Below are 56,719 nucleotides of genomic sequence, written 5' to 3' on the forward strand. Positions count from 1 at the left end.
CTCTGTGTGGGCGGCGGCACCGGGATCGCTCCCATCAAGGCGCTGGTGGAGGACGTCGCCGAGCACGGGGACCGGCGTCCGGTCGATGTCTTCTACGGGGCCCGCAACGGCCACGACCTCTACGACATCGACACGATGCTGCGGCTCCAGAAGACCTTCCCCTGGCTCTCCGTCCATCCGGTCACCGAGGCGCAGGGACGGCTTCCGGAGGCTGTCTGCCGCTACGGCTCCTGGAGCGAACGCGACGCCTATCTCTCGGGGCCGCTCGGCATGGTCCGTCGTGGGGTGGACGTGCTGCGGGGAGCGGGGGTCCCCGCGGAACGCATCCGGCACGACTTCCTCGCCGAACTGGCCCCGACGGCCGATGATCAGCCCAGGTCGGGGGCGTGCATCGCGCGGACGCCCTCGATGTTGCCGTCGAGGTAGTGGCGCAGCGAGAGCGGAACGAGGTGCACGGCGGCGATGCCGACCCGGCTGAAGGGCACCCGGACGATCTCGTACTCGCCGACGGGCTCGTCCATCTCGGGGCCGTGCCGCAGCGTGGTGTCCATGGAGTCGAGGCGGCACACGAAGAAGTGCTGGACCTTCACCCCGGAGACCCCGCCGTCGACGATGTGCTCGACGGTGTCGACGAAGCAGGGCACCACATCGACGATCTTGGCGCCGAGTTCCTCGTGGACCTCGCGGTGCAGGGCCTCGACGACGGTGGCGTCGGTGGGTTCCACACCTCCGCCGGGCGTGAGCCAGTAGGGATCCATCCCCGGCTTGGTGCGCTTGATGAGGATGAGGTCGTCCCCGTCGAGCAGGATGGCGCGTGCGGTGCGCTTGATCACGGGCCGTTCGTTGATGGGCCGTTCGTTCATGGGAAGAAAATGGCCCGTCCAGGGTGTCCTGAAACGCGCCGCCCCCGGCGGAAACTCACCCGTCGCGGAACGTCGAGGCTCGCCCCTCGCGGAGCCTCACCGGTCGCCGTGGAAGGACGGGACTCCCTCGCGGAGGCTCACCAGTCCCCCGCGGCCCGCAGGAGCTCCTCGTGGGCGCGGGCGATGGGCGACAGCGCGAGCGTCCCCGTCCGTACGACCAGGAAGTAGGTCCGCAGCGGAGGGACCGGAGGATCGAGCAGCGCCACCAGCCGGCCCTGCTCCAGGGCCTCCTCGCACAGATAGCGGGGCAGGACGGCGAGCCCGGCGCCGGAGGCCGCGGACTCCCGGACGGCGCGCAGATCGGGGGCGATCACGGTGGCGGCGACCGCCGGCTTGGTCTCGAAGACGCTCGCCCAGTAGCGGGCCACGAACGGCAGCGACTCGTGCACCTCGACGACCGGCAGCTGCTCCAGGACCACGGCGCCCTTGCGGAGGAGGACGTCGGGGGAGAGCCGGGCCGCCCAGCGCGGGGCCGCGACCAGCACGTACTCCTCGTCGCAGAGCGGGGTGGAGACGAGCAGGCCGCCGCGGGGCCGCGCGGTGGCGACGGCCAGATCGTGGTGGCCCGCGGCGAGTCCGTCGAGGATCTCCTCGGTGTTGCCGAGGAACGACGTCCGTACGGCGAGCCCCTGCCCGACCAGCGGGGTGAGGGCCGGCAGGACGCGGAGCGCGGTGAACTCCGGGGGACCGGCGACATGGAGGGTACGGACGCCGCTCTCCTCGTCGAGCCCGGTCTCGGCGATCTCGACGAGGGCGTCCAGGTGGGGAGCGGCGCGGTGGGCGAGCTCGTCGCCGATGGTGGTCGGCGTGACGCCGCGGGCCTGTCTGAGGAAGAGAGGGCGGCCGAGCTGTCGTTCGAGCGTCCGGATCTGGCTGGTGACGGCCGGCTGGGAGAGCCCGAGGAGCGCGGCGGCGCGGGTGAAGGAGCCGGCCCGGTGCACCGTGACGAACGTGCGCAGCAGGGCCAGATCCATGTGCGCCCCCTCCCGGCCGTGCGGCCGTTCGACTCAGGCGGTCGGCTGACTGCGCCTCAGGAACGTCCAACTATAAATAAGTCGATAGGTCTCTGTCGCTACCGTGATTGGACACTGACGCACAGTCAACTAGCCTTGTTCAGGCGGTCTCCGCGCGTGGAACCGAGGCGTTCCGAGCCACGAGGGGGGAGGCTCGGAGCGCCTTGTTCCGTGCGCCCGGGACCGACGCCGGCCCTGCCGGGACCCCGTGAGGACGGTGTCCGGGGCCCGTGGGGACCGGCCCCGGAACCGGTCCTCACAGCCGTGAGGCCCCGGAACCGGTCCTCACGGCCGTGAGCCGGGCGGGCCCGGGCCAGGACTGGTCGAGGGCAGGCCCAGGTCGGGCCTCGACGGGGGCGGGTCTAGGCCCCGGCCTCGTCGAGGGCCCGCAGCACATCGGCGATCAGGTCCTCCGGGTCCTCGGCGCCGACCGAGAACCGGATGAAGCCCTCCGCGACCGCGTCCCCGCCCCAGCGCCCGCGCCGCTCCGCCGTGGAGCGCACACCGCCGAAGCTCGTAGCGTCGTCCACGATCCGCAGCTCGTCGAGAAACCGGTCGGCCCGCTTCCGGTCCGCCAGCTCGAAGGAGACCACGGACCCGAAGCGCCGCATCTGCCGGGCGGCCACCGCGTGCGAGGGGTCGTCGGGCAGCCCCGGGTAGCGCAGCCCGGTCACGTCCGCGCGCCCCGCGAGCGTCTGCGCGAGTGCGAGCGCGGTGGAGCACTGGCGGTCGATCCGCAGCTGCAGCGTGGCGAGCGAACGGTGGGCGAGCCAGGCCTCCATGGGGCCGGGGATGGCGCCGACGACCTTGCGCCAGCGCCGTACCTCCGCCGCCCGCTCGGGATCACGGCAGCTGACATGGCCGAGCAGGATGTCGCCGTGCCCGGTCATGCCCTTGGTGTCGCTGGCGACGGAGAAGTCCGCGCCCAGTTCGAGCGGCCGCTGGCCGAGCGGGGTGGCGAGCGTGTTGTCGACGGCCACGAGCGCGCCCGCGGCATGCGCCTCGCGCACCAGCCGCCGGATGTCGCAGACGTCGAGCCCGGGGTTGGACGGCGTCTCGATCCACAGCAGCCGGGCCCCTTCGAGGACGGCGAGCTGACCGTCGCCGCCGGTGGGCGCGGTGCGGACCTCGATGCCGAACGCCCTCAGCTGCTCGTGCAGCAGCGGCAGCGCCTGGTACCCGTCGCTGGGCACCACCACGATGTCGCCCGTCCTCAGCTGAGAGAGCAGGACGGCGGAGATCGCGGCCATGCCCGAGGCGAAGACGAGCGTCTCGACGCCCTGCTCCCCCGGCGCCTCCAGCTCGCCGATCGCCCGCTCCAGATGGGTCCACGTCGGGTTCTCGTCGCGGCCGTACGCGTATCCGCCGGTCGGCTCGCCCGGCAGATGGAAGTGCGCGGCGAAGACCGGCCCCGGCAGGGTCGGCTCGTACTTCACGGGTTCGGGCAGCCCTGCCCGGACCGCGCGTGTGCCGTCGCCGTAGTGCTTGTCGGTCACGGTGTCCGTTCCTCCAGTTCACGGCGTACGGCCGCGAGCAGTCCCCCGCTCGCGGCCTCCACCATCTCCAGGCACTCCTCGAAGCCCTCGCGGCCCCCGTAGTACGGGTCGGGGACGTCGAGTCCGTCCCCGGCGGCCGGGTCGTAGGAGCGCAGCAGTCGTATCCGCGCCGCCTCTTCGGGCGTCCGGGCGAGCTCGCGGAGCTCTCGCAGATGCCCTTCGTCCAGCGCGATCACCAGGTCGAGGGCGGGGAACCACGAGGCGCGGAACTGGCGGGCCGTGTGCGCCGAGGTGTAGCCGTTCTCCTCGAGAACGGCGACCGTGCGCGGGTCGGCGCCGTCGCCCTCGTGCCAGCCTCCGGTTCCGGCGCTGTCGACCTCCACCAGGGTGCCGAGGCCGGCGTCCTCCACCTCTCTGCGGAAGACGTGCTCGGCCATCGGCGATCGGCAGATGTTGCCGGTGCAGACGAAGCAGACGCGGTAGGTCATGGTCTCCACTCAGTCGCCGTCGGGGAGCACGACGTTCAGCGCCCAGGAGACGACGGAAATGATCAAACCGCCGAGGACGGCGGTCCAGAAGCCCTCCACATGGAAGCTGAGGTCGAACTGCTCGGCCAGCCAGGAGGTAAGGAGCAGCATCAGGGCGTTGACCACCAGGGTGATCAGGCCGAGCGTCAGAATGAAGAGCGGAAGCGTCAGCAGTTTGACGATCGGCTTGACCAAGATGTTCACGAGGCCGAAGACCAGGGCGACGAGAATAAGGGTCAGGGCCTTCTTGCCGGTGCTCTCGCCGGTCAGGGTGATGTCCTGGAGCAGCCAGATGGCGACTCCCAGGGCGCCCGCATTGGCGAGCGTCTTGACTACGAAATTCATCATGTGTCTGATCGTGGCAGACATGATCGGGCCGAGGGCAGGGGCTGACAGGCGATGAAGGCATTCCGACTGGATGAACTGGAGGCGGAGCGTGCCGCGAACAAGGGCGCGTACCTCCAGTTTCTGCGGGAGCGGAACATGTCGGTGGGCCTGTACGCGCTGGACGCCGGTGAGCTCGACCCGCAGCAGCCGCACCGCCAGGACGAGGTGTACTTCGTGGTGAGCGGCCGGGCGGCGATCACCGTCGGGACGGAGACGACCCAGGTGGCGCGCGGCAGCGTGGTCTATGTGCCGGCCGGGGTGGAGCACAGGTTCCACCACATCAGCGAGGACCTGCGGGTGATGGTGGTCTTCTCCCCGCCGGAGAGCTGAGCGCCGCGCGCCTGAGGGTCGAGCGGGGCGGAGCCCCTAGGGGGCGGATCAGGGGAGAGCGGGGGCCGCAGGGCCCCCGTGCGCCTCGCCCGGACCCTAGCCTTGAGGGTGTTCGGCGCGGAGTGTGCGGAACAGATCTTCGAGAGCGAGGGAGAGGGCGATGGCCGTACAGGAGGTTCTCGCGGGAATGCCGTGGTGGGTCAAGTGGGTCGCCATACCCGTACTCGCACTGCTCGTCTTCGGCGGACTGATCACCAGCGTCCTGGCCTTCGTGGTCGGACTGCTCTTCAAGGTGCTGCTCTTCGTGGCCCTCGTCGCCGGACTGATCTACGTCGTACGGAAGTTCAGCTCCTCCGACCGGTCGCGCGAGGAGTGGTAGCACAGGCTACCGATCGGTATGGAGCCGACGGAGGGTATTAGCCCGGCCGGGGGAACGCGCTGGTCGATTCAGGGCGCGGGCCCAGGAGCTGCCACTAGAGTGGAATCCCTCCGCCGCGTTGGGGACTACAGGCGTAGACCTCCCTACTGACCAGCGGTTTCCCAGGCCCGGCGGGCGCGCGGGGGCGGCCCCCGCGGGCGGGTGCGATGCATCCGTCGTCACGCCTGGGGGTGACCTTTGGCCACGGCTACGCAGACTTCTGCTCCTACCCTGATCGGCTCGGTGCAGCGCGCACTGAGACTCCTGGAGGCCGTGGCCTCCCATGCGGAAGGCGCCCCGGCCAAACAGCTCGCCCGTGAGACGGGCCTTCCGCTCCCCACCACGTACCACCTGCTCCGCACCCTGACGCACGAGGGCTATCTGGTCCGCGAGAAGGGTGTGTTCGTCCTGGGCGACGCCGCGGTCCGACTCGCCGGCGGCGGAGATGTGCAGAATCGTCGCATCAAGATCGAGGACTCCCTTGCCCGTTGGCGGGATGTGATCGGTGTGCCGGTGTACTTCGCCCTCTACCGCGAGGGTGAGATCGAGCTCGTCGCCGTCGCCGACACTCCTTCCGCCCCCGCGGTCGAGGAATGGGCCGACTTTCGCGAGACCGCGCACGCCCATGCGATCGGGCAGTGCCTCTTGAGCCAACTCGATCTGAAATCTCGTCAAGACCACCTTGACCGCCACCCCGTGGAAGCCATCACTCCGTACACGCTGCGTAACCGCCGTGCGCTTTTGGAGCGTTTGGGCGGTTTGGGGCGAATGGAGCCCCTGGTGGAGCGTCAGGAATATGCACTCGGCACGGTCTGCGCCGCAATCCCCATCACTGCGGGCTCCACGGCGGCCGCAATGGCCATTTCCCTCCCCCTTCACCAGGAAGAACGGTTGCTCCCAGCAGTCGAGCAACTACGTACAGAGATCGGGAGGCTCTTCAGTTCGCTCGCGTTCTCTATCAGTATCTGAAAAATCACTCCTTGTGATCTGCTAGTGCTTACAGCACGATTGCGTCAAGAGGGCCACGGGGGATCATTCCTGGCCGTTTCGGTCACAGCTTTCAGCAGCTGTGTTTACACAACTGCTTCATCTACTGCGGGGTACATGATGCGAGAGTCGGTTCAGGCCGAGGTCCTGATGAGCTTCCTCGTCTCCGAGGAGCTCTCCTTCAAGATCCCGGTTGAACTCCGATACGAGACCCGGGATCCCTACGCGGTGCGGATGACCTTCCACCTCCCCGGGGACGCGCCTGTGACCTGGGCGTTCGGCAGGGAGCTGCTGCTCGACGGGATCAACCGGCCGAGCGGGGACGGCGATGTGCACATCGCCCCGACCGAGCCCGAGGGCCTCTCGGACGTCTCCATCCGGCTTCAGGTCGGCGGTGATCGTGCCCTGTTCCGGGCGAGCGCGCCGCCGTTGGTCGCCTTCCTCGACCGTACGGACAAACTGGTGCCACTCGGTCAGGAGCGGACACTCGGCGACTTCGAGGACAACCTGGAGGCGGCACTGGGCCGAATCCTGGCCGAGGAGAGCGCGGGCCCGGCCGCCTGAGCCGGCGCCCGTCCGCGGGTCCTGTCCCGACGCCCGGCCGCCTGAGCCGGCGCCTGTCCGCGGGTCCTGTCCCGGCGCCCGTCCGCGCACAGACTCGGCGCCCGTCCACGGGCGTTGCCCCGACGGCCGTCCACGCGCACTGTCCCCGTGTGCGTTCCCGCCACCGGCTCGGCGCCCGTCGACCCGTGCGTCTCACTTCGCACGGCGGCGCCGTCCGCCCCGTACCGCCGCGGGCTTCCTGCCGTCCGCGCTCGGCCTGCCTCCGTCGTCCGTGCGGTCGGCGGAGACCACCAGCGCCGCGAGCGCCGTGGTGAGCGGCACGGAGGCGACCAGACCGATCGATCCGACGAGCGTCCGGACGATCTCCTCGGCGACCAGCTCGCTGTTGGCCACCGTCCCCATGCTGCTCTGCGCGATGGAGAAGAGCAGCAGCAGCGGGAGGGCGGCACCCGCGTAGGCGAGCACCAGCGTGTTCACGACCGAGGCGATGTGGTCGCGGCCGATCCGGATCCCTGCCCGGTACAGCGCGCGCGGTCCCATGCCCGGGTCGGCCTGCTTCAGCTCCCAGACCGACGACGTCTGGGTGACCGTGACGTCGTCGAGCACACCGAGCGAACCGATGATCACCCCGGCCAGGAGCAGGCCGGACATGTCGATCTCCGGGTACAGGCCGTGGATCAGGCCGGTGTTGTCGTCGGTGTTGCCGCTCAGCGAGGCCCAGCCGATGAACACCGAGCCGAGCAGACCGATCAGCAGCAGGGAGATCAGGGTGCCGAGGACCGCGACCGAGGTCCGGGCCGAGAGCCCATGGCACATGTAGAGCGCGATCAGCATGATGGCGCTCGATCCGACCACCGCCACGACCAGCGGATTCGACCCGTCCAGGATCGCGGGCAGGATGAAGAACGTCAGGATCAGGAAGCTCACGACGAGCGCGATGAGGGCCATCACCCCCTTCAGCCGGCCGACGACCACGACGGCGACGGCGAAGATCCCGGCGAGCACCGCCATCGGGACCTTCCGGTTCACATCGGTGACCGAATACTGCAGATCGCGCGGGGCGTCGGGAGCGTACGCCACCACCACGCCCTGACCCTCGTGCAGTTGGCGCGGTGCGTCCGGCTGCACGATCTCGGTGAACGTACGGCCCTTCTCCGGGCCGCTGGTGACCTCGATGGTCGCCTTCGTGCACTCCCCCTGCTGTGCGTTGACCGCCTCGCGTCCCTGCGGGGTCGAGGTGTCACCGGTCGGCGGGACCTGCCCCGCGTTCACGGAGGCGCAGTCCACCTGCTCGGCGGCGACGACCTTGCCCTGCTCCGTCTGCCGGTCGAAACCGACGCCGGTCCGCTCGTGCGGAGGGGTGCCACCGGGCCACAGGACCACGAGTCCGACCACGACCGCCGTGGCGAAGGGGATCAGGATCGCGGCGATGACCCGGCGCAGATGCCGGGACACCGGGGTGGCGGGCCCATGACTGTGGCTGTGCCCGTGGGACCCCTGTGCCGGACCGTGCCCGTGCGATGCCTGCGTTGGACTTTGCCCGTGCGATCCGTGCGATCCATGCGTCGGACCGTGCCCGTGCGGTCCATGCGAACCGTGCGATCCGTGTGCCGGATCGTGCCCCTGAGAGCCATGTGGCTGAGCATGCCCATAGGGACTGTGGTCGTGGTCGTGGCCGTGCGGCTCGGGAGGCTGTTGGGGGGAAGTCACCGACCGATCATCGCAAGAACGGCGGGGGCCCACTGTTCAGCACGCCAGGGATGACGCTAGCGTGGTGGCACCTTTGCACACGCGGGAGCTCGGAGCACCGGGCTGAGAGGGCGCTGATCACCGTACGCGCGTACTGATGTACGTACGGGAGGAGGCTGCGCCGACCGCCGAACCTGTTACCGGGTAATGCCGGCGTAGGGAGATCGGTCTCATGACCATTCAGGATGCACGCACGCCTGCCTCCGAGCAGGACGACACCTCTGCCGACGGGGCCCGCACGCCGGGCTGGCACAAGGGGTACGTCCAGGGCTCGCGCCCCGACCTCAGGGTGCCGGTCCGTCAGGTGCACCTCACCAACGGCAAGGACGTCACGCTGTACGACACGTCCGGCCCGTACACCGACCCCACCGTCGACACCGACGTACGGCGGGGTCTTCCGCCGCTGCGCGAGAACTGGATCATCGCGCGCGGCGACACCGAGGAGTACGCGGGCCGCCCGGCCCGTCCCGAGGACGACGGCATCAAGCACACCTCGCCGCGCGGCGGGGGACTGAGGAACCTCGACGCGGTCTTCCCCGGCCGGCCGCGCGTGCCGCGCCGCGGCCGAGACGGCCAGGCCGTGACCCAGCTCGCGTACGCCCGCCGGGGGGAGATCACCCCGGAGATGGAGTACGTGGCGATCCGGGAGAACGTCTCCCCCGAGGTCGTACGGGAGGAGATCGCCGCGGGCCGCGCGGTGCTTCCGGCGAACGTCAACCACCCGGAGATCGAGCCGATGATCATCGGCAAGCGGTTCCTGGTGAAGGTCAACGCCAACATCGGCAACTCCGCCGTCACCTCCTCCATCGAGGAGGAGGTGGAGAAGATGACCTGGGCGACCAAGTGGGGCGCCGACACGGTCATGGACCTGTCCACCGGCCGCAACATCCACACCACCCGCGAGTGGGTCCTGCGCAACTCCCCCGTGCCGATCGGCACCGTGCCGCTCTACCAGGCCCTGGAGAAGGTCGACGGCCGCGCCGAGGACCTGACCTGGGAGATCTACAAGGACACGGTCATCGAGCAGGCCGAGCAGGGCGTGGACTACATGACGGTGCACGCCGGCGTGCTCCTGCCGTACGTGCCCCTCACCGCGCGCCGCAAGACCGGCATCGTCTCGCGCGGCGGCTCGATCATGGCCGCCTGGTGTCTCGCGCACCACAAGGAGAACTTCCTCTACACGCACTTCGAGGAGCTCTGCGAGATCCTTGCGACGTACGACGTCACGTACTCGCTCGGCGACGGGCTGCGCCCCGGCTCGATCGCGGACGCCAACGACGCGGCGCAGTTCGCGGAGCTGCGCACGCTCGGCGAGCTGAACACGATCGCCAAGCGGCACAACGTGCAGACGATGATCGAGGGCCCCGGGCACGTCCCGATGCACAAGATCAAGGAGAACATCGACCTCCAGCAGGAGATCTGCGAGGAGGCGCCGTTCTACACGCTCGGCCCGTTGACCACGGACGTCGCGCCCGCGTACGACCACATCACCTCCGGCATCGGCGCCGCGATGATCGCCTGGTGGGGCACGGCGATGCTCTGCTACGTCACGCCCAAGGAGCACCTGGGCCTGCCCAACCGCGACGACGTGAAGACCGGTGTCATCACGTACAAGATCGCGGCCCACGCGGCGGACCTCGCCAAGGGGCACCCGGGCGCGCAGGAATGGGACGACGCGCTCTCGGACGCGCGGTTCGAGTTCCGCTGGGAGGACCAGTTCAACCTGGCGCTCGACCCGGACACCGCGCGCGAGTTCCACGACGAGACGCTGCCGGCGGAGCCCGCGAAGACCGCGCACTTCTGCTCGATGTGCGGTCCGAAGTTCTGCTCGATGAAGATCAGCAGGAGCATCACGGAGCAGTTCGGCGGCGAGGCGGACGCCAGCCCGGAGGAGATCGAGGCCGGGATGCTGGAGAAGTCGAAGGAGTTCGCGGCCGCGGGCAACCGGGTGTACCTGCCGCTCGCGGAGACGGGCGGCAGCTCGGCCGACTGACCCGGCCCGCTGCGGAGGGGGGCCGGGCCGGACCACCAGCCCTGGCCGGGCCCGCCTCAGTGGAGGCGGCCCCTCAGGCCCACCGGTCCGGGGTCGGCTCGCCTCAGTGGAGGGGGGCCCGCCAGGCCACCAGGCCCGGCCGGCCCGATTCCGCGAAACCCACCGCGAACGGCTTGTCGCCGGCGTCCGTCACCAGATGGATGCTGCACTCCGTCACGCTGTCGCCCGGCGGGATCATCCGGGCGATCCAGTCGGACGGGCAGCCGGGGATCTCCGTGTCGAGGACGTAGGGGGTCTTCCCCGGTATCTGCCGACCGCCCTCGGTGAGCAGGCGGACGTGGCCGGCCTGGTTGGTGTAGAGGTCCTTCGACCCGGTGTTGGTGTAGGTGACCTTCACGTAGTACGGGACGCCGCGCCGCTCGTTCTCATCGAGGTCGAGGTCCAGGTCCGCGAGGTCGGCCGCGCTGCCCCGGCGTACCGAAACGAGCTTGGCCGGCAGTTCGAGGACGTCCTTGCCGGTGAGAACGCCATTCTCACCGGCGTCCCACCGGACGCGGACGACGTCTTCAGGCTCCGCCAGCCCCGCGGACGCCGCCTCGACACCGCCCGCGACGGGCCAGGCCGCGACCGCGCCGCCCTTGTCGAGGTAGCCGTCGGCGTTGTGCGTCAGCGACAGCACGCCGACGCCCTCGGGCAGTACGTAGGTCACGCAGGTGTTGAACGAGTCGCCGGGCGCCAGCGTCCGCGGCGCGGTGTCCGCGCAGGGCAGGTCGCCCCCGCCCGGCCTGCCACCGCTGACGTAGGCCTTCTCCCCGCGCGTCCAGTCGGTGCCGTTCAGGGCGAGGTCGTTGTCCACCATGTAGGCGGCGGGGATCTCCTTCCGGCCGGTGTTGGTGACCTCGAAGGTGAGGTAGTGGGGGACCATGCCCTTCAGTTCCCCGTCCACGCGTGCCCCCTGCATGTCCTCCTCCGCACCCCGGACCAGGCTCTTGACCGTGATCCTGACCTCGTACGACCGGCGGTCGGTGCCCGTGTGGACGACGTCCCGTGCGCCGGTCCGCACCGGCAGGTCCGTCCAGGAGTCGGGCCGCTTCGCGGTTCGCTCCGCGGCGGGCTTCTCCGCGGCTCGCTCCACGGCCCCGCCCGCGACGTGGTCCCCCGCGCACCCGGCGATGAGGGGGATCGACGCCGCGCCCATGGCGGCCTTCCTGACGTAGCTGGACAGGCGCATGGATTCCCTTTGCCGCACGAAGATCCGGATCCACCGGAGGACCGACGCATCGTAGGACGTCACAGCGGGTGCGGAGGCGGGTGGGGGCGGTGGGTGGGGCCGGTGGGACCCGGGAACCCCCGCCTGCTGAGCTGCGACCTTGCGCGGTTCGGGCCCGTTCTCTGCGTCTACCGTGGCCCGCATGGCAGTGAGATCCGTATGGCAGTGAGAGCAGGCGAGCCCCGCAGGTTCGGGGTGGCGGAGGCCGAGGCGAGACTCAGGTTCGAGACAGAGTTCCAGGAAGGAGGAGTCAGCCCTCGACGCAGGCTGCTCGCGCTCGACGGAGCACCGGCCTTCGAGCTCTCCTTCTCCTGCGGAACCTGTTGCTTCCTGTTCCGTCGGCTGGAGGGTGCCAACGCGACGCTCTCGATCGCGAGCATGAGTGAACGCCTCGCGGAGAAGCCGGTCGGCCTGGACGACGACATCCTCGACACGTTCGGCTCCTTGCTGCCGGAAGGCGACTACCTTCCTCTGCTGCTCACCGTCGAGCCACGCCTGGTCACCCCGGGGCAGGAAGGCGACTACTTCAGTGGTGAGCAGGTGGCCACCTGGGGGATCGACCAGTTCTGGGGGCTCCCGGAGCATCCGAGAGTCCCGTACTACCGGACGTTCGAGACCGCGGTCGACGCAGGGGCGCACCTCTACGAGTTCGTCGTGCCGATGGTGCCGCCGCTGTGGAACGAACGCGAACGCGTGGCCGAGTACGCGGAGCGGCTGAGGCGCGGGGCTGTCCCGACGGCGGTGGCCGTGTCCACGCTGGACCTGTGCGAGCCCGCGATCGCTCTCACCGCCACGGACGAGTACCGGCACTGGGGGCTGACGCACTTCCTGCTCGACGGCCACCACAAGCTGGAGGCGGCGGCATCGGTGGGACGCCCGGTGCAGCTGCTCTCCCTGCTGGCGCTGGACGAGGGTCTGGCCGGGACCGATGACTGCCACCGGCTGGCAGAGCTGCGAGCTCAGCCCCGCCAAGCCCGTGCCGCCGCTCGGTAGTTCCGGTTCGACCCGGGCGTCGACGAAGACCAGCCGAAGCCCCGCCCGACCTGTGGTCGTCGACAGCCTGACCCTCCGATGTGCAGGGGTCAGGTGCGCAGGTGCGCAGACATCGTGCCGCGGCCCGCGGCCCCTGTGAGTCGCGGGCCGGTGGTGTGTCAGGGGCCGGGCTGGCCGGTGGGTGGGGCGGTGGCGGCGAGGACGTCGCGGAGGAAGGGCAGGATGCCCCGCTCCAGGAGGGCGCGGCGCCAGGCCTCGCGGGCGCGGGACAGTTCGTCGTCCGGTGCGGCTGTGGGCGGACCGCCCCTGCTCACCTCGGCCGGGCTGTTGCGCAGGGCCGTCACGAGGAGCCCGGCGGCCGCGCCGAGCAGCCCGGCGGCCGCCACCGCGCCGAAGACCAGGCCGGCCGTGAGCAGCGTCGCCCCGAACGCCACGGTGGGGGCGATGGCGTGCAGGACCGCGCCGACCAGCAGGAAGATGAAGGCGGCCGCGCCCGCGAGGACCGGCACCATGACGGTGAGGATCGCGACGACACCGGGCCCGGGGCCCGGGCGGTCCGCGGAGGCCGGTGTCCTGGTCCCGAGGGCCGCGCGGTGCTGCTCGCGGACCTTCACGAAGTGGTCGTACTCGCTCGCCGCCGCGCTGGTGACCAGAGTTGTCGCGTTCAGGGTCAGGGAGCGCAGCTGGGCGAGTGTGAGCCGGGTTCCCGCTCCGGCGAGATCCGGACGTGCGTGGGCGGTGCTCAGTGCGTCGTCGAGGACCCGCTCGTACTCGGCGCGGTCCTCGGTCAGCAGGTGCGGAGCCACGTTCATGTGCATCCCCCGATGCTCCGTAGGCCCGGATCAGCCGTCGGAAACGGTCGGTTGGGCGGAAACGGAGGAGAGCCTGCTACGGATGGACCCGATGGTATTGCGGTGGTGCCACGCGCTGACAGGGTGTTTCCGGAATTCGACTTCCCCGGATGCGGAGGGTTATGCGTCAGCCGTTCAGCGGGAGTTGGACGACCAGTAGCTTTCCGGCCATGGTCACTCCGCCGTCCATCGCGATCGCCAGACCGTCCGCGTACACGTGCGGTCCGTCGACGAGCGGGCCCGAACTGCCCTCGCCTTCCTCCGTGCCGACCTGGCCGAGGAGGTACGGGATGGGGCTGTGGCCGTGCACGATCCGGGAGCCGCCGTAGGTGGAGAGCAGCTCCTGGACGGCCTGCGGGCCGCCCTCGTCGCGGAACGCGAAGCGCTTGGTGAACTTGCGGAAGACGTCCCAGACCTCGTCGGCGTCGTTCCGGTTGAGGATCTCGTGGACCGTGTCGTTGACGTCCTCGATGGTCTGGCCGTAGTCGAGGTACGCGGTGGTGTCGGAGTGCAGGAGGAGGTGGTCGTCCTCCTGCACGACGGCGTCGAGCCGGGACATCCAGTGCAGATGGACGTCCTGGAGCCGGTCCATGTCGTGCTTCTGGCCGCCGTTGAGCAGCCAGGCGGCCTGGAAGGTGGCGGTGCCCGCGCCGGAGTTCACCGGGGTGTCGCCGAAGCGCTTGGCACCGATGAGCAGCAGCTCGTGGTTGCCCATGAGGGCCTTGCAGTAGCCGCCGGCGGCGGCGGCCTCGGCGGAGAGGCGCATGACGAGGTCGATGACGCCGATGCCGTCGGGGCCGCGGTCGGTGAAGTCGCCGAGGAACCAGAGGCGGGCGTTGCCCGCGGCCCAGCTGCCGTTCTCGTCGATGAGTCCCTGGGCGTGGAGGGCCTCGACGAGTTCGTCGAGATAGCCGTGGACGTCGCCGACGACGAAGAGCGGGCCCGGGCCTTCGCCGCTCGCCGGGGCGGGCCCGGGAGCGGGTTCGGCGGCGACGGGGACCTGGACGGTGTCCCCGCGGTTGATGACCGGGAGGTCGCGCTCGGTCGGGGTGTAGCCCTCGGGCATCCCGCCCTCGGGGAACGCGTTCCCCGGGTGGCCGGTGGCGACGGAGACGATGGAGGAGCCGGCCGGGGCCTGAGCGGGGGCGTACGCCGGAGCGGTGAGACGTCCCAGATGCAGGGTCGGCTCGGCGGGCGCGGGCGCGGGCGGACCGGCCGTGGGAGCGGGCACGGTGGGCGCGTGCGGGGGTACGGCGGGGACGGTCGGCGGCACGGAGGCCGCGGGTACGGCCGCGGGCACCGGAGCGCCGACGGCGGCCGTGGGTCCGGCAGGTCCAGCGGGTACGGCCACGGGTGCGTGCTCCGGGGGAGCGGGTTCGGCCGGTGGCGGCACCGGCAGAGGCTCCGTGGTCGTCGGATCGGTGGCATGGCCCTGTACGGGCACGCGGGCGTACGGCGGTACGCGGAAGTCACGCAATGTCGCCGTGCGCACCACGGGCTCCTGCCCGGCCCCCTGAGTCATGGACCCCTCCACCACGGTCGCGATGCCCTGCACATCGCGGACCGGCCTGGTCGGGGTGGCCCGCGGTGTCGTGCGCCCATCATAGGAATGAGCTTCCTCCTGTGTGACGCACCAGGGGTGGTGAATCCGGGTCCACTCCGGGTTCACCGGTTGTTTCGCCCGAATTGAGAAGGTCGAGTCCAGGGTTGAGGCCGGTTGGGTGGCCGGTTTCGCCGTCCCGGCCCACGGGCAGGGGCGGGACGGCGGATTCGGTGGAGCCGGTTGGCGGGGTGTCAGTCCTTCGCGGGTGAGCGCGGCGGGCTGACGGTGGTGCGCGGTGAACGGCGCTGCGAGGAGGTGCGGACGATGAGTTCGGTCGGTATCACCTGCTCGACGGGGCCGTCGGTGTCGATCCCTTCGATGGCGTCGATGAGGAGCTGGACGACGGCCGTGCCGATCCGGCGCGGTTTGAGCGAGAGCGTCGTGATGGGCGGTTCGGTGGTGGCGTAGACGGTCGACTCGCTGCAGCAGACCAGCAGCAGGTCGTCCGGGACGCGCAGCCCGTAGCGGCGCGCGGCCGCGAGGAGGTCGGTTCCGTTGGGGTCGAAGAGGCCGTACACGGCGTCGGGCCGGTCCGGTCGGGCGAGCAGCCGGTCGGCCGCGACGGCACCCGCGCACGGGTCGTGCGCCGGATAGGCCTCGTAGACGGGGTCCTGGCCCACCCGCTCGCACCAGTTGAGGTACGCGGTGGTGGACAGGCGGGTGTAGGTGTCGGTGGTGGTTCCGGTGAGGAGACCGATGCGGCGGGCGCCGGCGTCGGCGAGGTGGTCGAGCAGATCGAGGACGGCGGCTTCGTGGTCGTTGTCGACCCAGGCCGTGACCGGAAGGGTGCCGGCGGGGCGTCCGTCGGAGACGACGGGCAGGCCCTGCCGGACCAGTTCGGTGACGACCGGGTCGTGGTCGGAGGGGTCGATGACGACGGTGCCGTCGAGGGCGACGTTCGACCAGACGTCATGGCGGGATGTGGCGGGGAGGATGACCAGGGCGTAGCCCCGCGCGAGCGCCGCCGATGTGGCTGCTCTGGCCATCTCCGCGAAGTACGCGAATTCGGTGAAGGTGAAAGGTTCATCCCCGTACGTGGTCACGGTCAGGCCGATGAGTCCCGACTTCCCGGTGCGGAGCGTGCGGGCCGCCGCGGACGGGCGGTAGCCCAGCCGGTCGGCGACCTCGCGCACGTGACGGCGGGTGGCGTCGGGGAGTCGGCCCTTGCCGTTGAGCGCGTCGGAGACAGTCGTGATGGAGACCCCGGCGGCGGCGGCCACGTCCCGGATGCCTGCCCGGCCCTGCCGGCTTCCCCGGGTCTGTGCCCGGCTCACCTGGTGCTTCCCTGCTGCTGTCATGGCGAGCCGATAGTAGGGCGATGAGAGGTGGTTGGGCCGGTCGCATATGCAGGCGTTGACAGGCACGTTTCTGCATGGCCGAAGGGCGCCAATAGGCAAGGAATCCAAGGTAGTTAGGGTCTTCGCCATGGGACCTGTGGTTGCCGAACGGCGTAGGCCTGGTGTGGGGGCGAGGTCTCGAAGAGGTCTCAACTCACCTCTACGGGGGATGCGCGCCACGGCGCCCGCCACCGGCGCGCGCCACCCGGACGCGCGCTCCCCCCGGTTCGGGGGCACGGCGAGGGTGTCGCCGGGGGCGGCTCGCGAGGCGGCTCCCCGGGTCGCTTCCCGGCCGCCCCGGGGGCCGGCCGGGGTGGCGCGGCGGGTGGCGTGCGAGGGGCGGCCGTCGGGTCGCCGGGTGGTGCGCCGGGGACGCGGCCGTCGGGGTGGTGCGCCGGGGAATCGCGCCGATGTCGCTCGGGCGCCGCTCTCAGGGGTCGGTTTCGAGTCGCCGGGGACGCGGCCGTCGGGGTGGTGCGCCGGGGAATCGCGCCGATGTCGCTCGGGCGCCGCTCTCAGGGGTCGGTTTCGAGTCGCTCAGGCGGCCGCTCCCGGGGGTGGTCCCGGGTCGCCGGGCGCTGTTCCCGGAGGTCCTTCGGAGGGCGGGCGGGCGTCGTTCCCCGAGGTCGTGTCCACAGCGTGTCCCTCCTGTTGTCCACAGCCCATTCGCAGCGGAGGGGAATCCTCTTAAGGTGAGGAGTATTGGCGGTACGGACGGTCGAGGAGGCCACAGAGTGAGCGAGACCAGCGGGACCAGCGGGACGAGCACGGGCCCGAAGCTGCGCGCCGAGCTGGACGGCGTCCCCACCTACAAGCCGGGCAGGCCGGCGGCCTCGGGCGGTCCCGTGGCCTTCAAGCTGTCCTCCAACGAGAACCCGTATCCGCCGCTGCCGGGCGTCATGGAGACCACGCTGGCCGCCGCCGCGAACTTCAACCGCTACCCGGACATGGCCTGCACGGGGCTGACGGAGGAGCTGGCCGACCGCTTCGGCGTGCCCGTCTCGCACCTGGCCACCGGCACCGGCTCGGTCGGCGTCGCCCAGTCGCTCCTCCAGGCCACCTCCGGCCCCGGCGACGAGGTCATCTACGCCTGGCGTTCCTTCGAGGCGTACCCGATCATCACGCAGATCAGCGGGGCCACCTCGGTACAGGTGCCGCTCACCGAGGGCGAGGTGCACGACCTCGACGCGATGGCCGCGGCCATCACCGACAGGACCCGGCTGATCTTCGTCTGCAACCCCAACAACCCCACGGGCACCGCGGTGCGCCGGGCCGAGCTGGAGCGCTTCCTCGACCGGGTGCCCTCCGACGTCCTGGTCGTGATCGACGAGGCGTACCGCGAGTTCGTCCGTGACACCGACATCCCGGACGGCATCGAGCTGTACCGCGACCGGCCGAACGTCGCCGTGCTGCGCACCTTCTCCAAGGCGTACGGCCTGGCGGGGCTGCGGGTCGGCTTCGCGGTCGCCCACGAGCCGGTGGCGGCGGCGCTGCGCAAGACGGCCGTGCCGTTCGGCGTGAGCCAGCTGGCGCAGGACGCGGCGGTGGCCTCGCTGCGGGCCGAGGACGAACTGCTCGGCCGGGTCGGCTCCTTGGTGGCCGAGCGCGAGCGGGTCCACGCGGGTCTCGTGGGGCAGGGCTGGACCGTGGCGGACACCCAGGCGAACTTCGTCTGGCTGCGGCTCGGCGAGCGGACCCTGGACTTCGCGGCCGAGTGCGAGCGGCACGGGGTGATGGTGCGGCCGTTCGCCGGCGAGGGCGTGCGCGTCACGATCGGCGAGACCGAGGCGAACGACCTGTTCCTGAAGGCGGCCGAGGGCTTCCGCAAGGAGAGCTGATCACTCGCTGGCGCGCACCGACCGGTGGTGGCGACCGGCCGGTGAAGCCGACCCGCACTGCCGCCGAGCGGCGGTCGACGCCTGTCAGGTGTCGGCGAGCTCCACCCGGATCGGGTCGCCGTCCCGCACGGTGGCCAGGATCCGGGGGTCGCCGTCCAGCGCGCCCAGGACGTTGCAGGGGCTCGCGAGCCGGCACTCCTCGCCCCGTGAGATCGGGGTGGGGCCGTAGGGGAGGGCGAGTGCGTCGCCCTCCGTCCAGAAGGCCACCGTGCCGGGGGCGACGACCTGTCGCGCCCCGTCCTCGACGGAGGCGGAGACCGGAGTGTCGAAGTAGACCTCCTCGCCCCAGGTCCGAGCGGTGGAGAAGATCGGGAGAGCCCCCGCGAGCGCTGTGCTCGTGGGGGTTTCCTCAAGGGTGGCCGTGGTGTGTCCGGCCGGCCAGACGATGCGTATCCCAAGGGTCATGCCCCGGATTCAACAATATGTTGAAGGTCCTGGGAAGAGGTGACCTTTGGTGGAGGGGACCCCGGCTGAAGGTACGGATTTCGTATGAGCAATAATGCTTGTGAATGTGAACGCGTTCACAAGCGTGTCATGGTTCGTCCCGTATTGGGTGGGATGAGCCGGGCAAACTGCCGATGTGACCACGGCGATGTAAGGAGAAAACGACGTGGACCTCGCTCTGGCGCCAGAGACCCTGGCGCGCTGGCAGTTCGGCATCACCACCGTCTACCACTTCCTCTTCGTCCCCCTGACGATCTCCCTCGCCGCGCTCACCGCAGGTCTCCAGACCGCATGGGTCCGCACGGAGAACGAGAAGTACCTCCGGGCGACGAAGTTCTGGGGCAAGCTCTTCCTGATCAACATCGCCATGGGTGTCGTCACCGGCATCGTGCAGGAGTTCCAGTTCGGCATGAACTGGTCCGACTACTCGCGCTTCGTCGGTGACATCTTCGGTGCGCCGCTCGCCTTCGAGGCGCTGATCGCCTTCTTCTTCGAGTCGACCTTCATCGGTCTGTGGATCTTCGGCTGGGACAAGCTCCCCAAGCGGATCCACCTCGCCTGCATCTGGATGGTGTCGATCGGCACCATCCTCTCCGCGTACTTCATCCTCGCGGCGAACTCCTGGATGCAGCACCCGGTGGGTTACCGGATCAACGAGGAGCGCGGCAGGGCCGAGCTCACCGACTTCTGGCAGGTGCTCACCCAGAACACCGCCCTCACCCAGTTCTTCCACACCATGACGGCGGCCTTCCTGGTCGGTGGCGCGTTCATGGTCGGCATCTCCGCCTTCCACCTGGCACGCAAGAAGCACATCCCGGTGATGCGGACCTCGCTGAGGCTCGGCCTGATCACCCTGATCATCGCCGGCCTCGGCACCGCCATCAGCGGTGACCTGCTCGGCAAGGTCATGTTCAAGCAGCAGCCCATGAAGATGGCCGCCGCCGAAGCGCTCTGGGACGGCGAGGCGCCCGCGCCGTTCTCGATCTTCGCGTACGGCGATGTCGACAAGGGCCACAACAAGGTGGCCATAGAGATCCCGGGCCTGCTGTCGTTCCTGGCGAACGACGACTTCAGCTCGTACGTCCCGGGCATCAACGACATCAACAAGGCCGAGCAGGAGAAGTTCGGCCCCGGCGACTACCGGCCCAACATCCCCGTCGCCTACTGGGGATTCCGCTGGATGATCGGCTTCGGCATGGCCTCGCTGACCATCGGCATGATCGGTCTCTGGCTGACCCGCAAGAAGTTCATGCTGGCGCCGGGGCTGCGGACCGGTGAGGACGAGGTGCCGAACCTGGTCCTGTTCAAGCGGAAGGCGCTCAGCCCCCGCCTGGGCAAGTGGTACTGGATCATCGCCCTCTGGACCATGGCGTTCCCTCTGATCGCCAACTCCTGGGGCTGGATCTTCACCGAGATGGGCCGTCAGCCCTGGGTCGTGTACGGCGTGCTGCGCACCCGGGACGCGGTCTCCCCCGGCACCACCACGGCCGAGGTGCTCACCTCGATGATCGTCTTCACCGCGCTGTACGCCGTGCTCGCCGTGATCGAGGTCAAGCTCCTCGTGAAGTACATCAAGGCCGGCCCGCCGGAGCTCACCGAGGACGACCTCAATCCGCCCACCAAGATCGGCGGGGACTCTCGTGACCCCGACCGCCCCATGGCCTTCTCGTACTGAGGCTCAGGAGATCGAGGCATGGAACTCCACGACGTCTGGTTCGTACTCATCGCCGTCCTCTGGATCGGCTACTTCTTCCTCGAGGGCTTCGACTTCGGGGTCGGCGTCCTCACCAAGCTGCTCGCTCGCGACCGGGTCGAGAAGCGGGTCCTCATCAACACCATCGGACCCGTCTGGGACGGCAACGAGGTGTGGCTGCTCACCGCCGGCGGTGCGACCTTCGCCGCGTTCCCCGAGTGGTACGCGACGCTGTTCTCGGGCTTCTACCTGCCCCTGCTGATCATCCTGGTCTGCCTGATCATCCGGGGTGTCGCCTTCGAGTACCGGGCCAAGCGGCCCGAGGAGAACTGGCAGCGCAACTGGGAGCAGGCGATCTTCTGGACCTCGCTGATCCCCGCGTTCCTCTGGGGTGTGGCCTTCGGCAACATCGTCCGAGGCGTGAAGATCGACGCGGACATGGAGTTCGTCGGGAGCTTCTGGGAGCTGCTCAACCCGTACGCGCTTCTCGGCGGCCTGGTCACGCTGACGCTCTTCACCTTCCACGGCGCGGTCTTCGTCTCCCTCAAGACGGTCGGCGACATCCGGATCCGGGCCCGGGCGCTCGCGCTCAAGCTGGGCCTGGTCACGGCGGTGGTCGCGCTCGGCTTCCTGATCTGGACCCAGGTCGACACCGGGGACAGCTGGAGCCTCGTCGCGATGCTGATCGCCGTGGTGGCCCTGGTCGGGGCGATCGTCGCGATCAAGGTGGGGCGTGAGGGCTGGTCGTTCGCGCTCTCGGGCGTCACCATCACCGCAGCCGTGGCGATGCTCTTCCTCGCGCTCTTCCCGGACGTCATGCCGTCTTCGCTCGACCCGGAGTGGAGCCTTACCGTGACGAACGCGTCGTCGAGCCCGTACACGCTCAAGATCATGACCTGGTGCGCGGCGATCGCGACCCCGCTGGTGCTGCTCTACCAGAGCTGGACCTACTGGGTGTTCCGCAAGCGGATCGGTACGCAGCACATCGCCGGGTCCCACTAGCCGGCCCTTTCCAGGGAGCATGTTTCACGTGAAACCGATCGATCCGCGCCTGCTCCGGTACGCCAGGGCAACCCGTGTGTTCCTGATCGCGGTGGTCGCGCTCGGCCTCGTCGGGGCGGCGCTGGTCATCGCCCAGGCGATGCTCATCGCCGAGATCGTGGTGGGGTCCTTCCAGAAGGGCCAGTCGGTTTCCGCCCTGACCACCCCCCTGCTGCTGCTCGCGGGCGTCGCAGCGGCACGGGGGCTGGTCTCCTGGCTGACCGAGCTCGCCGCCCACCGGGCGAGCGCGGCGGTCAAGTCCGAACTCCGCGGTCGGCTCCTCGACCGCGCGGCCGCGCTCGGGCCGGGCTGGCTCAGCGGCCAGAAGGCCGGTTCGCTGATCGCCCTCGCCACGCGGGGCGTGGACGCCCTCGACGACTACTTCGCCCGCTATCTGCCCCAGCTCGGGCTCGCGGTCGTCGTGCCCGTGGCCGTGCTGGCCCGGATCGTGACCGAGGACTGGGTCTCGGCGGCGATCATCGTCGTCACCCTGCCGCTCATCCCGGTCTTCATGATTCTCATCGGCTGGTACACCCAGGCCCGGATGGACCGGCAGTGGAAGCTGCTCTCCCGGCTCTCCGGGCATTTCCTGGACGTGGTGGCCGGACTTCCCACCCTCAAGATCTTCGGCCGGGCGAAGGCCCAGGCCGAGTCGATCCGCGCGATCACCTCGGAGTACCGCCGGGCGACCCTGCGCACGCTGCGGATCGCCTTCCTCTCCTCCTTCGCGCTTGAACTCCTCGCGACCCTGTCGGTCGCGCTCGTCGCCGTGACCATCGGCATGCGGCTCGTCCACGGCGAACTCGATCTCTACACCGGTCTCGTCATTCTGATCCTGGCGCCCGAGGCGTATCTGCCGCTGCGGCAAGTCGGCGCGCAGTTCCACGCGGCGGCGGAGGGGCTCGCGGCGGCGGAGGAGATCTTCGACGTCCTGGAGGAGCCGGTACGGGACGGCGGTGGGAACGAGGCCCCGGAGTCCGTACGGCTGGAGCTGACGGGCGTGACGGTACGTCATGCCGGGCGCACCGAGCCCTCGCTGGACGCGATGTCCCTGACGGTCGAGCCCGGGGAGACGGTGGCCCTGGTCGGGCCGAGCGGGGCCGGGAAGTCGACGCTGCTCGATGTCGTCCTCGGCTTCGCCGAGCCGGAGGAGGACGGTTCCGTACGGGTCGGGGGCGAGCCGCTCGCCTCGCTCGACCTGGAGGCCTGGCGGTCACGGATCGCCTGGGTGCCGCAGCGGCCGTACCTCTTCGCGGGGACGATCGCCGAGAACGTGCGGCTCGCGCGCCCGGACGCCTCGGACGAGGCCGTACGGGGAGCCCTGCGGGACGCCGGGGCCGACGGGTTCGTCTCGGGGCTGCCGCAGGGGCTCGACACCGCCCTCGGTGAGGACGGGGCCGGACTCTCGGCGGGGCAGCGGCAGCGGCTCGCGCTGGCGCGGGGATTCCTCGCCGACCGGCCGGTCCTGCTGCTCGACGAGCCGACGGCGGCGCTGGACGGGGAGACGGAGGCGGGAGTCGTCGACGCGGTGCGGCGGCTGGCGGCCGGGCGGACCGTGCTGCTGGTGGCGCACCGGCCGGCGTTGCTCGCGGTGGCGGACCGGGTGGTGACGGTGACCCGGACCGCCGCGGCCGTCACGGCCGGCGCGGCTCCGTCGGGCCCGACGGCCGACGGCGAGGACGCCCGTGACGCGGGTACGGAGCCGGAGCGCGGCGCCGCCGCGGAGGTGTACCCCCCTGTTCCGCCCCGTGAGGAACAGCCGCCCGCACCGGGCGGGTCGGTTCTCACCCGGGTTCGGGGCATGGCCGGGGAGCTCAAGGGGCGGATGGGACTCGCCCTGCTGCTCGGGAGTCTGGCGCTCGGATCCGCCGTGGGGCTCATGGCCGTGTCCGGATGGCTCATCTCGCGCGCCTCCGAACAGCCTCCCGTGCTCTATCTGATGATGGCCGTCACCGCCACGCGTGCGTTCGGCATCGGGCGGGCCGTCTTCCGGTACGCCGAGCGGCTCGTCTCGCACGACGCCGTCCTCCGGATGCTCGCCGAGCTCCGGGTCTCCGTCTACCGGCGCCTGGAGCGGATCGCACCCGCCGGGCTGCGCCGCACGCGCCGCGGGGACCTGCTCTCCCGGCTCGTCCAGGACGTCGACGCGCTCCAGGACTACTGGCTCCGCTGGCTGCTCCCGGCGGGCGCCGCACTCGTCGTGGGCGTCGCCTCCGCCGGGTTCACCGCCTGGCTGCTGCCCGAGGCCGGTGCCGTCCTCGCCGTGGGCCTGCTCGTCGCGGGTGTTCTCGTGCCGGCGGTCAGCGGTGCGCTCGCCCGCCGCGCCGAACGGCGGCTCGCCCCCGCGCGCGGCGCCCTGGCGACCGCCGTGGCCGATCTGCTGCGCGGCTGCGCCGAACTGACCGTGGCCGGCGCCCTGCGCGACCGGATCGAACGGACGCGGGCCGCCGACCGTACCCTCACCGGCATCGCCTCCCGGCAGGCCGCGGCCGCCGCACTCGGCGCCGGACTCTCGGCCCTGATCTGCGGCCTGACGGTCGCGGCGGCCGCGGTCGTCGGCGTCCGCGCCGTGGCGGACGGGCGGCTCGACGGGGTGGCCCTCGCCGTGGTCGTCCTCACGCCGCTCGCCGCCTTCGAGGCCGTCACCGGACTCCCGCTCGCCGTCCAGTACCGGCAGCGCGTCAAGCACAGCGCCGAGCGGGTCTTCGAGGTGCTCGACGCCCCCGTCCCCGTACACGAGCCGGCCCGGCCCGAGACTCCCCCGGCGAGCCCGTTCCCGCTCGAACTGTCCGGGCTCTCCGCCCGGCACGCAGGGCAGGACCGGGATGCCCTCGCCGACTTCCGTCTCACCCTGGACGCCGGACACCGGGTCGCCGTCGTCGGCGCCTCGGGCTCCGGCAAGACCACGCTCGCCCAGGTGCTGCTGCGGTTCCTGGACGTCGAGCACGGCATGTACCGGCTCGGCGGAGTGCCCGCCCGGGAACTCGACGGCGACGCCGTACGGCGGCTCGTCGGCCTCTGCGCCCAGGACGCCCACCTCTTCGACAGCTCCGTCCGCGAGAACCTGCGACTCGCCCGTACCGGGGCGAGCGACGACGAACTGCGCGAGGCGCTCCGCCGGGCCCGGCTGCTCGACTGGGTCGACGGACTCCCGGACGGGCTCGACACCCTCGTGGGCGAGCACGGCTCCCGGCTGTCCGGCGGTCAGCGGCAGCGCCTCGCGCTCGCCCGCGCGCTGCTCGCCGACTTCCCCGTCCTCGTCCTCGACGAGCCGGCCGAGCACCTGGACCTGGCCACCGCCGACGCGCTCACCGACGATCTGCTCCGGGCCACCGAAGGCCGTACGACCGTTCTCATCACCCACCGGTTGCACGGACTCGACGCGGTCGACGAGGTGCTCGTCCTGGACGAGGGAAGGACGGTGCAGCGCGGCCCGTCCGCGGAACTCGCCGAGGCGGACGGTCCCCTGCGCCGGATGCTGGAAAAGGAGCGGGAGACCGATCTGCTGGCCGTCGGCGCGGGCGCGGGGACGACCCTCGGGAGCGACCGGGAGCACCCTGGGCCGCGACCGTAGGCCTCGGCTGACTTTTCTCGCCAAATAGGACTTACTAGGCTCAAGCCCATGACCGCCGCAGCGTCCGACGCCCCGGACCCCCTGGAAGCCGCCACCCAGGCCACCCGCAGCCTCCAGGGGCTGTCCACGGAGCTCACGGCCCGCGTGCCGCAGCTCCTGGAAGCCATGCGCTCGGTGGGCACCGGGCTCGAACTCCACTCCACCCTCGACCGCATCTGCGAGACCGCCGCCGAACTCGCCGACGCCCGCTACGCCGCCATCGGCGTCGTCGACGAGGAGGGCAAGGGCCTCTCGGACTTCGTCACCTTCGGCGTCGACGAGGAGACGGCCCGCCGGATCGGGCACCGCCCCGACGGCCACGCCGGACTGCTCGGTGCGCTCATCCGCGACCCCCAGACGATCCGCCTCTCCGACCTCTCCGCCGACCCGCGCTCAGCGGGCTTTCCTCCCGGACACCCGCCGATGCGGACCTTCCTCGGCGTCCCCATCCGGGTCCAGGGCGAGATCTTCGGCAATCTGTACCTCGCGGAGAAGCGGGGCGGCGGCGAGTTCAACGACTACGACGTCCACATGGTCCGGGTGCTCGCCACCGAGGCGGGCATCGCCATCGGCAACGCCCGCCTGTACGAGGCCGCCCGCCAGCGCGAACGGTGGATCGACGGCTCCGTCGCCGTCACCACCGCGCTGCTCTCCGGCGGGGACGCGGACGACGCCCTCACGGTCGTCGCCGAGCAGGCCCGCCGCCTCGCCGACGCCGACGCGGGGATCGTGATGCTGCCCGCCGAGGACGGCGGCCTGGAGATCGTCGCCGTCTCCTCGCCCCGGCCCACGAAGTCACTGGGCGTGGTGATCCCGCCCGAGAGCGCCGTGGTGCGGCGGCTGCTCGACGGCGAGGCGGTCTTCGTGGCGGACGCCTCGAGGGACCCGCGCATGATCAGCCGGCTGACCTCCCCGTACGGCCCCAGCATGATGCTGCCGCTGCAGAGCGGCGGGCGGGTGCTCGGCGCGCTCGCCACTCCCCGGGTACGGGGCGGGCGCCCGTTCACCGAGACGGAGCGGACACTCGCCACCCAGTTCGCCTCGCAGGCGGCGCTTGCCCTGATGATGGCCGACGCACAGCGGGACCGGGAGCGCCTCGCCGTGTACGAGGACCGCGACCGGATCGCCCGTGACCTGCACGATCTCGTCATCCAGCGGCTCTTCGCCACCGGCATGATGCTGGAGAGCGCTCAGCGCCGGTCGATCGTGCCGGCCGTGCGCGAGGGTGTCGGCAAGGCCGTGGACGAGCTGGACGTGACCATCCAGGAGATCCGTACGGCGATCTTCGCACTCCAGCAGGGCCCCGCCGAGGCCCCGTCGGGGTTGCGTACGCGCGTCCTGCGGGAGATCAACATGGCGGCCGTGCCGCTGGGCTTCAAGCCAGCGCACCGCTTTCTCGGCGCGATCGACGCGACGGTCGGCGAACTCACCGGCAAGAACCTCATCGCCGCTCTACGAGAGGCGCTGTCCAACGCCTTCCGGCACGCGGAGGCGAGCCGGATCGAGGTGGTCGTCGACGCCGGCGTCACCCTGCCCGACGGCTCCGCCGGGGTACGGCTCGAGGTCGCCGACGACGGCATCGGCATCCCGGCGGGCGGGCGGCGCAGCGGACTGCGCAACCTGGCACGCCGGGCCGAGTCGCTGGGCGGCGCGAGCTGGTGCGGGCCGGGCATCGGGGAGGACGGCGGCGGGACGACGGTGGTGTGGGAGGCGCCGCTCTAGGAGTTCTGCGGTGCCGTGGTTCCGGCCGCGCGCAGTGCGTCGGCCACCAGCTGTTCGACGACGACGGCCACCCCGTCCTCGTTGTTGCCGACCGTACGGCCGGAGGCGGCGGCGATCACATCGGGGTGCGCCTCGCCCATCGCGTACGAACGTCCCGCCCAGCTCAGCATCTCGATGTCGTTCGGCATGTCGCCGAAGGCCGCGACCTCGTCGGACGTGATCCCGCGCTCGGCGCAGCAACGGGCCAGGGTGGACGCCTTGGAGACGCCGAGACCGCTGATCTCGATGAGGGCGGAGGGTCCCGAGCGGGTGAACGAGGCCCGGTCTCCCGCGGCCTCCCTGGCCAGCGCGAGGAAGGCGTCGGGGTCGAGGTCCGGGTGCTTGGCGAGCAGCTTCAGGACCGGGGCCGCGGCACCGGGAGCCTCCTCGAAGAGGAGCTTCTCGGCGGTGGCGACGGTCGCCCCGGGGTCGAGGTGGAAGGGCGGGTAGTGCGGCTCGTAGTGGATGCCGGTGGTGAGCTCGACCGCGAAGGAGGTTCCGGGCGCGGCGGCGCGCAGGGCCACGACGACGTCCATGGCGGCCGGCCGCTCCAGCGGGCGCACCTCGATGAAGGTGCCTCCGTCGTGGAGGTCGACGACGGCGGCGCCGTTGGCGCAGATCGCGAGGCCGTGGCCGTGGACGTGGTCGCTGACGACGTCCATCCAGCGGGCCGGCCGGCCGGTGACGAAGAAGACCTCGATCCCGGCCCGCTCGGCGGCGGCGAGGGCGGCGACCGTGCGCTCGGACAGGGACTTGTCGTCGCGCAGGAGCGTGCCGTCGAGGTCGGTGGCGATCAACCGGACCGTCGGGGCGGGCGTGCGCGGGGAACGGGGAGTGGTCACCGCACCATTCTTCCGCACCGAGCGCACGGGCGTGCGGGGAGCCGCACATATGAGTGGCCGGTTTTCGGGCGGGCCCTTCCCCGGCGGCCGGGTGCATACGCCCCGACGTGGCCGTAAACGTCCGTTCGTTTTCGGGCTGACGGGGAAGATCCCTGAGAGCTGATGACGTCTCAAGGGGGCGGGGCATGGGCTCGGGCCGGAGAAACGACGAGTGCGACTCCTGCGGTGCGCCGTACGGGACATGGGTCCCGAGTCTCGGCATGCTCCTCTGCCCGCGGTGCGAGGGAGCGGGCGCGGCGCATCCCGTCCGTGACCCGGTGCTGGTGGGGGACGTCCTGGCGGGTCTGGTCGACGCCGCGTCGCTCGCGGCGCGCGGCGGCGGCGTCGTGCGGGACATCCGCTTCGGGGAGGCGATACGGGACGTACGGCGGGCGGCCGCCGGGGTGCCGGAGCCCCGTTCCGGGGGATCCGCACCCTCCGGACCGGGAGCGGCGGGGCCGGCCTCCTCCGCCTGTCGGCGGTGCGGGGGTCGCGGCGCCTGGCACCGGACGGTGCGGGGCCGCTGGATCATGATCGAGCCCGGGGAGCTGACCACCGCCGCCGTCCCGGCGGGCAGCCGGTGGCGGGTCGCGGGGGACGGCACCGCCGTCAACCTGGGTTCCGCCGTGCCGTCGGACACGTGCCGGGTCAGCCACTTCGACGTCTGTGCGGCGGGTCCGGAACCGGTGGGCTCTCCTGTCCTGCTGGCCCTGTGGCGCGGCCACGCCCGGCGGATCGCCTGATCCACCGGGAGAGCACCGCGGCGAACGCACGCCGAGGTCGTCCGCGGTCGGCGCCGGCTGACCGGACGCCTCCGCTACCAGACGCCTCCGTGACCGGACGTCGCCGTCTGCCGGGTAGCGCGTCCGCGACCGTCCGTCGTTGTCGGCTGACCGGAAAACGCCGGCGTCGGGTGCCCGAGCGCCGGCGTCGGGCCGTCAGCCCAGCTGGGCGAGCGCCTCCGTGGCGATCTGCTCGAAGACCTGCTGGTCGGCGGCGAAGTCCGAGTCCGGGATCGGCCAGTGGATCACGATCTCGGTGAACCCCAGCTCGCGGTGGCGCCCCGCGAAGTCGACGAACGCGTCCACGGACTCCAACGGGCGGCCGCGGTCCGGCGTGAAGCCCGTCAGCAGGACCTTGTCGAGCTCGGCCACCTCGCGTCCGGTGTCGGCGCACGCCTTGCCGAGCTTCTCGATCTGGCCGCGCAGCGCCGCCACCGACTGCTCCGGGGTGCCTTCCTCGAAGATCTTCGGATCACCCGTCGTCACCCAGGCCTGCCCGTACCGGGCCGCCAGCTTGAGTCCGCGCGGGCCGGTCGCCGCGACGGCGAACGGCAGGCGGGGGCGCTGGACGCAGCCGGGGATGTTCCGGGCCTCGTCCGCCGAGTAGAAGGTGCCCCGCTGGGTCACCGCGTCCTCGGTGAGGAGTCGGTCGAGCAGCGGCACGAACTCGGCGAAACGGTCGGCACGCTCCTTCGGCGTCCACGGCTCCTGACCCAGTGCGGTGGCGTCGAAGCCGTTGCCGCCCGCGCCGATGCCGAGGGTGATCCGTCCGTCGGAGATGTCGTCGAGCGCCATCAGCTCCTTGGCGAGCGTCACCGGGTGGCGGAAGTTCGGCGAGGTCACGAGCGTGCCGAGTCGGATCCGCTCGGTGGCCGTGGCCGCCGCCGTGAGGGTGGGCAGGGCCCCGAACCACGGGCCGTCCCGGAAGGTCCGCCAGGACAGGTGGTCGTAGGTGTAAGCGGCGTGGAAGCCGAGTTCTTCGGCCCGCTGCCAGGTCTTCTGCCCCTCGCTCCATCGGTGGATGGGGAGGATCACCGTACTCAAGCGCATGACTGCCACGATACGCGCGGGAGGTTCAGCGGACGTTGCGGTTCATCCAGGGGGTGAGGGAGGCCCCGGGGACGAGTTCCTTGTACGTCTCCTCGCCGGGCAGCGGGACGACCAGCCACCAGCCGGGAGGGAAGAAACGTCCCTTCACGTGGGCGGTGCCGCCGTGGACCGCGCGGACGAAGGCGGGGACGGAGTCGCGGGGGACGTCCGCGAACTCGATGCCGTCGACGGTGATCCGGGCATCGTCCTCGGGGAAGATCTGGACGGTGACGGAGGGCGAGCCGCCCAGTTCGACGTAGGCCTCGTGCGGCAGCGAGCCGTCGTCGTCGAGAACGGCGAACGCACCGGAGGACGTACGCCGGGACGTCTGGTCCGCGCCGATGTCCTCGGACACCGTCATCTCCAGGTTGAACTCCTGGGCGAGCGTGCGGATCGCCACGACGGCTGCTTCGGTGCTGGGCAGGTGCGGGTGAGCCATGGAAGCGATCATGCCTCAGCCGGTCCGGTCAGGGCAGCCTTTGCCACCGACCGGTCTGCCACCGACCGGTCTGCCACCGACCGGTCTGCCACCGACCCGTCTGCCACCGACCCGTCTCAGCCGGGAAAACGGAGGAACTCCGGCGGGACGCTGTCCGCGAGCCAGACCCCGTTGGCGCTGACGCGGAAGACGTGCCCGGCCCGGTGCATCGCGCCGGCGTCCACGGCGATCACGACCGGACGGCCGCGGCGTGCGCCGACCCGGGTCGCGGTCTCCCGGTCGGGGGAGAGGTGGACGTGGTGGCGGGCCATGGGGCGCAGGCCCTCCGCCCGGATCGCGGGAAGCACCGCGGCGACCGTACCGTGGTAGAGGTACGCGGGCGGTTCCGCGGGCGGCAGGTCGAGGTCCACCTCGACGGTGTGACCCTGGCTGGCGCGGATGCGGGTTCCCTCGACGGCGAAGCGCTTCTTGTCGTTGCTCGCGACGACGTGGTCGAGTTCCGCGCGGGTGACCGGGAAGTCGTTCCGGGCGAGCGCCGCGAGCAGCGCGTCGATCTCGGTCCAGCCCTGGGGATCGAGGACGAGGCCGATGCGTTCGGGCTGGTGGCGCAGGTGCTTGGAGAGGTATTTCGAGATCTTCACCGTCCGGCGTTCGTCCGGCGGTTGCGGTCGGGGCTCTTGTCTGGTCATTCCGTCAGGATGGCGGAGCCCGGATCGCCCGGCCATTGATTTTGGTACACAGGTTTGATCCACAGCCAAAGTGAGTTATCCACAGGCTAGTTGGCGATTCTGTGGACAACACCCTTTGATTTTCAGGTGGATTGGGTAAATTTACCCTCATTGTGATGACTTGAGGCGAGCGTGTCCAATGTCCTTTTGTGGACCTCTCGTTCGGCAGCGGCCGCGACGAAGGCGGCGACCCCCTCCGGACCCACCAGACTCTGAACGGCCCGCACGGTCCCGGCCGGTAGTGCCACCGGTCGCGGCTCGTCGTCCTGTGCCGGGGGCGCGTGCGGCGAAAGGTGGAGCTCAAGGTGCCGGGTGGCCAACAGCTGCATCGCGCGGGCGAGTTCCGCGTCCACCGTCTGCTGTGCGAGCGGCCGGAGGCGCCGGACCATCGTCGCCGCCTCGTTCGCGTCCGCGTCCGTGGGCGGCCGGTGCTCCAGATAGCGCGCGAAGACGTGCTCGGTCGTGAACTCCAGGAAACGGGACGCTATGTGCTCCACCTGGTCCCGAAGTTCCCTCAGGTGCCCGGTGATTGCCGCCAAGGGAACCCCGGCCGCGTACAACTCGGCTGCCACGGCTAGCTCCTGGGGGCTCGGTACGAGGTACTCCTCCGTCTCCCGGTCCGACAGCGGTTCCAGTACGCCGAGCTCGACCGCCTCCAGAATGGCCGCCTCGTCCGGCGTGCCGCCGAAACGGGCATCGAGCTCCGCGCGGGAGATCCGGTCCGCCTCCTCGTCCGTCCACGGACCGTGCACCTCCGCGACCAGACCGAGCACCCCGCCGAGTCCCCGGCCGGTGTCCCAGGCCTCCAGGAGCTCCTTGATCGAGGCCAGGGTGTAGCCCCGGTCGAGGAGGTCCGCGATCTGCCGCAGCCGCGCGAGGTGCGCGTCCCCGTACACGTTCGACCTGCCCCGCCGCTCAGGGCGGGGCAGCAGGCCGCGGTCCTGGTAGGCGCGGATCGTCCGGACCGTGGCCCCGCTGTGATGGGCGAGATCCTCGATCCGGTACTCCGGCTGTGCTGACTGCTCGGACAAACCCGCTCCCACCGACCGCTCGCTCCACCCCGCCGCCGCGGGCCCCCTCCTGCAGGGGGATCGATCGTACGACCGCCGCGCCGACCCGACCCAGGCCGGTGGCCGCCCCCGTGCCCGGGCAACGGCGTCGGTCCACCCCAGGCGGGCGGTTGCCACCGTGCGAAGGGGCCACCGCATCGGCCCGACCTAGGCCGGCGGCTGCCACCGTGCGAAGGCCCGCAGCGTCCGCGGGCTGAGCCGGGACAGGAAGTGCGCACCCCGCGCCTCGGGGGTCACCGGGACGACCGCGCGATTGTGCAGGACCGCGCCCAGGATCGCGTCCGCGACCCTCTCCGGCGGGAAGTTCCGCAGGCCGTACAGCCGGGACGCCTTCCGCTGGCGCCGCTTCTCCTCCGCCTCGTCGGTGACCCCGGCGAACCGCGCGGTCGCCGTGATGTTGGTGTTGACGATGCCGGGGCACATCGCGGACACCCCGATGCCCTGGTCGGCCAGTTCGGCGCGGAGGCACTCGCTGAGCATCAGCACCGCGGCCTTCGACGTGCTGTACGCGGGCAGGGCGCGGGAGGGCTGGAACGCGGCGGCGGAAGCGGTGTTGACGATGTGGCCGCCCTGGCCGCGCGCCGTCATCTGCGCGCCGAAGACCCGGGATCCGTGGATCACGCCCCACAGGTTGACGTCGAGGACCCGCTTCCACTCCTCGCTGGTCGTGTCGAAGAAGGAGCCGGTGAGCCCGATGCCCGCGTTGTTGACGAGGACGTCGACGATTCCGTACTCGCTCGCCACCTTGGCGGCGAGCTTCTCCATCGCCTGTTCGTCGGCGACGTCGACGGTCTCGCCCCAGGCCTCCGGGGCGCCGATCAGCCGGGCCATCTCGGCCGTGCGGACCGCCCCCTCGGTGTCACGGTCGACGGCGACGACCCGGGCGCCGGCCTCCGCGAACGCGAACGCCGTGGCCCGTCCGATGCCGCTGGCCGCCCCGGTCACGAGGACCAGCTGGCCGCCGAACCGCTCCGCGTAGGCGGGCTTCACGCCGCTCTTCGCGACCGTCGCCGCGACCGGCTCGGGGGCCCTGGTCGCCGGTTCCTCGTGGGTCCGGACGAAATCGCCGATCCAGGCGGACAGCTGGTCGGGCCGGGTGCGCGGCACCCAGTGCTTCGCCGGCAGCGTCCGCCGGGTCAGGTCCGGCACCCATTCGCCGAGGTCGTCGTAGAGCCGCTCGGAGAGGAAGGCGTCGCCGGTCGGCGTGATCAGCTGCACGGGCGCGTGCGCGTACGCGTCGGGGCGTGGCCTGCCGAGGCGGGCTCGGATGTTGTCCCGGTAGAGCCAGGCGCCGTGCGCCGCGTCGCTCGGCAGCGAGGGCGTCGGGTAGTCACCGGCGGGGACCTTCTCGACGCGCTCCAGGATCTTCGGCCAGCGCTTGCCGAGCGGTCCGCGCCAGGCGAGCTCGGGCAGTACGGGCGTGTGCAGCATGTACACGTACCAGGACTTCGCTCCCTGGCCGAGGAGTTGGCCGACCCGGCGCGGGGTGGGCCGGGCCATCCGACGCTTGATCCAGTGCCCGAAGTGGTCGAGGGAGGGCCCCGACATGGAGGTGAAGGAGGCGATCCTGCCCTCGGTGCGCGCGACGGTCGCGAACTCCCAGGACTGCACCGAACCCCAGTCGTGGCCGACGAGGTGGACCGGCCGGTCGGGGCTGACGGCGTCGGCGACCGCGAGGAAGTCGTCCGTCAGCTTCTCCAGGGTGAAGCCGCCGCGCAGCGGTGCCGGCGCGGTCGAGCGGCCGTGGCCGCGGATGTCGTAGAGGACGACGTGGAAGTCCTCGGCGAGCCGGGTGGCGACCTCCGTCCACACCTCCTTGGAGTCCGGGTAGCCGTGCACGAGCAGCACGGTGGGCCGGCCCTCCTCGCCGAGTTCGGCGACACACAGCTCGATCCCGCCCGTACGGACCCAGCGCTCCCGCGCTCCGTTGAGCCCCGCCATCAGACCGCCCCCTCGTTCCAGCGCCGCACGTGCGGCAGATCGTCGTCCAGCCAGAACGCGCTCTGCTCGGGGTCCCGGGAGTCGGTGACGACCAGGATCTCCTCGAACTTCGCGCCCGTCCCCCGGAATCCGAGGTGCGGCTCGACCGCCCACAGGCCGGGCTGCGGCGGGTGGTCGGAGAACGTGTACGGCGACCAGAGCGGCGACCAGCCGTCACGGTGGCCGTGCAGGGCGTCGCTCGCGAGGCCCTTGAGCGCCTGGGTGCCGAAGCCGAAGACGGCCGGCGACCAGCGGCGCTCCTTCACCCGGTCGATCTTGTGGGCGATGACGCCGAAGGGGTAGGCCCGGTGCCGGTTCGCGTACCCCTGGCGGACCATGAGGCGGTCCACGTCCTGGTAGATCTCGCGGAGCGTGCGGCGCTCGCGCACCTCGCGCAGGATCAGCTCGCGGTGGTCCTGGAGGTCGGCGAGCAGCTTGTCGTGCAGGGGGTTGAGCCCCAGGCAGCCGCTGTAGCCGATGTCGGCCGTGTACCCCTTGAACACCGGGGCCATGTCGAGGATGAACGGCATCCCCGCCTCGAGGCGCCGGTTCGTCGGGAAGAACTGCAGCGGGATCTTGAAGTCGACGAAGGCGGTGCGGTCGCCGAACCAGGCGAACGGCCGGTGGAACCAGTCCCGCACCCCCCGCTCGTACAGCCACTCGCGCTGCATCCGCGCGGCCTCGCGCTCGGTCACTCCCGGCTTGAGCTGAGCCGCGACGGCCTCCGCGCACTCGTAGGAGAGTCGCTGTACTTCCCTGAACCCCCGCAGCTCCACGGAGAGTTCGCCTGTCACTGCTGAGGCCATGCCACCCGCCCGTCCCGTGTGAGCGCCCGACTGCGCTACGCGTCCGTAACTTGACACCGATGAATGTGACAATGCTCGGCGGCTACGTCAAGAGGTCGGACGACGCCCTGTGGAGAACCGGACGCCGCGAGCGGCCGCGAGCGGCCACGAGCCTGTGGAGAAAGACTTTCGTCGCGAGCTCCCCTACTGGCTTGTACTCCTCTGGTCGGACAAGGATCGAGCCGTTGGGCTGACGACCGCTGTGGCGCAGACCACTACCGTCGAAGGCGTGACTGTGATCGCGACCGAAAGCCTCAGCAAGCGGTTCCCCCGGGTGACCGCTCTTGACCGGCTCTCCCTGGACATCGGACCCGGTGTGACCGGACTCGTGGGTGCCAACGGAGCCGGCAAGTCCACCATGATCAAAATCCTGCTCGGACTCTCCCCCGCCACGGAGGGCACCGCCCAGGTCCTCGGCATGGACGTCCGGACGCACGGTGCGGAGATCCGTGAGCGCGTGGGCTACATGCCCGAGCACGACTGCCTCCCGCCGGACGTCTCGGCCACCGAGTTCGTCGTCCACATGGCGCGGATGTCCGGACTGCCCGCGACCGCCGCCCGTGAGCGGACCGCGGACACCCTGCGGCACGTCGGTCTGTACGAGGAGCGGTACCGCCCGATGGGCGGCTACTCGACCGGCATGAAGCAGCGCGTGAAGCTCGCCCAGGCCCTGGTCCACGACCCGAAGCTGGTCCTCCTGGACGAGCCGACGAACGGTCTGGACCCGGTCGGCCGGGACGAGATGCTGGGACTGATCCGCCGGGTCTGGACCGACTTCGGCATCTCCGTCCTCGTCACCTCGCACCTCCTCGGCGAGCTGGAGCGCACCTGCGACCACGTCGTCGTCATCGACGGCGGCACGCTCCTCCGCTCCAGCTCCACCAGCGACTTCACCCGGACGACGACGACGCTCGCCGTCGAGGTCACCGACTCCGACACCCACACCGACGGTACGGCGGCCCTCCGCGCCGCCCTCACCGCCGCGGGTGTCACGCTCCACGCGGGCGTGGAGGAGGGCCTGCCCGGAGCCGGCCACATCCTTCTCCTGGAAGCCGCCGGCGAGGAGACGTACGACCTCGTGCGGGACACCGTCGCCGACCTCGGCCTCGGTCTCGTCCGCATGGAGCAGCGCCGCCACCACATCGCCGAGGTCTTCCGCCCCGAGGCGTCCCAGCACGAGGAGGTGCCGGCCCGATGAGCACCCAGATCCCGCAGCCCTCCCAGGCCGCTCCCGACACGACCCGCATCCACAACATCGGCTACCGCTCCTACGACGGCCCGCGTCTCGGCCGGGCGTACGCGCGCAGGTCGCTGTTCTCGCAGTCCCTGCGCGGCGCGTACGGCCTGGGCCGCAGCGCCAAGTCCAAGGTGCTGCCGATGCTGCTCTTCGGCGTGATGTGCGTTCCCGCGCTGATCATCGTCGCGGTCGCGGTCGTCACCAAGCAGTCCAAGCTGTCGATCGAGTACACGCAGTACGCGATCTTCCTGCAGGTCGTCATCGGCATCTACCTGGCCTCCCAGGCACCGCAGTCGGTCTCCCGCGACCTCCGGTTCCGGACCGTGCCGCTGTACTTCTCCCGGCCGATCGAGCGCGCGGACTACGTGCTCGCCAAGTTCGGCGCGATGACCTCGGCGCTCTTCCTGCTGACCGCGGTCCCCCTCCTGATCCTCTGGATCGGCTCCCTGCTGGCCAAGATGGACTTCGGCACCCAGACGCAGATGTTCGGCCAGGGACTGGTCTCCGTGGCCCTGCTCTCGCTGCTCTTCGGCGGCGTCGGGCTGGTCATGGCGGCGCTCACCCCGCGGCGGGGCTTCGGTGTCGCCGCCGTGATCGGTGCGCTGACGATCTCGTACGGAGCGGTCTCCACGCTCCAGGGCATCGCGTACGGCACGGACAACCCCGGGGCCATCTCCTGGCTCGGCCTGTTCTCGCCGATCACGCTCATCGACGGCGTGCAGACCGCCTTCCTCGGCGCGCCCTCCTCCTTCCCCGGAGGCGAGGGACCGGGCGCCGGTGTCGGCGCGGTCTATCTGCTGGTCGTCCTCGCGCTCGTCGCCGGCTCGTACGGCATCCTGATGCGCCGCTACCGAAAGGTCGGGCTGTGACAGCCCTCCCGTCGCCCGCCACCACCCCTCTAAGGAATGGGCTGCGCCCATGAGCATCCTCTCCATCGACCACGTCTCCCGCTGGTTCGGAAACGTCGTGGCCGTGAACGACGTCACGATGACGGTGGGCCCGGGCGTCACCGGCCTCCTGGGCCCCAACGGCGCGGGAAAGTCCACCCTGATCAACATGATGGGCGGTTTCCTCGACCCGTCCACCGGCAGCGTCACCCTCGACGGGCAGACGATCTGGGGGAACGAGTCGGTCTACCGCGAGATCGGCGTCGTGCCCGAGCGGGAGGCGATGTACGACTTCCTGACCGGCCGCGAATTCGTCGTGGCGAACGCGGAACTGCAGGGCCTCGGCGCCAAGGAGGCCCAGCAGGCCCTGGCCACGGTCGAGATGGAGTACGCGCAGGACCGCAAGATCTCCACGTACAGCAAGGGCATGCGGCAGCGCGTGAAGATGGCCTCGGCCCTCGTGCACGACCCGTCGGTGCTGCTGCTCGACGAGCCGTTCAACGGCATGGACCCGCGCCAGCGCATGCAGCTGATGGACCTGCTGCGGCAGATGGGCGCGGACGGACGGACGGTGCTGTTCTCCTCGCACATCCTGGAGGAGGTCGAGCAGCTCGCCTCCCACATCGAGGTGATCGTGGCCGGGCGCCACGCGGCCTCCGGCGACTTCCGCAAGATCCGCCGGCTGATGACGGACCGGCCGCACCGCTACCTGGTCCGCTCCAGCGACGACCGGGCACTCGCCGCGGCGCTGATCGCCGACCCGTCCACGGCCGGCATCGAGGTCGACCACGTGGAGGGCGGACTGCGCATCCAGGCGGTGGACTTCGGGCGGTTCACCGAGCTGCTGCCGAAGGTCGCGCGCGAGCGGGGGATCCGTCTGCTGACGGTCTCGCCCTCGGACGAGTCCCTCGAATCGGTCTTCTCATACCTCGTCGCGGCCTGAAAGGAGCCTGACCGATGTACAACCCCACAGTCGCCCGGCTCACCTACCGGGCCCTCCTCGGCCGCCGCCGGGCCCTGATCCTCTTCCTGCTGCCCGGCATGCTGCTGCTCATCGCCGCGGCGGTGCGCGCCTTCAACGGTGCGGACGACCAGGTCGCGGCCGATGTCCTCGGCGGCTTCGCGCTGGCCACGATGGTCCCGCTGATCGGTGTGATCGCCGGTACGGGCGCGATCGGACCCGAGATCGACGACGGCTCGATCGTCTATCTGCTGTCCAAGCCGGTGAAGCGGCCCTCGATCATCTTCACGAAGCTGATCGTCGCGATCGCGGTGACGATGGTCTTCTCGGCGGTACCGACGTTCATCGCCGGCTTCATCCTCAACGGCAACGGCCAACAGGTGGCCGTGGCGTACACGGTGGCGGCGCTCGTGGCCTCCATCGCGTACAGCGCGCTGTTCCTGCTGCTCGGCACGATCAGCCGCCACGCGGTGGTCATCGGCCTGGTCTACGCCCTGGTGTGGGAGGCCCTGTTCGGCTCCCTGATCGAGGGGGCGCGCACCCTGAGCGTCCAGCAGTGGGCGCTCGCCCTCGCCGAGAAGGTCACCGGCGACGGCCTGATCACCTCGGAGGTCGGCCTCACCACGGCCGTCGTGCTCCTCTGCGGGGTCACGGTCGTGGCGACCTGGTTCGCCGGCTTCAAGCTCCGCACGCTGAAGCTGGCGGGCGAGGAGTAGAAGCGGAGACGGAAGCGGTACGGCTCCGAGGCCGGGCGTCCCACCCCGGGAGCCCCACCCCGGAGCCGCACCGCAACCCCCCTCCCCTCACACCGTCCGGTCCCGGGCCGCGAAGAGCCCCACGGTGAGGGCAGCCGCGCAGACGCCGAGGACCACACAGATCGGCAGCGTCCAGGAGCCGGTGGCCTGGTGCAGGGCGCCGGCCGCGAGCGGGCCCGCGGCGGCGAGCAGATAGCCGACGGTCTGGGCCATCCCGGACAGCCGGGCCGCGGTCACCGCGTCCCCGGAGCGCAGCACGATCAGGGTCAGGGCGAGACCGACCGCCCCGCCCTGGCCGACCCCCAGCACCGCCGACCAGAGCCACGCCCCCTCCACCGGCGCCACCATCAGACCGGCGTAACCGGCCGCGACCAGCGTGGTGACGAACACGATCAGCGGACGCTGACTCCGCATCCGGCCGGCGAGCAGCGGCACCACGAAGGCGCCCGCGACCTGGATCAGGTTGTTGAAGGCGAAGACGACACCGGCCGTGGAGCGGCTCATCCCGTGGTCGGTGAAGATCGTCGGCATCCAGGCGATCAGCACGTACGACCACAGCGACTGCAGGCCCATGAAGAGCGTGACCTGCCAGGCCAGCGCCGAGCGCCAGACGCTCACCGGGCGGGCGGCGGCGGCCGGGACGGCCCGTACCTCGTGCCCGGAGCGGCCCCGGGCGATCAGCACCTGGGGCAGCCAGGCGACCGCGGCGACCACGGCGAGCAGGGACCAGAAGCCGAGCGAGCCCTCCCAGCCACCGCCGAGCGCCTTCTCCAGCGGCACCGCGGCCGCCGCCGCGACCGTCGCACCGGCGATCATCGCGCCCGTGTAGACCGAGGTCATCGCCGCGGCCCGGTCCGGGAAGTCACGCTTGATCAGGCCGGGCATCAGCACGTTGAGCAGGGCGATCGCGGTGCCGACGAGGATGCCGCCGCCGTACAGCGCGTACACGGAGGGCAGCACGCGCGCGAGGATGCCGACGGCGAGCAGCAGCAGGGCCGCGAGCAGCACGCGTTCGGCGCCGAAGCGGCGCCCCAGCCAGGGCGCGGCCAGCGCGCCCACGCCGAGGAACAGCACCGGCACCGAGGTCACGAGCGAAGTCGCCGTCGACGAGAGCCCGAAGGCCCCGGATATCTCGCCGACCAGCGGCGCCACGCTCGCGAGCGCGGCCCGCATGTTCAGCGAGGCCAGCACGATCCCGGTCAGGAGCAGCACCGGATGCGCGAGCAGTGCCCGCCGTGCCGCCGCCCCGGCAGCTGACACCGCGTCCCCGGCCCCGGCGGCCGACGCCGTGACCCCGGCCTCGGCGTCGACGAGTACGGGCGGCGCCGCGGGCGAGGGCGCGGCGGAACCCGCCGTACGGGTCTCTCCGCTCATCGGGAGTTCTCCGTCAGGGCCGCGACCGTCTCCATCGGGACCCGCAGCAGTTCGCGGGCCTGGCGCTCCGCCGCCTCCGGGTCGCCCGCCTCGACCGCCGTGACCAGGGCCTCGTGGGCGTCGATGTCGACCGGCGGCATCTCGCGGTCGCCGAGGGCCTCCACGAGCACCTCGTGGACCTGGGCGGAGAAGAAGCGGTACACCTCGACGAAGGCCGCGTTGTGGGTGGCGCCGACGACCGCGAGGTGGAAGGCGAGGTCGGCGTCCGCGTTCCGGTCGCCCTCCTCGCGCAGCGTGGTGAGGGCCGCCCGGAGCCGCAGCAGATCGTGGGTGTCGCGGCGGGCTGCCGCGAGCCGTGCGGCCTCGGCCTCCAGGGCGACCCGGAGTTCGAGGACGTCGGCCGCGCCCGCGTGCCGTACCCCGCGCAGCACGGCCGCCGGATCGGCGGTCGACCTGACGAAGGTGCCGTTGCCCTGACGGGATTCGAGCAGGCCCGCGTGGACCAGGACCCTGACCGCCTCGCGGACGGTGTTGCGGCCCACACCGAGCTGCTGGGCGAGCTCGTGCTCGGTCGGGATGCGGTCGCCGACCGCCCACTCGCCGTCCGCGAGCTGCCTCCGCAGCTGGTCCACCACGGAGTCCACCAGCGAGGTCCGCCCCGTCGCCCTGAGTGCCATGCCGTTCCGACCTCTCCATTTGCCCGGTTGCCCGGTCATCCTACAACTGACCGTGGCCGGGACACCGGACTACTGTGGGCCCGTACGCGGACCGAACACCCTCACCACCCTCGGGAGTCAGTCATGTCAGACCGCTTCGACGTCGTCGTACTCGGAGCTGGCCCCGGCGGCTACGTCGCCGCCATCCGCGCCGCCCAGCTGGGCAAGCGGGTCGCGGTCGTCGAGGAGAAGTACTGGGGCGGTGTCTGCCTGAACGTCGGCTGCATCCCCACCAAGGCGCTGCTGCGCAACGCGGAACTGGCCCACATCTTCAACCACGAGGCCAAGACCTTCGGCATCAAGGTGGACGGCACCGTCACCTTCGACTACTCCGAGGCGTTCCGCCGCAGCCGCTCGGTCGCGGACGGCCGCGTCAAGGGCGTTCACTTCCTCATGAAGAAGAACAGGATCACCGAGTTCGACGGCCGGGGAACCTTCCTCGACGCGAACACCCTCCAGGTCGCCAAGTCCGACGGCACCTCGGAGACGATCCAGTTCGACAACTGCATCATCGCCACCGGCGCCACCCCGCGACTGCTCCCGGGCACCGCCCTCAGCGACCGCGTCGTGTCGTACGAGCAGCAGATCCTCGCCGAGGACGCCCCGCAGTCGATCATCATCGCCGGCGCCGGCGCGATCGGCATCGAGTTCGCGTACGTCCTCAACAACTACGGCACCAAGGTCACGATCGTCGAGTTCCTCGACCGGATCGCGCCGCTGGAGGACGAAGAGGTCTCCAAGGAGCTGGCGAAGCAGTACCGCAAGCTCGGCATCGACGTCCTGACCTCGACCCGCGTCGAGGCCATCGACGAGACCGGCCCGCAGGTCCGCGTCACCGTCACCGGCAAGGACGGCGCCCAGAAGGTCCTGGAGGCCGACAAGGTCCTCCAGGCCATCGGCTTCGCCCCGAACGTCACCGGCTACGGCCTGGAGGCCACCGGCGTCGCCCTCACCGAGCGCGGTGCGATCGACGTCGACGGCCGCTGCCGCACCTCCGTGCCGCACATCTACGCCATCGGCGACGTCACCGCGAAGCTGATGCTCGCGCACACCGCCGAGGCCATGGGCGTCATCGCCGCCGAGACCATCGGCGACGCGGAGACCATGGAGCTCGACTACCCGATGATCCCGCGCGCGACCTACTGCCAGCCGCAGATCGCCAGCTTCGGCTGGACCGAGGCGCAGGCCCGCGAGAAGGGCTTCGACGTCAAGGTCGCCAAGTTCCCCTTCGTCGCGAACGGCAAGGCGCACGGGCTCGGCGACGCCACCGGCTTCGTCAAGATCATCGCGGACGGGACGCACGGCGAGATCATCGGCGCCCACCTGATCGGCCCCGACGTCACCGAGCTGCTCCCCGAGCTGACCCTGGCGCAGCAGTGGGACCTCACCGTCCACGAGGTCGCGCGGAACGTCCACGCGCACCCGACGCTGGGCGAGGCCGTGAAGGAAGCGATCCACGGCATCGCCGGACACATGATCAATTTCTGAGGTTTCTGCCGGTCCGGGTGATAGGCACGGACACGTGCCTCCCGAGACCCTCCCGGGTGGCGAACCGTCCCGACCGATCAGGTCGTGGGTGCGTTCGTCACCCGGTACGCATCTCTGGCTCGCGGTCATCGCGATCACCAGCCTGGTCATCGCGTTGTCCCCCCAGGGCCTCGAGACCTATCTGCTGCACCGCAACAGCAGCAATCTCCACCAGCTGTCCCACCATCCGCTGCGGGCCCTGCTCGGCAGCGCGTTCTGGATCGAGGACCCGGCCGACCTGTTGTTCTACGCGGTCCTGTTCGAGCTGATCCACGCGCCCGTGGAGCGGTGGCTCGGTACCGCGAAATGGCTCTTCGTCGTCGCCACGGCCCATATCGCTGCCACTCTGATCAGCCAGCAGGTCGTCCTCGTGGCCATTCGCCTCCACGACGTGCCGCGCAGCATGGCGCATGTCGTCGACATCGGGGTCAGCTACGGTCTCGCCGCCTCGGCGGGCATCCTCACGTACCGGCTAGCCCGGCCCTGGCGGTGGCTGTACCTCGCGGGAGTGGTGGCGTTCTTCGTCGCACCGCTGCTCGCCGACCGCACGTACACCGATCTCGGGCACGCGATCTCCCTGGGCATCGGCCTGGCCTGCTACCCGCTCACCCGCGTAAAACCAGTCGCCCACGAACAGGGGCCAGGCGCACACTAGTTGTACGGGGGCCACGGGGGATTCCCCGAAAAAAGGGGCGGCCGCTTCGAGCGCGTGGACCTGGTCCACGCGAGGCCGCCCCTTTTCTTTCGCCCGTGACCGGTCGGACCGAAGGCAAGGCTCGGTGACCGGTCAGGCCGACAGCAGGCGCTCCAGGACGACGGCGATGCCGTCCTCCTCGTTCGAGGTGGTGACCTCGTCCGCCACCGCACGCAGTTCCTCGTGCGCGTTGCCCATGGCCACGCCGTGGGCCGCCCAGCCGAACATCGGGATGTCGTTCGGCATGTCGCCGAAGGCGATCGTCTCCGCGGCCTTCACCCCCAGCCGGCGCGCGGCCAGGGAGAGCCCCGTCGCCTTGCTCAGGCCCAGCGGGAGGATCTCCACGATCCCCGGACCGGCCATGACGACGTCCACGAGCCCGCCGACCGTCGCCCGCGCGGCGCCGGTCAGCTCGTCGTCGGACAGCGTCGGGTGCTGGATGTAGAGCTTGGTCAGCGGCGCCGCCCACAGCTCCGCCGGGTCCTCGTACGGGACGTACGGCAGGGGCCCCTCCTGGACCGAGTAGCCGGGGCCCATCAGGACCTCGCCCTCCAGGCCGTCGCGGCTCGCGGCCAAGGCCAGCGGGCCGACCTCCGCCTCCAGCTTCGAGAGCGCGAGCCCTGCGAGCTGCCGGTCCAGGGTCAGCGAGGTCAGCAGCCGGTGCTCCCCCGCGTGGTAGACCTGCGCGCCCTGCCCGCACACCGCGATGCCCTCGTAGCCGAGGTCGTCCAGGATGTGCCGGGTCCAGGGCACCGCCCGGCCGGTGACGACGATGTGCGCGGCGCCCGCCTCCGTGACGGCGGCGAGCGCGTCCCGCGTGCGGGCCGAGACGGACTCGTCGGCGCGCAGCAGCGTGCCGTCGAGATCCGTCGCGACCAGGCGGTAGGGGAAGGGGCTCACTTGGCGATCGGCTCCAGGACCTCACGGCCACCGAGGTAGGGCCGCAGCACCTCCGGGACGCGCACGGAACCGTCGGGCAGCTGGTGGTTCTCCAGGATCGCCACGATCGTGCGCGGTACGGCGCACAGCGTGCCGTTCAGGGTGGCGAGCGGTTGCACGGTCTTCTTGCCGCCCTGCTCGTCGCGCATGCGGACGGAGAGACGGCGGGCCTGGAAGCTGTCGCAGTTCGAGGCCGAGGTCAGCTCGCGGTACTTGCCCTGGGTCGGGATCCACGCCTCGCAGTCGAACTTGCGGGAGGCGGAGGCACCGAGGTCACCGGTGGCGACGTCGATGACCTGGAACGGCAGCTCCAGACCGGTCAGCCACTGCTTCTCCCAGTCCAGGAGCCGCTTGTGCTCGGCCTCGGCGTCCTCCGGCGCGACGTACGAGAACATCTCGACCTTGTCGAACTGGTGGACGCGGAAGATGCCGCGGGTGTCCTTGCCGTACGTGCCGGCCTCGCGGCGGAAGCAGGGCGAGAAGCCCGCGTACCGCAGGGGCAGCTTGTCCGCGTCGATGATCTCGTCCATGTGGTACGCGGCGAGGGGGACCTCGGAGGTGCCGACGAGGTAGAGGTCGTCGTTCTCCAGGTGGTACACGTTCTCCGCGGCCTGGCCGAGGAAGCCGGTGCCCTCCATGGCGCGCGGGCGGACCAGCGCCGGGGTCAGCATCGGGATGAAGCCGGCCTCGGTGGCCTGCGCGATCGCCGCGTTGACCAGGGCGAGCTCCAGGAGGGCGCCCACGCCGGTCAGGTAGTAGAAGCGCGAGCCGGAGACCTTGGCACCCCGCTCGACGTCGATGGCGCCGAGCGCCTGGCCGAGCTCCAGGTGGTCCTTGGGCTCGAAGCCCTCGGCCGCGAAGTCGCGGATGGTGCCGTGCGTCTCGAGGACGACGAAGTCCTCCTCGCCGCCGACCGGGACGTCGGTGTGGACGATGTTCCCGAGCTGGAGGAGCAGCTGCTTGGCCGTGTCGTCGGCCTCGTTCTGTTCGGCCTCGGCGGCCTTGACGTCGGTCTTGAGCTGTTCGGCCTTCTGGAGGAGCTCGGCGCGCTCCTCCGGGGTGGCCCTGGGGATCAGCTTGCCGAGCGCCCTCTGCTCGGATCGGAGCTCGTCGAAGCGGACGCCGGACGACCTGCGCCGCTCATCGGCGGAGAGCAGGGCGTCGACGAGCGCGACGTCCTCTCCACGGGCGCGCTGGGAGGCGCGAACACGGTCGGGGTCCTCACGGAGCAGGCGAAGGTCAATCACCCCACCAGGCTACCGGTGCGCGTTCACCCGCCCCCACCGCATAACGTCACGCGTGTTGTCACGCGTGACGTTATGCCCGGATTGGCGCCCGTGAGAATGCCGGGGACGGTGCTCTGAATTCAGTTATCCACAGGCTGTGCGGAAGATCTGTGGACTACGGGGGAGATCGCGCGGATTTCCCGGCCCACTCCTGGGAATTCCGTGATCAAACGCCATTGAGGCACTCATTTGAGTGGGAATTGCTCGCTCCAACGAGTTGGTCGAGCGAACCGTGCTGACGAGGGCCCTCCCCGCGCTGTGGACAGTCGGGCGGGGGCGGGGAGTGGCTAGGGCGATTTGTCGACCTTGTCGGGGCGAGCTGTCGACTTGTCCCCAGGTCGAGTGCAGAGCCTGTGGATAACCGCTGTGGGTAACTGAAAAGTACGCAGGTAGGACTAGTGGTTCGCACCTGTGGACGAACGCCCCCGCCGCCGGGAGCGTCTCGGTCAGTATCGGGTCAGGCCCGACCGTCCTGGGCTCTCGCCAGCCAGTCGGAGGCCGCCATGAACTCCCCGTCCGAGGTGCCGCGCCGCAGCGCCGCCACGTCCTCGACCGCCACACCCGCCCTCGGGTACGAGCCGAGGAAGCGCACCTTGGGGCAGATCCGCTTGAGCCCCATCAGCGCCTCGCCCACCCGCCGGTCCGAGATATGGCCCTCGGCGTCCACGGCGAAGCAGTAGTTCCCGATCCCCGCCCCCGTGGGCCGGGACTGGATCAGCATCAGGTTCACCCCGCGCACCGCGAATTCCTGGAGCAGTTCGAGGAGGGCACCCGGATGATCGTCACCCAGCCACAGCACCACCGAGGTCTTGTCCGCGCCGGTCGGCGCCGCCGGCCGGGCCGGCCTGCCCACCAGGACGAACCGGGTCTCGGCGTTCTCCGCGTCGTGGATCTCGGTGACCAGCGCCTCGAGGCCGTACGTCACCGCCGCGAACTCCCCCGCGAAAGCGGCGTCGAAGCGGCCCTCCTGCACCAGCCGGGCCCCGTCCGCGTTGGACGCGGCGGACTCCCACAGCGCCTCGGGAAGATGGGCCCGCAGCCAGTTGCGGACCTGCGGCTGGGCCACCGGGTGGCCCGTCACGGTCTTGATGTCCGACAGCTTGGTCCCCGGTCGTACGAGCAGCGCGAAGGCGATCGGCAGGAGCACCTCGCGGTAGATCATCAGCGGCTCGCCGGAGGCCAGCTCGTCGAGGGTCGCCGTCACCCCGCCCTCGACCGAGTTCTCGATCGGTACGAGAGCGGCGGCGGCCTCCCCGTTCCGTACGGCGTCGAGCGCGGCCGGGACCGAGACCATGGGGACGAGTTCCCTCGTCGCGGCCTCGGGCAGCGTACGCAGCGCGGCCTCCGTGAAGGTGCCCTCGGGGCCGAGATACGTGTACCGGGTGGCGGACATACCGTCACCCTAATGGGCCCCGGAGCCGTGGGTCGCCCGTCCGACGGGACGCGCGTGCCCGCCGACGGCCGACCCGGCAGGTCAGGACTCCAGGAGCCGCTGTCCCACGTACTCGCCCTCGGCGGGACCGCCCGGGACCGCGAAGAGGCCGCTCGCCTCGTGCCGGATGAACGCGGACAGGGCGTCGCCCCGGTCGAGCTTGCGCTGCACGGGCACGAAGCCCCTCAGCGGGTCGGCCTGCCAGCAGACGAAGAGGAGACCGGCGTCCGGCGTCCCGTCGGGGGCGATCCCGTCGTGGAAGGAGAACGGCCTGCGCAGCATCGCCGCACCGCCGTTCTGTTCGGGGGCGGAGATACGGGAGTGGGCGTTGTCCGGGATGACGGTCGTCCCGTCAGGACCGCGCTTGTCCAGGTCGAGCTCGGTGGTCTCACTGCCGCCGGTGAGCGGGGCCCCGTCGGACTTGCGCCGCCCGATCACCTTCTCCTGCCGGTCGAGCGGCAGCTTCTCCCAGTCGTCGAGGAGCATCCGGATCCGGCGCACCACCGCGTACGAGCCGCCGGTCATCCACTCCGTCGCACCCCCGGTGCCCGCCGGGACGAAGATCCGCCGGTCGAAGTCGGGATCGGTGACCTTCGGATTGCCCGTGCCGTCGACCTGGCCCATCAGGTTGCGCGCCGTCATCGGCTTCGCGGTGGCACCGGCCGAGCGGTTGAAGCCGTTCATCTGCCAGCGCACCCGCGCCGCCTCGCCCGCGTCCTTCTGGAGGGCGCGCAGCGCATGGAAGGCGACCAGCGCGTCGTCGGCGCCGATCTGCACCCACAGATCACCCTCCGAGCGCCGCGCGTCCAGGGCGTCGGCGGAGAAGGCGGGCAGCGGGTCGAGCGCGGAGGGGCGGCGCGCGGTGAGCCCGGTGCGGTCGAAGAACGTACGGCCGAAGCCGAAGGTGACCGTGAGCGAGGAGGGGCCCGCGTCGAGAGCCACTCCTGTGTCCCCGGCCGGAGCCTTGCCCGCCATCAGCGTCTTCGCCGTCACGGACCAGCGGCGCAGCAGGGCCATCGACTCCTTGCGACCGGCGCCCGGGGCGAGGTCGAAGGCGATCAGATGACCGCGGGACTGGAGGGGAGTGGTGATGCCGGCCTGATGTTTCCCGTGAAACATCACCTCGGTCGCGCCGACGGACGTCAGCGCCGGAGCGCCACCGGCTCCGGCCCCTGCGGTGTCGTCGCCCGACCCGGCCGCGGTGACCCCGACGCCACCGGCCGCGCCGATGACGAGCCCGGCCGCGCCCGCCGCGCCGACGGTGCCGAGCAGGCGCCGCCGGGAGATCTCAAGGTTGTCGTTCTCGGTCACGGGTCAGCCGATCTTCACGTTCTTCTCGATGGTGGTCTGGTCGATCTCGGAGGTACGGACGGTCACCTGGATCCGCCACTCGCCGGGCATCGGGATCTGGACGCCGCTCGCGCTCCAGTGTCCGGTCTGGATCCGGTCCGGTGCGACCGGCAGCGGGCCGACGTCCTTCGCCTCGAGGGTGAGGGCGACCTTGATCTCGGGGACGTCCAGCGGCTTGCCGTTGGGGCGCTCGACGAAGATGTGGAGGGCGTTGGCGCCGGTGCGCCCCGGGTCGAGACTGAGCCGGACGACGCCCTTGCCCTCGACGCCGCCGGTGTCGAAGGGCAGCCGGATGTCGACGGGCCGGTCGGGCACGGCGGCCGGGCCGGAGGCGGCGGTGCCGTTCCGCCCCGCCTCCTCCTCGGTGCGGCCGGGCTCGGTCGAGGTGAGGACGGTGGTGACGGCGAGGAGCACGACGGCGACGGCGGCCTCGGTCAGCACCGAGCGGCGCAGACCGGCCCGTTCGGGGTCGGCGTCCCGCTCCCGCTTGCGCCGCGCGGTGGCGACGGCGGCCCGCTGCCGGGCGAGCTGAGCGGCCCGCTCGGGACCGGCGGCCTCGGCGGCCTCGGCGGCCTCGGCGGGCTCCTCGGCCTCTTCGGACTCTTCTGGCTTCCCGGCCTTGGTCTCACCCTCGCTCAGGGTCTGGGTCCTGGTCCGGATCTTGGCCGCAGCCTTTTCCTCGGCCTGTCCGGCTTCCTCGGCCTCGCCCCCGGCCTGCGCGGCTTCCCCGGCCGGCTTCGGGTCGGCGAGGCGCTGGGTCCAGCGGCGCGAGATCCAGGCGATGCCGATGAGGACGCACATCAGGCCGATCTTGACGAGCAGCAGCTGTCCGTAGCGGGTCCCGGTCAGTGCGGACCAGGAGCCGACCTGGCGCCAGGACTGATAGAGCCCGGTGGCCGCGAGGACGACCACGGAGCCGAAGGCCACCCTGGAGAAGCGCTCGATCGCCGAGCGGTCGACGGACGGCGCCTTGTAGAGGGAGACGAGCAGCACCGTGAGACCGCCGAGCCAGGCGGCGACGGCCAGCAGGTGCAGGATGTCGACGGGCATGGCGATGCCGGGCTGGATGCCGGTCGAGGCGTGTTCGGCCAGCGCCCAGGTACCGGCGATGCCCGCGGCGACGACGGTGCCGCCGACGCCGAGCCCGAAGGCGAGGTCCTTCTTCTCCTTCGGGTCGGTCCGCCGGGCGTAGGCGCCGAAGAGGACGGCCACGAAGAGCGCGGCCGCGCCGAGCAGCAGCAGCCGGGAGGTGAGCGCGGCGCCGGTCTTCGTCTCCAGGACGGCCTTCAGTCCCGCCAGGTCGAAGGCGTCGGAGAGTTCGCCGGAGCCGGTGTACGGGTTGCGCAGGAGCAGCATGACCAGGGTGGCGCCGGTGAGCGTCAGCCAGCCCCGGACCACGGTCTGCTGGACCGGGCGGACGCTCGCGCCGCGCGGCCAGCAGGCCAGGACGAAGGCGCCGCCGCCGACGAGGACGGCGAACCCGGCGTACGAGACGTAGCGCGCGATGCCGTAGAGGGTGCCGACGAGACCTCCGCCGGCCGTCCGGTCCGGCAGGGCGACCGACGTCGTGGAGGGGGCGCCGATGGAGAAGGTGAAGGCGCCGGAGATGGGGTGGCTGTCGGCCGAGACGGTCTGCCAGGCCACGGTGTAGGTGCCGTCGGGCAGTCCGGCCCGGAGCGCCACGCCGTAGCGGACGATCGAGCCGCTGCAGAGGTCGAGTATCTCGCCGGTGTCGGCCCGCCGGCCCGCCGGGTCGAGGACCCGGATCGAGTCGGCGCTCATGGCGACCTGCTCGGAGAAGGTGAGGTTGACCTCCTTGGGAGCGGTGGCGACCACCGCCCCGTCCTTCGGATCGCTGCCGGTCAGCGCCGCGTGCGCGGACGCGGGGGCGGCACCGGCGAGCAGCGTGCCGAGCAGCGCGGCCGCGAGGATCAGCAGCCGGGCCAGGGCGGTACCGAGGCGCGGGGCGGTGGTTGTCATCTTCCGGTTCACTCCGTCAGTTCTGTGAGAACTCCGTCAACGCGCTCAGTGCTGCTGCGGGTTGTGGTTGGCGGCTTCGACGGGAAGCTCGACCTCGATGGGGTCGGACTTCTCGAAGTGGAGCTCGATGCTGACCTTCTCGCCCTGCTTGGGCTTCTTCTTCAGCTCCATGAACATGATGTGGTTGCCACCGCGGGCGAGCTTCAACTCCCCGTTCGCGGGGATGTCGAAGGACTTCACCTCCTGCATCTTCTGGTTCTTCGTCTCGTGGATCGTGACGTCGTCGGAGAGTGCGCTGGTGACCGAGGTGAGCTTGTCCGCGGTGCCGCCGTCGTTCTTGATGGTGAGGAAGCCGCCGGCCATGTCCATCACCGGCTGCGGCATGAACGCGCCGCTGACCTTCAGGACGGGCTTCCCGTCCCCGGCCGCTTCGGACGAGGACGAACACCCGGTCAGTGCGAGCGCGGCGGCGAGCGCCACGGAGGCGGACAGGGTGGTGGTGCGGCGGTTCACGGGTTCTCCCCCTTGATGAGCTTCGGCAGGTCCTTGGCGTAGTCGTCGACGCTCGCGTCCTCGCCGTACAGGACGTAGCCCTGGTCGGTCGTCGGCGAGAAGGCGATCACCTGCGCTCCGTGCATGGAGACGACCTTGCCGTTCTCCTTCTTCGGCGGGTCGATGCCGATGCCGATCTGCCGCGCCCCCGCCTGGATCGTGGAGAACGAGCCGGTGAGACCGATGAAGGAGGAGTCGCCCGCGGCGGGCAGCCACTTGCCGAGCTCGGCCGAGGTGTCCCGCTCGGGGTCGGTGGTGACGAAGACGACCTGGAGCTTGTCCTGGTCGGCCTTGGGGAGCTGCTTCTTGGCGATGGCGATGTTGCTCATCGTCATGGGGCAGACGTCGGGGCAGTGCGTGTAGCCGAAGTAGATGAGCGTCGGCTTGCCCTTGGTCCGTTCCCGCAGGTCGTACTTCTGGCCCTTGGTGTCGGTGAGGACGAGCCCGGGCTTGGTGAACGGCCGGTCGAGGACGGTCGCGGCCCTGGTGGAGTCGTCACCGCCGGAGACCACGGCGACCGAGCCGGAGCCGTCGGCCGAGGTCTTGGCGTCGTTGCCGCCGAGGCCGACGGACGCGGTGATGGCGATCGCGGCGACGATCGCGGCCGCGGCGACGAACAGAGGGGTGCGACGCCCGGGACGGGCGGGGCCGTCCTCGGGCTTCGGAGAGGGTGTCTTCTCTGCGGACATGCTGGTTCTTTCCGCTTCTTTCCGGGTTCGCTGGAGGAGTGCGGCCGTCAGGCCGCGCGGCGGCGGCCGGCGAGGAGACCGAACGCGACGCCGGCGACGCCGACGAGGATGCCGATCACGCCGAGGATCCGGGCCGTGGTGTCGGAGGAGTCGGCGGCGGCCGTCTCCTTCTTCGCGTCGGCCTTGTCGTCGTGGCCGGCCTTGTCGTCGTGCCCGGCCGGGGTGGAGGCCGAGGCGGACGGGGCGGCGCCGCCGTGGTGGTCGGCGGAGGCGGCGGAGAGCTTCAGGACGGGGGCGGGGTTCTGCGGCTCCTCCGCGCCCTCCTTCTGCTCCTCGATCCAGCGCACGACCTCCTTGTTGTCGTACGTCTGGATCGCCTTGAGGACCAGCTGGTCGGCGTCCTCGGGCAGCTGGCCGAGGGAGAGCGGGAACTGCTGGAACTGGCCGGGGCCGATCTTCGAACCGTCGGCGGTCCACGTGACCTTGGAGACGGCCTCGTTGATGGTCTTGCCGTGCAGCTCCAGCGGCTTGCTGAGCTTGCTCTTGGTCACCTCGGCCTTCCAGCCGGGGACGGGCTGCGGCATGACGGAAGCCAGCGGGTGGTCGAGCGGGAAGTTGACCTCGACCTTCACGGTGGAGGCGTTGTCGCGCTCGTTCGGGACCTTGATGTTGACGGTCGCGTAGCCGCCCTTGGCGGCCTCGCCCTGCGGCTGCACGCTCACGTGCGCGAAGGCCGTGCCGGACAGCAGTACGACGGAGGAGAGGGCGATGCCACCGGCGAGGGCGACCCGGGTGGCGGAGACGCGGGAGGAGACACGGGAAACGGTCATGGCAGAAGACACTCCAGCTCGGAGAGAGGCGAGGGAGTCCGGCGCGCCGGGGAAAGGACCCTGGACCGGCGTGCGGACGGGCACGGCCCCGCTCCCTGTGAGCGGTCCGTGTCAGGCTGCGAGAACGCAGTCGGCGGCCGGCGGACCGCGCCTGATCACCGTGTCCTTGAGGGCCTCGGCCACCGGTGGCGGCGAGGAGTCGAAGGCCGTACGGACCGTCCGCCGCGGCCCCGTGCCGGGAGCTGCCGCAAGGCCGTTGAGCAGCGCCCGTACGAGCAGGAGCGCGGCCCGCAGTGAGCGGACGAGGGCGCACTCGGCGAGCTCCGTCGCCCCCTGCTCGGAGAGTTCGACGAGACGGCCGAGAGCCCGGTCGCCGCGGCGCAGCAGCCAGCCCGTGGCCACGGCGGCCAGCAGATGGCCGAGGACCATGGGCAGACCGGGCAGCAGCTCACCGGCGGGCGTGGCCGCCGCGGCGGCCGTGTGCCCGAGGTGGTGGGCGCCGGACTGCGCGGCGGCCGGGTCGAGCCCGGAGTCGCGGATGATCCTGGTGGCGTCGGCGGAGGTGAGGGACGAGGTCCCGGCGCCGCAGACGAGCCGCGCCGCCATCCGTACGAGGGCGTCGTCGGCCTGCGGGCTCAGGCCGAGCCGGTGCTGGCCGAGGCCGAAGAGGACATGCAGCCCGAGCTGTCCGCCGGCGAGGGCGCCGACGACGAAGCCGAGCGAGCGTTCCCGTCCGGTGAAGAGGACGGTGATGCCGAAGACGCCGAGGAAGCCGGCGAGCAGCGTCCACAGGGCGATGCCCGCACAGGCGGCGATGGCGTGCCCGAGCGCGGACAGCACGACGCAGACCGCGGTGAACACCGCGGCCCTCAGCAGCCGTGGAGCGAGCGCGGGGGCATTCATGGCGGGCTCATCATCGCACCACGGGCCCCACCGGTATGAGGCAGGTCCAGAAGGTCGTTCTTGGGGCTCTTGAGGGCCTTCGGGGCGACATACACCGGCGCGCGCGCCGGGTGCATCCGCCGAACGAGCGCTCTTGACGCTTCCGTGCGCTTACGAAGGGTTCCGTCCGGCAATAGGTATCCGTATGTCGAGCCGCTGCCGGGAGGCTGGAGCATGAGCATCTGGTGGTCACTCCATCTGCGGCGCGAGGCCGCGAGTGTGCCCCTCGCCCGAAGGCTTCTGCTGGGCACGATGGAGACGGCGGGTGTCGATCCCGACGTGTCGTACGAGCTGTCGGTGGCGCTGACCGAGGCGTGCGCGAACGCGGTCGAGCACGGCGGCGACGGTCCCGACGGGTCCGGGGCGGCCGGCAGGGCCTATCGGGTGACGGCGTACCTGGACGGTGAGACCTGCCGTATCGAGGTGGCGGACTCGGGCCCCGGTTTCCCCGGCGCCGAGCTGCCCGCCGCGCCGTCGGACGCCGAGCACGGCCGGGGGCTGCGCCTCATCGAGGAGCTCGCGGACCATGTGCAGTTCGGCAACCGGTCGGGCCGGGGCGGCGCGGTGGTCAGCTTCGACAAGATCCTGAAGTGGAAGGACAGCCCTTCCCTGCTCATGGCGTGAGCTCACGCGCCTCACCGGCGGTGGCGAGCCACACGCGCCCCACGGCACGGGCGCCCTCCTGCGCCGGCGGTACGGGGAAGGGCCCCCGCCGGTCGGTCGGCGAGGGCCCTTCGGTTCCAAACGTACGCGGAGGTCAGCCCTTCAGCGCGGCCATCCACGCCTCGACCTCGTCGGCGCGGCGCGGCAGCGCGTCCGAGAGGTTCCGGTTGCCGTCCTCGGTGACGAGGATGTCGTCCTCGATCCGGACGCCGATGCCGCGGTACTCCTCCGGCACGGTCAGGTCGTCGGCCTGGAAGTACAGACCCGGCTCGACGGTCAGGCACATGCCCGGCGCGAGGGTCGTGTCGACGTAGGCCTCGGTGCGCGCGGCGGCGCAGTCGTGGACGTCCATGCCGAGCATGTGGCCGGTGCCGTGCAGGGTCCAGCGGCGCTGGAGACCGAGCTCCAGGACGCGCTCGACCGGGCCCTCGACGAGGCCCCACTCGACGAGCTTCTCGGTGAGGACGCGCTGGGCGGCGTCGTGGAAGTCGCGGTAGGCGGCGCCGGGCTTCACCGCGGCGATGCCGGCCTCCTGCGCCTCGTAGACGGCGTCGTAGATCTTGCGCTGGAGCTCGGTGTACCGGCCGTTGATCGGCAGGGTGCGGGTGATGTCCGCGGTGTAGAGCTCTGTGGTCTCCACGCCGGCGTCGAGCAGCAGCAGGTCGCCGGAGCGGACGTCGCCGTCGTTGCGCACCCAGTGCAGGGTGGTGGCGTGCGGGCCGGCGGCGCAGATGGAGCCGTAGCCGATGTCGTTGCCCTCGACGCGGGCGCGGAGGAAGAAGGTCCCCTCGATGTAGCGCTCGCTGGTGGCCTCGGCCTTGTCGAGGACCTTGACGACGTCCTCGAAGCCGCGGGCCGTGGAGGCGCAGGCCTTCTCCAGTTCGCCGATCTCGAAGGAGTCCTTGATGAGACGGGCCTCGGAGAGGTAGACGCGGAGTTCCTCGTCGCGCTCGGCGGTGACCTTGTCGGTCAGCGCGGCCTCGATGCCGGCGTCGTGGCCGCGGACGGCGCGGACGGGGCCGGTGGCCTCGCGCAGCGCCTCGGCCAGCTCGCGGACGTCCTTCGCGGGGACGCCGAGGAGCTGCTCGGCCTCGGTGAGGGAGTGGCGGCGGCCGACCCACAGCTCGCCCTGGCCGTCGAGCCAGAACTCGCCGTTCTCACGGTCGGAGCGCGGCAGCAGGTAGATCGTCGCCTTGTGGCCGCTCTTCGTCGGCTCCAGGACGAGGACGCCGTCCTGGGTCTGGTCGCCGGTGAGGTACGCGTACTCGGTGGAGGCGCGGAAGGCGTACTCGGTGTCGTTCGACCGGGTCTTCAGCTTTCCGGCCGGGATCACCAGGCGCTCGCCCGGGAAGCGGGCGGAGAGCGCCGCGCGGCGCTCGGCGGTCCTGTCGGCCTGGGCGATCGGCTCCAGGCCGCGCAGCTCGGTGTCGGCCCAGCCGGACTTCATGCTCTCGGCCAGCTCGTCGGAGACGCCCGGGTACAGGCCGTTCTTCCGCTGCTTGATCGCCTGTTCCTCAGTCTCTTCCGGGGTCTCCGGCGTGAGCTCCTCGGCCACGGGTCTGCCTCCTCTTGGTACGACACTGAACCCCCACCATCGTACGGTCGTACGGAAGGGGGCCCAGGGCCGGAAGACCCATTACCGGAATGTCACGCTCCGTTTATGGACGCCCACGCGGGCTGCTGCCCCGTGCACCCGCCTGTACCTGCCGGGTGCTCACCGGGTGCTCGCCATGTGCCGCTCAGTCGAAGCGGGCGGCGAGCAGGACCACGTCCTCCCCGTCCACGGCGGTGTCGAGACCCTCGGGCAGCATGGTCCGCAGGACGTGGTCGGCGACGGCACCCGGGTCGCCCCGGTCCGCCCTCGGCACGCTCGACGCCGCCGCGTGGAGCCGCGCGAAAGCCCGGTCCATGGCGTCGCCGGTACGGCGAAGCAGCCCGTCGGTGTAGAGAAGCACCGTTTCTCCGGGCTCCGGGGACAGCTCCACGCTCGGCGCCTCCCAGCAGGACAGCATCCCGAGCGGGGCCGAGAGCGAGGTCTCGACGAACTCCGTGCGGCGCTCCCCGATGACCAGCGGAGGCGCGTGTCCGGCCCCGGCGAGGACGATCCGGCGCCGCGCCGGTTCGGCGTACGCGAAGAGCGCGGTCGCCGAGCGGGCCGGTTCGGTGAGCCGGAGCAGGAGCTCCAGGTCGGAGAGGACGGCGACGGGGTCCTCGCCCTCCATCACCGCGTACGCGCGCAGGGAGGCGCGCAGCCGCCCCATGGCCGCGAGCGCGCTCGGTCCGGTGCCGGAGACCGAGCCGACGGCGAGGCCGAGGGCGCCCTCGGGCAGTGGCAGTGCGTCGTACCAGTCGCCGCCGCCCCGGGGGCCGGTGCGGTGGCGGGCGGCCAGCTGGACGCCGGGGACGCGGGGGAGCCGGCTCGGGAGCAGCTCCTCGGCGATGGTGGCGACCTGCACGCGGGCGCGTTCGACCTGGAGGAGGCGGGCGAGGTGTTCGGTGGCGAAGCGGCCGTAGAGCCCGATGAGGTGGCGCTGGCGGTCGGTGGGCTCGGCGGGCTCGTCGTAGAGCCAGACGGCGGCGCCGAGCCGGCCGGCCTCCTCGGTGGCGAGGGGGAGGGCGTAGCTGGCGGCGTAGCCGAGGCGGGCGGCGACCTCGCGGTGGCGCGGGTCGAGGCCTTCCTCGGTACGGACGTCGCGGATGGCGATCGGATCGGGGACCCGCTCGGGGTGGACCGGATCGGGGAGGCCGTCGAGGAGGCGGCCGTAGCTGCTGGTGCCGCGCGGGACGGTCTCGATCGTGCCGAGGTCCGAGTGGGCGAGGCCGAGGCCGATGGTGGAGGCGGGGCCGAGCCCGTCGGCCGGTTCGAGGACGGCCATTCCGCGACGGGCCCCGACGAGGGCGGCGCCGGCGCCGAGGACCTCGCGGAGCGTCTCGTCGAGGGAGGCGGTCCTGATGAGGCGCTCGGTGAGTTCGTGGAGGGTGGTGAGGTCGGAGACCCAGGCGGCGAGCCGGTCCTGGATCAGCGCTCCCGGTGGGGAGACCGGTTCGGAGGGTGCTGCCGCCGCGGGGACCCCGGGGAGAGGCGCCGTAGTGTGCGGGGGCCCGGGAACCGTGGAATCGATTCCGGCCACTTTCGGCATGTGTGGGGCGCTCATGTCAGTCGGCTTTCCGACCGGTGCGTTTGACGCCATAGCATCGCA

Annotated in this window: 51 protein-coding genes (1 of these 51 cut by a window edge); 20 read left to right on the top strand and 31 right to left on the bottom strand. The window is 71.2% G+C overall.

Translation table 11 applies throughout. The features are described from left to right. Positions 1-426: the final stretch of a globin domain-containing protein gene (locus ACZ4XX_RS04810; protein ID WP_468506601.1), read on the top strand. It extends 864 nt beyond the left edge of the window; the window shows 426 of its 1,290 coding nt (coding positions 865-1,290); the start codon falls outside the window, past its left edge; the stop codon is at positions 424-426. Here ACZ4XX_RS04810 and ACZ4XX_RS04815 read toward each other — a convergent pair. The 5 genes from ACZ4XX_RS04815 to ACZ4XX_RS04835 form a co-directional block, all read right to left on the bottom strand. Beyond that, positions 369-848: an NUDIX domain-containing protein gene (locus ACZ4XX_RS04815; RefSeq protein ID WP_389033714.1), complete on the bottom strand. Its 480-nt coding sequence runs from the start codon at positions 846-848 to the stop codon at positions 369-371. The genes ACZ4XX_RS04810 and ACZ4XX_RS04815 overlap by 58 nt on opposite strands. A 152-nt stretch (positions 849-1,000) precedes the next feature. After that, positions 1,001-1,897 carry a LysR family transcriptional regulator gene (locus tag ACZ4XX_RS04820; RefSeq protein ID WP_468506534.1) on the bottom strand — a complete coding sequence of 299 codons (897 nt, stop codon included), beginning with the start codon at positions 1,895-1,897 and terminating at the stop codon, positions 1,001-1,003. A 401-nt stretch (positions 1,898-2,298) separates the two neighbouring features. After that, positions 2,299-3,432 (bottom strand): cystathionine gamma-lyase, encoded by a 1,134-nt coding sequence (locus tag ACZ4XX_RS04825; RefSeq protein ID WP_468506535.1) that lies wholly within the window; start codon positions 3,430-3,432, stop codon positions 2,299-2,301. Then, positions 3,429-3,920, bottom strand: coding sequence for a low molecular weight protein-tyrosine-phosphatase (locus ACZ4XX_RS04830; RefSeq protein WP_468506536.1), 492 nt, complete (start codon positions 3,918-3,920; stop codon positions 3,429-3,431). The genes ACZ4XX_RS04825 and ACZ4XX_RS04830 overlap by 4 nt, the downstream gene beginning before the upstream one ends. Positions 3,921-3,929: 9 nt before the next feature. Then, complete coding sequence (locus ACZ4XX_RS04835) at positions 3,930-4,307, bottom strand: phage holin family protein (RefSeq protein ID WP_468506537.1); 378 nt, start codon at positions 4,305-4,307, stop codon at positions 3,930-3,932. 51 nt (positions 4,308-4,358) lie between these two features. On the opposite strand from ACZ4XX_RS04835, the gene ACZ4XX_RS04840 reads away from it, so the two are divergent. The 4 genes from ACZ4XX_RS04840 to ACZ4XX_RS04855 all read left to right on the top strand — a co-directional run bounded on the left by ACZ4XX_RS04840 (position 4,359) and on the right by ACZ4XX_RS04855 (position 6,645). Beyond that, the gene (locus ACZ4XX_RS04840) at positions 4,359-4,676 is read left to right on the top strand and encodes a cupin domain-containing protein (protein WP_360788105.1); all 318 of its coding nucleotides are present in this window, start codon (positions 4,359-4,361) and stop codon (positions 4,674-4,676) included. Between the two features lie 160 nt (positions 4,677-4,836). Beyond that, positions 4,837-5,055, top strand: a complete 219-nt coding sequence (locus tag ACZ4XX_RS04845) for a DUF5326 family protein (protein ID WP_187621992.1) — start codon at positions 4,837-4,839, stop codon at positions 5,053-5,055. 270 nt (positions 5,056-5,325) lie between these two features. Beyond that, positions 5,326-6,063: an IclR family transcriptional regulator gene (locus tag ACZ4XX_RS04850; RefSeq protein WP_468506602.1), complete on the top strand. Its 738-nt coding sequence runs from the start codon at positions 5,326-5,328 to the stop codon at positions 6,061-6,063. Positions 6,064-6,201: 138 nt separating this feature from the next. Further along, a complete protein-coding gene (locus ACZ4XX_RS04855) occupies positions 6,202-6,645 on the top strand; it encodes an SsgA family sporulation/cell division regulator (RefSeq protein WP_030317990.1) in 444 nt (147 codons plus the stop codon). Positions 6,646-6,837: 192 nt separating this feature from the next. Here ACZ4XX_RS04855 and ACZ4XX_RS04860 read toward each other — a convergent pair whose 3' ends face one another. Beyond that, a complete protein-coding gene (locus ACZ4XX_RS04860) occupies positions 6,838-8,355 on the bottom strand; it encodes a YibE/F family protein (RefSeq protein ID WP_468506538.1) in 1,518 nt (505 codons plus the stop codon). A 211-nt stretch (positions 8,356-8,566) separates the two neighbouring features. Here ACZ4XX_RS04860 and thiC point away from each other — a divergent pair, with 211 nt between their 5' ends. Further along, positions 8,567-10,387 (top strand): phosphomethylpyrimidine synthase ThiC, encoded by a 1,821-nt coding sequence (gene thiC / locus ACZ4XX_RS04865; protein ID WP_468506539.1) that lies wholly within the window; start codon positions 8,567-8,569, stop codon positions 10,385-10,387. 103 nt (positions 10,388-10,490) lie between these two features. Here thiC and ACZ4XX_RS04870 read toward each other — a convergent pair whose 3' ends face one another. After that, complete coding sequence (locus ACZ4XX_RS04870; RefSeq protein ID WP_468506540.1) at positions 10,491-11,618, bottom strand: hypothetical protein; 1,128 nt, start codon at positions 11,616-11,618, stop codon at positions 10,491-10,493. A 198-nt stretch (positions 11,619-11,816) separates the two neighbouring features. Here ACZ4XX_RS04870 and ACZ4XX_RS04875 point away from each other — a divergent pair, with 198 nt between their 5' ends. Beyond that, positions 11,817-12,650, top strand: coding sequence for a hypothetical protein (locus tag ACZ4XX_RS04875; protein ID WP_468506541.1), 834 nt, complete (start codon positions 11,817-11,819; stop codon positions 12,648-12,650). Positions 12,651-12,808: 158 nt separating this feature from the next. Here the strand turns inward: ACZ4XX_RS04875 and ACZ4XX_RS04880 are convergent, their stop codons facing one another. From ACZ4XX_RS04880 to ACZ4XX_RS04890, 3 genes are all read right to left on the bottom strand, one after another. Then, entirely contained in the window at positions 12,809-13,468 is a 660-nt protein-coding gene (locus ACZ4XX_RS04880; RefSeq protein WP_468506542.1) for a hypothetical protein, read from the bottom strand. Between the two features lie 160 nt (positions 13,469-13,628). After that, entirely contained in the window at positions 13,629-15,023 is a 1,395-nt protein-coding gene (locus tag ACZ4XX_RS04885; protein ID WP_468506543.1) for a metallophosphoesterase, read from the bottom strand. Between the two features lie 272 nt (positions 15,024-15,295). Beyond that, the gene (locus ACZ4XX_RS04890; RefSeq protein ID WP_041130217.1) at positions 15,296-16,402 is read right to left on the bottom strand and encodes a LacI family DNA-binding transcriptional regulator; all 1,107 of its coding nucleotides are present in this window, start codon (positions 16,400-16,402) and stop codon (positions 15,296-15,298) included. A gap of 773 nt (positions 16,403-17,175) precedes the next feature. Between ACZ4XX_RS04890 and hisC the strand changes: the two genes are divergently transcribed. Continuing rightward, positions 17,176-18,279: a histidinol-phosphate transaminase gene (gene hisC, locus ACZ4XX_RS04895; RefSeq protein WP_468506544.1), complete on the top strand. Its 1,104-nt coding sequence runs from the start codon at positions 17,176-17,178 to the stop codon at positions 18,277-18,279. 84 nt (positions 18,280-18,363) lie between these two features. Here hisC and ACZ4XX_RS04900 read toward each other — a convergent pair whose 3' ends face one another. Beyond that, positions 18,364-18,744 (bottom strand): cyclophilin-like fold protein, encoded by a 381-nt coding sequence (locus ACZ4XX_RS04900; RefSeq protein WP_468506545.1) that lies wholly within the window; start codon positions 18,742-18,744, stop codon positions 18,364-18,366. A 205-nt stretch (positions 18,745-18,949) separates the two neighbouring features. On the opposite strand from ACZ4XX_RS04900, the gene ACZ4XX_RS04905 reads away from it, so the two are divergent. Genes ACZ4XX_RS04905 through ACZ4XX_RS04920 form a run of 4 tightly spaced genes read left to right on the top strand, consistent with a single transcriptional unit; the run spans position 18,950 to position 26,852 of the window. After that, on the top strand, positions 18,950-20,458 hold the full coding sequence (locus tag ACZ4XX_RS04905; protein WP_468506546.1) for a cytochrome ubiquinol oxidase subunit I: 1,509 nt from the start codon (positions 18,950-18,952) through the stop codon (positions 20,456-20,458). An 18-nt stretch (positions 20,459-20,476) separates the two neighbouring features. After that, positions 20,477-21,478: a cytochrome d ubiquinol oxidase subunit II gene (cydB, locus tag ACZ4XX_RS04910; protein WP_468506547.1), complete on the top strand. Its 1,002-nt coding sequence runs from the start codon at positions 20,477-20,479 to the stop codon at positions 21,476-21,478. Between the two features lie 28 nt (positions 21,479-21,506). Further along, complete coding sequence (gene cydD, locus ACZ4XX_RS04915) at positions 21,507-25,091, top strand: thiol reductant ABC exporter subunit CydD (protein WP_468506548.1); 3,585 nt, start codon at positions 21,507-21,509, stop codon at positions 25,089-25,091. A 48-nt stretch (positions 25,092-25,139) separates the two neighbouring features. Continuing rightward, the gene (locus ACZ4XX_RS04920; protein WP_468506549.1) at positions 25,140-26,852 is read left to right on the top strand and encodes a GAF domain-containing sensor histidine kinase; all 1,713 of its coding nucleotides are present in this window, start codon (positions 25,140-25,142) and stop codon (positions 26,850-26,852) included. Here ACZ4XX_RS04920 and ACZ4XX_RS04925 read toward each other — a convergent pair. Then, complete coding sequence (locus ACZ4XX_RS04925) at positions 26,849-27,733, bottom strand: HAD hydrolase family protein (protein ID WP_468506550.1); 885 nt, start codon at positions 27,731-27,733, stop codon at positions 26,849-26,851. The genes ACZ4XX_RS04920 and ACZ4XX_RS04925 overlap by 4 nt on opposite strands. Before the next feature lie 260 nt (positions 27,734-27,993). On the opposite strand from ACZ4XX_RS04925, the gene ACZ4XX_RS04930 reads away from it, so the two are divergent. Further along, positions 27,994-28,515 (top strand): DUF6083 domain-containing protein, encoded by a 522-nt coding sequence (locus tag ACZ4XX_RS04930; protein ID WP_468506551.1) that lies wholly within the window; start codon positions 27,994-27,996, stop codon positions 28,513-28,515. 195 nt (positions 28,516-28,710) lie between these two features. Here the strand turns inward: ACZ4XX_RS04930 and ACZ4XX_RS04935 are convergent, their stop codons facing one another. The 6 genes from ACZ4XX_RS04935 to ACZ4XX_RS04960 form a co-directional block, all read right to left on the bottom strand. Beyond that, complete coding sequence (locus tag ACZ4XX_RS04935; protein ID WP_468506552.1) at positions 28,711-29,604, bottom strand: LLM class flavin-dependent oxidoreductase; 894 nt, start codon at positions 29,602-29,604, stop codon at positions 28,711-28,713. A 25-nt stretch (positions 29,605-29,629) separates the two neighbouring features. Then, entirely contained in the window at positions 29,630-30,082 is a 453-nt protein-coding gene (locus ACZ4XX_RS04940; protein ID WP_468506553.1) for a hypothetical protein, read from the bottom strand. 116 nt (positions 30,083-30,198) lie between these two features. Continuing rightward, on the bottom strand, positions 30,199-30,771 hold the full coding sequence (locus tag ACZ4XX_RS04945) for an RNA 2'-phosphotransferase (protein WP_468506554.1): 573 nt from the start codon (positions 30,769-30,771) through the stop codon (positions 30,199-30,201). Between the two features lie 122 nt (positions 30,772-30,893). After that, positions 30,894-31,841, bottom strand: a complete 948-nt coding sequence (locus ACZ4XX_RS04950) for a MerR family transcriptional regulator (RefSeq protein WP_468506555.1) — start codon at positions 31,839-31,841, stop codon at positions 30,894-30,896. Between the two features lie 186 nt (positions 31,842-32,027). Continuing rightward, on the bottom strand, positions 32,028-33,821 hold the full coding sequence (locus ACZ4XX_RS04955; RefSeq protein ID WP_468506556.1) for an SDR family oxidoreductase: 1,794 nt from the start codon (positions 33,819-33,821) through the stop codon (positions 32,028-32,030). Beyond that, positions 33,821-34,666 (bottom strand): M24 family metallopeptidase, encoded by an 846-nt coding sequence (locus tag ACZ4XX_RS04960; RefSeq protein ID WP_468506557.1) that lies wholly within the window; start codon positions 34,664-34,666, stop codon positions 33,821-33,823. Before ACZ4XX_RS04960 ends, ACZ4XX_RS04955 begins: the two co-directional genes overlap by 1 nt. 274 nt (positions 34,667-34,940) lie before the next feature. On the opposite strand from ACZ4XX_RS04960, the gene ACZ4XX_RS04965 reads away from it, so the two are divergent. Genes ACZ4XX_RS04965 through ACZ4XX_RS04980 form a run of 4 tightly spaced genes read left to right on the top strand, consistent with a single transcriptional unit; the run spans position 34,941 to position 38,506 of the window. After that, positions 34,941-35,903 (top strand): ABC transporter ATP-binding protein, encoded by a 963-nt coding sequence (locus tag ACZ4XX_RS04965; protein WP_468506603.1) that lies wholly within the window; start codon positions 34,941-34,943, stop codon positions 35,901-35,903. Next, complete coding sequence (locus ACZ4XX_RS04970) at positions 35,900-36,811, top strand: ABC transporter permease (protein WP_468506558.1); 912 nt, start codon at positions 35,900-35,902, stop codon at positions 36,809-36,811. The genes ACZ4XX_RS04965 and ACZ4XX_RS04970 overlap by 4 nt, the downstream gene beginning before the upstream one ends. A gap of 49 nt (positions 36,812-36,860) precedes the next feature. Then, positions 36,861-37,772: an ABC transporter ATP-binding protein gene (locus ACZ4XX_RS04975; protein ID WP_209495907.1), complete on the top strand. Its 912-nt coding sequence runs from the start codon at positions 36,861-36,863 to the stop codon at positions 37,770-37,772. A gap of 14 nt (positions 37,773-37,786) precedes the next feature. Next, on the top strand, positions 37,787-38,506 hold the full coding sequence (locus ACZ4XX_RS04980; protein WP_468506559.1) for an ABC transporter permease: 720 nt from the start codon (positions 37,787-37,789) through the stop codon (positions 38,504-38,506). Positions 38,507-38,593: 87 nt separating this feature from the next. On the opposite strand, the gene ACZ4XX_RS04985 is transcribed toward ACZ4XX_RS04980, so the two are convergent. After that, positions 38,594-39,919, bottom strand: coding sequence for a CynX/NimT family MFS transporter (locus tag ACZ4XX_RS04985; protein WP_468506560.1), 1,326 nt, complete (start codon positions 39,917-39,919; stop codon positions 38,594-38,596). Then, on the bottom strand, positions 39,916-40,596 hold the full coding sequence (locus ACZ4XX_RS04990) for a FadR/GntR family transcriptional regulator (RefSeq protein ID WP_468506561.1): 681 nt from the start codon (positions 40,594-40,596) through the stop codon (positions 39,916-39,918). Before ACZ4XX_RS04990 ends, ACZ4XX_RS04985 begins: the two co-directional genes overlap by 4 nt. Positions 40,597-40,719: 123 nt before the next feature. Here ACZ4XX_RS04990 and lpdA point away from each other — a divergent pair, with 123 nt between their 5' ends. Together lpdA and ACZ4XX_RS05000 are read left to right on the top strand one after the other, a co-directional pair. Beyond that, the gene (lpdA, locus tag ACZ4XX_RS04995) at positions 40,720-42,123 is read left to right on the top strand and encodes a dihydrolipoyl dehydrogenase (protein WP_468506562.1); all 1,404 of its coding nucleotides are present in this window, start codon (positions 40,720-40,722) and stop codon (positions 42,121-42,123) included. Positions 42,124-42,157: 34 nt separating this feature from the next. Continuing rightward, positions 42,158-42,817 (top strand): rhomboid-like protein, encoded by a 660-nt coding sequence (locus ACZ4XX_RS05000; RefSeq protein ID WP_468506563.1) that lies wholly within the window; start codon positions 42,158-42,160, stop codon positions 42,815-42,817. A 132-nt stretch (positions 42,818-42,949) separates the two neighbouring features. On the opposite strand, the gene ACZ4XX_RS05005 is transcribed toward ACZ4XX_RS05000, so the two are convergent. The 9 genes from ACZ4XX_RS05005 to ACZ4XX_RS05045 form a co-directional block, all read right to left on the bottom strand. After that, positions 42,950-43,756, bottom strand: a complete 807-nt coding sequence (locus ACZ4XX_RS05005) for an HAD family hydrolase (protein WP_468506564.1) — start codon at positions 43,754-43,756, stop codon at positions 42,950-42,952. After that, positions 43,753-45,042: a serine--tRNA ligase gene (gene serS, locus ACZ4XX_RS05010; protein WP_468506565.1), complete on the bottom strand. Its 1,290-nt coding sequence runs from the start codon at positions 45,040-45,042 to the stop codon at positions 43,753-43,755. Before serS ends, ACZ4XX_RS05005 begins: the two co-directional genes overlap by 4 nt. A gap of 496 nt (positions 45,043-45,538) precedes the next feature. Beyond that, a complete protein-coding gene (pheA, locus tag ACZ4XX_RS05015) occupies positions 45,539-46,474 on the bottom strand; it encodes a prephenate dehydratase (protein WP_055602630.1) in 936 nt (311 codons plus the stop codon). An 81-nt stretch (positions 46,475-46,555) separates the two neighbouring features. Beyond that, positions 46,556-47,824, bottom strand: coding sequence for an iron uptake transporter deferrochelatase/peroxidase subunit (gene efeB / locus ACZ4XX_RS05020; RefSeq protein ID WP_468506566.1), 1,269 nt, complete (start codon positions 47,822-47,824; stop codon positions 46,556-46,558). Between the two features lie 3 nt (positions 47,825-47,827). Continuing rightward, the gene (locus ACZ4XX_RS05025) at positions 47,828-49,843 is read right to left on the bottom strand and encodes a copper resistance protein CopC (protein ID WP_468506567.1); all 2,016 of its coding nucleotides are present in this window, start codon (positions 49,841-49,843) and stop codon (positions 47,828-47,830) included. A gap of 45 nt (positions 49,844-49,888) precedes the next feature. Continuing rightward, entirely contained in the window at positions 49,889-50,356 is a 468-nt protein-coding gene (locus tag ACZ4XX_RS05030) for a copper chaperone PCu(A)C (protein WP_468506568.1), read from the bottom strand. Further along, positions 50,353-51,084: an SCO family protein gene (locus ACZ4XX_RS05035; RefSeq protein ID WP_468506569.1), complete on the bottom strand. Its 732-nt coding sequence runs from the start codon at positions 51,082-51,084 to the stop codon at positions 50,353-50,355. The genes ACZ4XX_RS05030 and ACZ4XX_RS05035 overlap by 4 nt, the downstream gene beginning before the upstream one ends. A gap of 47 nt (positions 51,085-51,131) precedes the next feature. After that, positions 51,132-51,914 carry a YcnI family copper-binding membrane protein gene (locus tag ACZ4XX_RS05040; RefSeq protein WP_468506570.1) on the bottom strand — a complete coding sequence of 261 codons (783 nt, stop codon included), beginning with the start codon at positions 51,912-51,914 and terminating at the stop codon, positions 51,132-51,134. 111 nt (positions 51,915-52,025) lie between these two features. Then, entirely contained in the window at positions 52,026-52,817 is a 792-nt protein-coding gene (locus ACZ4XX_RS05045) for a hypothetical protein (RefSeq protein ID WP_468506571.1), read from the bottom strand. Positions 52,818-53,030: 213 nt separating this feature from the next. On the opposite strand from ACZ4XX_RS05045, the gene ACZ4XX_RS05050 reads away from it, so the two are divergent. Then, entirely contained in the window at positions 53,031-53,480 is a 450-nt protein-coding gene (locus ACZ4XX_RS05050) for an ATP-binding protein (RefSeq protein WP_468506572.1), read from the top strand. Positions 53,481-53,613: 133 nt separating this feature from the next. Here the strand turns inward: ACZ4XX_RS05050 and ACZ4XX_RS05055 are convergent, their stop codons facing one another. Next, positions 53,614-55,074, bottom strand: coding sequence for an aminopeptidase P family protein (locus ACZ4XX_RS05055; RefSeq protein ID WP_468506573.1), 1,461 nt, complete (start codon positions 55,072-55,074; stop codon positions 53,614-53,616). A 184-nt stretch (positions 55,075-55,258) separates the two neighbouring features. After that, positions 55,259-56,710, bottom strand: a complete 1,452-nt coding sequence (locus ACZ4XX_RS05060) for a PP2C family protein-serine/threonine phosphatase (protein WP_468506574.1) — start codon at positions 56,708-56,710, stop codon at positions 55,259-55,261. Positions 56,711-56,719: the final 9 nt, after the last annotated feature.

The sequence above is a fragment of the Streptomyces sp. NPDC029956 genome (assembly GCF_055574655.1).

Coding starts and splice junctions, on each gene's coding strand:
- ACZ4XX_RS04820 (WP_468506534.1), bottom strand. CDS start 1,897: ATGGATCTGGCCCTGCTGCGCACGTTCGTCACGGTGCACCGGGCCGGC.
- ACZ4XX_RS04830 (WP_468506536.1), bottom strand. CDS start 3,920: ATGACCTACCGCGTCTGCTTCGTCTGCACCGGCAACATCTGCCGATCG.
- ACZ4XX_RS04835 (WP_468506537.1), bottom strand. CDS start 4,307: ATGATGAATTTCGTAGTCAAGACGCTCGCCAATGCGGGCGCCCTGGGA.
- ACZ4XX_RS04840 (WP_360788105.1), top strand. CDS start 4,359: ATGAAGGCATTCCGACTGGATGAACTGGAGGCGGAGCGTGCCGCGAAC.
- ACZ4XX_RS04845 (WP_187621992.1), top strand. CDS start 4,837: ATGGCCGTACAGGAGGTTCTCGCGGGAATGCCGTGGTGGGTCAAGTGG.
- ACZ4XX_RS04855 (WP_030317990.1), top strand. CDS start 6,202: ATGCGAGAGTCGGTTCAGGCCGAGGTCCTGATGAGCTTCCTCGTCTCC.
- thiC (WP_468506539.1), top strand. CDS start 8,567: ATGACCATTCAGGATGCACGCACGCCTGCCTCCGAGCAGGACGACACC.
- ACZ4XX_RS04870 (WP_468506540.1), bottom strand. CDS start 11,618: ATGCGCCTGTCCAGCTACGTCAGGAAGGCCGCCATGGGCGCGGCGTCG.
- ACZ4XX_RS04875 (WP_468506541.1), top strand. CDS start 11,817: ATGGCAGTGAGAGCAGGCGAGCCCCGCAGGTTCGGGGTGGCGGAGGCC.
- ACZ4XX_RS04880 (WP_468506542.1), bottom strand. CDS start 13,468: ATGCACATGAACGTGGCTCCGCACCTGCTGACCGAGGACCGCGCCGAG.
- ACZ4XX_RS04885 (WP_468506543.1), bottom strand. CDS start 15,023: ATGACTCAGGGGGCCGGGCAGGAGCCCGTGGTGCGCACGGCGACATTG.
- ACZ4XX_RS04890 (WP_041130217.1), bottom strand. CDS start 16,402: ATGACAGCAGCAGGGAAGCACCAGGTGAGCCGGGCACAGACCCGGGGA.
- ACZ4XX_RS04900 (WP_468506545.1), bottom strand. CDS start 18,744: ATGACCCTTGGGATACGCATCGTCTGGCCGGCCGGACACACCACGGCC.
- cydB (WP_468506547.1), top strand. CDS start 20,477: ATGGAACTCCACGACGTCTGGTTCGTACTCATCGCCGTCCTCTGGATC.
- ACZ4XX_RS04920 (WP_468506549.1), top strand. CDS start 25,140: ATGACCGCCGCAGCGTCCGACGCCCCGGACCCCCTGGAAGCCGCCACC.
- ACZ4XX_RS04930 (WP_468506551.1), top strand. CDS start 27,994: ATGCTCCTCTGCCCGCGGTGCGAGGGAGCGGGCGCGGCGCATCCCGTC.
- ACZ4XX_RS04935 (WP_468506552.1), bottom strand. CDS start 29,604: ATGCGCTTGAGTACGGTGATCCTCCCCATCCACCGATGGAGCGAGGGG.
- ACZ4XX_RS04940 (WP_468506553.1), bottom strand. CDS start 30,082: ATGGCTCACCCGCACCTGCCCAGCACCGAAGCAGCCGTCGTGGCGATC.
- ACZ4XX_RS04945 (WP_468506554.1), bottom strand. CDS start 30,771: ATGACCAGACAAGAGCCCCGACCGCAACCGCCGGACGAACGCCGGACG.
- ACZ4XX_RS04955 (WP_468506556.1), bottom strand. CDS start 33,821: ATGGCGGGGCTCAACGGAGCGCGGGAGCGCTGGGTCCGTACGGGCGGG.
- ACZ4XX_RS04960 (WP_468506557.1), bottom strand. CDS start 34,666: ATGGCCTCAGCAGTGACAGGCGAACTCTCCGTGGAGCTGCGGGGGTTC.
- ACZ4XX_RS04970 (WP_468506558.1), top strand. CDS start 35,900: ATGAGCACCCAGATCCCGCAGCCCTCCCAGGCCGCTCCCGACACGACC.
- ACZ4XX_RS04975 (WP_209495907.1), top strand. CDS start 36,861: ATGAGCATCCTCTCCATCGACCACGTCTCCCGCTGGTTCGGAAACGTC.
- ACZ4XX_RS04980 (WP_468506559.1), top strand. CDS start 37,787: ATGTACAACCCCACAGTCGCCCGGCTCACCTACCGGGCCCTCCTCGGC.
- ACZ4XX_RS04985 (WP_468506560.1), bottom strand. CDS start 39,919: ATGAGCGGAGAGACCCGTACGGCGGGTTCCGCCGCGCCCTCGCCCGCG.
- ACZ4XX_RS04990 (WP_468506561.1), bottom strand. CDS start 40,596: ATGGCACTCAGGGCGACGGGGCGGACCTCGCTGGTGGACTCCGTGGTG.
- lpdA (WP_468506562.1), top strand. CDS start 40,720: ATGTCAGACCGCTTCGACGTCGTCGTACTCGGAGCTGGCCCCGGCGGC.
- pheA (WP_055602630.1), bottom strand. CDS start 46,474: ATGTCCGCCACCCGGTACACGTATCTCGGCCCCGAGGGCACCTTCACG.
- ACZ4XX_RS05025 (WP_468506567.1), bottom strand. CDS start 49,843: ATGACAACCACCGCCCCGCGCCTCGGTACCGCCCTGGCCCGGCTGCTG.
- ACZ4XX_RS05035 (WP_468506569.1), bottom strand. CDS start 51,084: ATGTCCGCAGAGAAGACACCCTCTCCGAAGCCCGAGGACGGCCCCGCC.
- ACZ4XX_RS05040 (WP_468506570.1), bottom strand. CDS start 51,914: ATGACCGTTTCCCGTGTCTCCTCCCGCGTCTCCGCCACCCGGGTCGCC.
- ACZ4XX_RS05045 (WP_468506571.1), bottom strand. CDS start 52,817: ATGAATGCCCCCGCGCTCGCTCCACGGCTGCTGAGGGCCGCGGTGTTC.
- ACZ4XX_RS05050 (WP_468506572.1), top strand. CDS start 53,031: ATGAGCATCTGGTGGTCACTCCATCTGCGGCGCGAGGCCGCGAGTGTG.
- ACZ4XX_RS05060 (WP_468506574.1), bottom strand. CDS start 56,710: ATGGCGTCAAACGCACCGGTCGGAAAGCCGACTGACATGAGCGCCCCA.